Source organism: Gemmiger sp., assembly GCF_036306485.1.
Classification (GTDB): Bacteria; Bacillota; Clostridia; order Oscillospirales; family Ruminococcaceae; genus Gemmiger.
Genome location: NZ_JAXJZK010000016.1, coordinates 57,672 through 115,015, shown reverse-complemented (window position 1 = coordinate 115,015; position 57,344 = coordinate 57,672). Strand labels below are relative to the sequence as shown.

The window sequence follows — 57,344 nt, the reverse complement described above, 5'->3', positions numbered from 1 at the left end:
CGGCATACCGGCAGCGCCCCAGTCGAAGGTGCTGTCCTGGGTGATCTTGTTGGTCAGGAACACCATGCGGCGCAGCACGATGGTCATCAGTTCCATGTCGGGGTCGTTGATGTACATCATGGCGTTGAAGTAGGAGTTCCAGTGACCGACCGCGTAGAACAGCGCGACGGATGCCAGCACGGGGGTGGACAGCGGCAGGATGATGCGCACAAAGGTGATCAGGTCATTGGAACCGTCGATGATGGCGGCCTCCTCCAGTTCGTTGGGCAGTCCCTGGAAGTAGTTCTTGATGATGATCATGTTGAATGCGCTCATGGCGCCGGGCAGCCACAGGGCCCAGAAGGTGTTGCCGAGATCCAGGATGTTCATGACCAGGATGTAGCTGGGCACCATGCCGCCGGAGAACAGCATGGTCACAATGACCATGTTGATGAAGCCGTTGCGGCCCTTGAGATAGCTGCGCGAAAGCGGGTAGGCCAGCGTGCAGGAGACGAACATGTTGATCAGCGTACCCACGATGGTGACCAGGAAGGAGTTCTTGAGGCCGCGGAAAACCGAGCCGTCCTTGAGGATGTAGGAGTACGCGTTGAGGGAGAATTCGTGAGGAATCAGGAAGAAGGGGCGCTCGGTCAGTTCCTGCTCGGTGGCGAAGGAACCGGCGATGACGTAGATAAAGGGCAGCACACAGAGCAGAGCAATGAGTGCAATCAGAACATAGAGCAGCACCTGCACCGCCTGATCGCCCGGCGAGCGCTTTTCCAGGGTACCCGTCGCACGGATGGCGTTGGGGTCCTGTTTCTGATGGATGATGCCAGACATGACAGTACCTCCTTGCGCTTAGTACAGGCCGGATTCACCGAACAGCTTGGCGATCTTGTTCGCGCCGACGACCATGACCATACTGACGATGGACTTGAACAGGCCGGCAGCCGTGGCAAGGGAATACTGTCCGTTGACGATGCCTTTGGTGTAGATGTAGGTGTCGAACACGTCGGAGACCGAGCGGTTCATGGCGTTCTGCATCAGGAAGATCTGTTCGTAGCCGGTGTTCAGCAGCGAGCCGACCTTCATGATGAGCATCAGGATGATGGTGCCGCGGATGGCGGGCAGCGTGACGTGCCACATCAGCTGCCAGCGGCCGGCGCCGTCGATCTTGGCGGCTTCATACAGCTGGGTATCGACGCTGGAGAGGGCCGCGAGGTAGATGATCGTGCCGTAACCGGTCTCTTTCCAGAGGTTCTGACCGACGATCATCGTCGAGAAGAGCTTGGGATCGGACATGATGTCGGGGGCGTTCTGTTTGCCGAACACCTGGACCAGCATATGATAGGCGACACCGTCGGTGGTGGAGAAGAGCTGATAGGTCAGTGCCGCGACAATCACGATGGAGACGAAGTGCGGGATATACACCAGCGTCTGGGAAAAGCGCTTGAACCATTTGCAGCGCAGCTCGTTGAGCAGCAGTGCGAGGATGATCGGCGCCGGGAAGGCGAAGATCAGGTTGGCCAGCGAGATTGCCAGCGTGTTGCGCAGCAGACGCCAGAAATCCGGGCCGGTGAAGAGTTTTTCAAAGTACTTCAGTCCGGCGAAGGGGCTGCCGAACAGCGCCTGGATGGCGGTGTCGCCATTGTAGGGGCTGAAGTCCTCGAACGCCATGACCAGGCCTGCCATCGGCGTGTAGTTGAAAATGAGCATGTACAGGATGCCCGGGATCATCAGAATGTACAGCCAGTAATGCTGCATGAACGCTTTGCGCCAGGTGTTGTGCCCGAGCTGCGCATAAGCGCGTTTGTCCTGCTTGGTCCGAGCACCGGCCGCTTTACCTGCCGTCAGTGTTTTCGCCATTGAGGGTTCCTCCTTTTTGTTGTTCCCTGCTGTTTCCGCACCGCCGCAGCCGGCTTGGACGCCGCGGAAGAGGGACTCTGCGCAGGGCCGCCCGTCCGGACGGCTCCCTGCTGCCTTTAGTCAAATTTTACGGCACCCTTTTCGGTATTTCAACAATCAAATCCTCTCATCTTTTTGACTACATTTTTTGCGTATTTACGCAAAATTATCCTCATATTTCCGGCGAAATAATCCCAAACACTCCCGTGCATATTGTCAAGTGTTTCTGCGCGTAGTTGGATAGTTTTTATATAAACTGCCAACGGTATTTATGCAATGCGCTAAAGTGTCAAATTCTCTTCTCGGCCCGGAATTTCACACAATCTTCAAAAATGTGCAAAAGAAAACCGCCCCGCAGACAGCGGAGCGGAAGGGGCGTTTTCCGGCTGTCCGAGCAGCCGGGCACCAGGGGTTTTACCGGTTTGCGAGGTCCAGTTCCACCCCGCTGTGCAGCGGGCGGAGCTGCTCCCCCAGGATGGTCTGCATCCGCTCGAAGGCGGGCAGGCCGGTGCAGTGACCGGTGTAAAAGACCGTGTTGTGCCGCGCGAGTTCCCGGGCCGTCTCGTCGATGACATCCAGTTCCTCGCAGTCGTAGGGCTGTTTCTTCATCATATGGAATCCGCTGATCACGACGTCGGGGTCGCCGCCGAAGAGGTCGCGGTAGCGGTCCAGGATGTTCAGGATGCCGTTGTGGGCGCAGCCCGACACCAGCACCCGGTGTCCGTCCTGGCTGACCACCAGGCACTGCTCGTGGGAGAAATCGTCCTGCAGGGTCTGACCGTCCCGCCGGACCCGGAGCGAGAGATTGCTCTGGGGCCAGAACCGCCGGCCGGTGATGCCCGCGAACAGAAAGAGTTCCCCGTCGATGCGCAGATCGCCCCGGACCGGGCGGACCTGGGGCAGCGCCGTGATGGCCTTGTCGATGCCGATGTAGCGGTCGCCGTGGTAGAAATCGCCGTCGGCCCCCGCCTGGAGATAGATCGGCGCCCCGGGATTGAGGGCGGCAAAGCGGAGCAGACCGCCCGCGTGGTCGTAGTGGCCGTGGCTGAGCACGACGGTATCGACGCGGGTCAGATCAATGCCGAGCGCCTCCGCGTTGTCCGCGAAGGCGCCGGTGGAGCCGGTGTCCATCAGCAGCCTGTGGTCATGGGTCTCGAGATAGAGACTCAGGCCATGTTCGCAGGCGCAGCGGGGATCACCGGGGGTATTTTCGATCAAAGTCACAATACGCATGGATGGTACCTCCCTTCCCGGCCGGGACAGCTCGCCGCGGCCGGTCTGTTTGACTGTATTATAGCGGTTCCATCCAAAAAAGCAAAGAGGTTATTTCTGGCAGACCGTGAACGCCGCTACACTGCAGGGCGGCAGCACGGCCGTGAAGCCGGTTTCGGTCGGCGTGACGGCAAGCGGCGCCGGGCGGACGGCCTCGGGGCGGTCAAAGGTGTTGTGGTCGAACGGCGCACCGGCCAGGACCCGGGCCGTGACGCCGGCGGCATGGATGCCGCCCAGCAGGCAGTTGACCGGCACGGGTTCGGTGTCGTTGAGGTTGGCGGCGGTGATCAGCACGGTGCCGTCCGGCTGTTCGCTGGCCGAGACATGCAGTTCGGGGACCTGCTCCTCGTCGCGGCGCAGCATCCGGGTTTCGGCATAGCTTTCCAGCTGGCGGGCACCCTGATGCCCGCTGTACATCGCAAAGACATGGCTGGTGGGCGTCAGGACCACCTTGTCGCCCTCGGTCAGCAGCATTGCCTGCAGCACATTGACGAGCTGCGCGATGTTTGCCATGACGACGGTATCGCAATGGTTGTTGAAGATGTTCAGGTTGACCGCCGTCACCAGGGCGTCCCGCATCGTGTTCTGCTGGTAGAGGAACCCGGGGTTGGTTCCCGGCTCGACATCGTACCAGGTGCCCCACTCGTCGACGCACAGACCGATGGGCCGGCCCTTGGCAAAGCGGCGGATGATGCGGCTGTGGTTTTCCACCAGTTCCTCCATCCGCAGCGTCTTGTGCAGCGTGGTGTAGTAGGCGTCGCGGTCAAAGTCGGTCGCGCTGCCCTTGTGCTGCCAGTCCGGGCCGGGGACGGTGTAGTAGTGCAGGCTGACGGCGTCGATGCACTGGCCGGCGCGCTCCACCACGGTGCGGGTCCAGTGGTAGTCGTCCACATTGGCGCCCGAGGCGATCTTGTAGGGCACAAGGCCGGCGTCGTAGGAGCGCAGATAGGTCGCATACTGGCGGCAGAGATCGGCGTAGTATTCGGCGCGCATCGTGCCGCCGCAGCCCCAGGCCTCGTTGCCGATGCCCCAGTACCGCACGCCGAAGGGCGCTTCGCGGCCGTTGCGGCGGCGCAGGTCCGCCATCGGCGAGACGCCGGGCATATTGCAGTATTCCACCCAGTCGGAGAACTCCTGCACGGTGCCGCTGCCCACATTGCCGGACAGGTAGGCTTCGCAGCCGAGCTGTTCGCAGAGGCTGAGGAACTCGTGGGTGCCGAAGGCGTTGTTCTCAGTCACGCCGCCCCAGTTGGTGTTGATGATGGTCTTGCGCTCGCTGCGGGGGCCGATGCCGTCCCGCCAGTGGTAGGTATCGGCAAAGCAGCCGCCCGGCCAGCGCAGCACCGGGATGTGCAGTGTTTTCAGCGCCTGCAGGACGGCGGGGCGCAGCGCGCCGTCCTGGTCAGCGATACCGCCGTAGATGCAGCGGCCCAGATGTTCGGAAAACTGTCCGTAGATCGTTTTGCGGATCGTGCCCGCCGAGCGCGCGGCGTTGACAATCAGATAGGACATGACGGTGCCCCCTTCAGCGTTGGATCATCCGGGTGGCGAACGGGGCCAGTTCAGCCCGCACATCGCCCTCCGGTGTGTGGATGACGGTGGTCTGTGCTTTTTCGGTGTTGTTGATGACCACAAGGCGGCGGGCAGCCGGGAACCAGGCACATTCGCAAGCCGCATTGTCGGTCAGGTACGGGACACGGCTGCTGTCGGTCCCGGTGGCCCAGAGCATCAGGTTGAGCAGCATCCGGGCGTTTTCGGGGCTGTAGGCAAAGCCGGCCAGATATATGCCACGGCCGCGGCCGAAGGTGTGGGTGGCAATGGCCGGGCAGCCGTCCTGTTCGGCCAGGACGCGGGTCTCGCCGTCCGTCAGGTAAAGGTGGTCGCGGGTGCAGAGGGTGGCGCCCTCGGGGATCAGGCCCTCCACGGGGTCGGCCTGCACGGGCCAGCGGCCGTGGCAGACACGGGCGCCGGTGTCCTCGTCCACGCCGAGGGCACGGGCCATCCGGAAATAGTCCCCCCAGCCCGGCACGGCGGTGGGTTCATTGACGCCGATCAGCACGCCGCCCTGGGCGACCCAGGCGCTGAGCGCCGTGACCAGCGCGGCATCCTGCCAGGCATCGCCGCCGCTCCAGGCCGTGCCGGCGCGGCCGGCGTTGATGACCACATCGACGCCTTCCAGCTTGCCGGCCTTGACATCCTCAAAGCTCAGGAAGCGGGTCTCGACCGGCAGGCCGGAGAGCGCCTCGTTGATGTGGATGAGGTCGTGCATGTAGGTTTCATGGAAATGGCCGGAGAGCGTCCAGGGGCGCAGTCCGCCCCAGCTGTGCAGCACCGCCACGGTCAGCGGCATCGTGTAGACCTCGCCGGCGGCGTGCAGATCCCGCACCTCGCGGAACTCATCAGCCAGATCGGCGATATACTGGACAAAATCCGGGAAATCCTTCACCAGGTGCAGGTAACCGCCCAGCCCGATGCGGTCAATCGGGGCGCGCAGCAGGGCGCGGCGGACATGGTTCCAGTACGCGCGGGCATCGCGGGTGGGATCGCCGCCCTCGGTGAAGGTCGGCGCACCGCCCAGCCCCACCGGGAAGAGATAGGGGTGCAGCCGCAGTTCATGGACCTGGGCGGGCACACCGGAGCACATCCGCACTTCATAGCCCGAGAACACGCATTTGATGATGCCGTCAAACCCGATGGACGGGAAATAGGGGCCGTAAGGCTCGACGCCGATCCAGCTGTCGTCGTAAAAGACATAGGCCTTTTTGCCGTACTGATGGACCAGGTCCACCAGCGTGCGGCCGTAGGAGGCCACAAACCGCTGGGTGAACGCCATGTAATCCCGCTTGTGGGCCGTGGGCGGCTGGTGGGTGACCTGGAAGTTGCCCTTGTTGATGAAGTCCTCCGCCGTGAGCTCGTAGCCGTACTCGGCCGCGAAATCCGCCAGCGCCTGCTCCGACACCGTGAAGTCATAGCTGCCCCAGTCGGTGAAGAGGCTGCGGTTGCGCTCGTCGGAGCCCCAGATCCAGACAAAGTTGTAGAACAGGCTCGTGAACCGGACCACCGTCGTGTGGGGGTGGGTTTCGCACCAGTTGCGCAGCCAGTCGGTCAGGAAAGCGCGGGCTTCGGGGCGGCGGGGGTCAATGGGCATCAGGTGTTCCTTGTCCCAGTGGTTGGTCAGATGGTTGTACATCGAGATCTCTTCCCAGATCCGATAGGCCAGGAAGCTGACCGTATAGCTGTGGTAGGGCGTGGGATGATCCACGACGACGCAGCCGGTGCCGGGCTGCCAGTGCCAGGCGCCGGCGTCCAGCAGCGTGCCCTCGGTGCGGTCCCAGACCTGCCAGTACCGGCGGGCGGTCTCGCCGTCATTGACGCGGAACTGCTCGTCAAAGAAATCCGCGAGCAGCGCCACCGACAGCGGCCCCTCCCCTGCCAGGCAGGGCCGGGTGGTCAGGAAGGTCTGCTGCAGGCAGTCGGGATGTTCGCGGGCCCACTCATTGTGGTCCCGGATCAGGCAGATCGTCGAGTAAATCGAATAGCCGGCATCGAGAATCTCGTCGGACAGTTCGGTGCCGTCGCTGTCGCGGATGACATCGGCGCCCCAGCGGTCGGCCAGTTCCAGGGTCAGCGCCTCGCATCCGGCTTCGCCGGGCAGCGTGAACCCGCCTTTCTTGGTTTGTTTCATCGCAATTCCAACCTTTCTCCTTCAAATCTGCACACGGCGGCAGATGGCCGCCCCCTGCGCCCGGGTCAGGACCCCGTCCAGGTCCGCGCCGGCGTCAATCCAGCCGGCCTGTACGGCCTGGTCGGCGACGGACCCGGCGGGCAGCGGCCGCCGGGCCGCATAGCCGGGGCGCAGCACCTCCAGGAACTCCGCGAGCGTCACGGACTGCCCGGGATGCAGGCACCCGTCGGCGGTCCAGTGTTCGGGGATCAGCCCGCTCTGCACCGCGCTCTGGACCGCTCCGGCAAAGGGAGCCTGGCCCACCACATCGGCAAAGGGGCTTTTATAGCCGTTGACCGGGAACAGTTTGAGCGCGGCCGTGATCTGGCACAGCGCGTCCGCCCGGGTCAGCGGGGCATCGGGCTGCTGTGTCTCATACACGGCAAAGGGCGTTTCCCCGGTGGGCGCGGCGTCAGCGGGCGGCGTCAGCGGGAGCATCGGGCCGGACGGTTCGCAGACCGGAACGGCCGGAGCCGGACGCCCCGCCAGCGCGCAGAGCCGCCCGGCCACAAAGGCCGCAAAGCGGCAGGCGCCGAAATCGTTGGTGTGGGTGTAGTCGCCGGGATAGAACCACCGCTTGGAGCGCTCCCGGCCCTCGGCACAGATGCCTTCCATCGCATAGCCGTGCAGGTCGATCACCGGGACCTGTTCCTGCCGGCCCAGATCAAAGACCGCGGCCGCATATTCGGCCAGCAGGTCGTTGTACCGGCCGTCGGCGGTCCAGGTGTTGCGCGCCAGCGGCGTGACCAGGACGGGCTGTGCGCCCCTGGCCCGGATGGCCCGCAGATAGCCGCGCAGCCGTTCGGTGTAGCCGCCCCGGGCGGTGAGATGCGGGAGCTTCTGGTCATTGTGGCCGAACTGCAGCAGGCAGAAGTCCCCCGCCCGCAGCCGCGGTTCGACGATGGCCCAGTGGCCGCCCTCAGTAAAACTCTCGGTCGTCAGGCCGGAGTGGGCATGGTTGGAAACGCACCAGTCCCCCGGCAGGAACCGGCCGAGCATCTGGCCCCAGCCCGCATAGCTGGTGCCGGGGGCATAGGGCAGGCCCGCGCACTGGTCGGTGACGGTGGAGTCCCCCATCAGGAACACCCGCGGCATCGCGGCGGGCCGCAGGCACACCGCCTGCAGGTCTGCCCCCGTCACGGCCAGATCGGCCGCCGCATTGAGGGCGGGCTGTGTCTCGCCGTCCGGCACAAGCGGCGTCACATCGAGCGGGAAGCGCAGTTCCCGCACCTGGCCTTCCGTCAGGGTGCCCTGCCACATCAGGCGGCGGCGTCCCGCAAAGACCCGGACCGGTTTGCCCCGGCCGCACAGCCGCAGCGAAACCTGATAGGTCCCCTCCCCCGGCAGGTCGGCCCGGAACCAGACCGGCAGTTCCCGTCCCGCCAGGTCGGCGGCGGGCAGGCAGGGGGCGGGGCTGGCCGCAACGCCCTGGGGCCCGGCCGCAAAGCCCGCGCACCAGCCGCCGTACCACCACATCGGCTGCCAGTTGGCGGCCATCTGGGGGGTGTGCAGCCGCGGGGCATCCTGCAAGGCGGCGGCGTCCACAAATCCGGCTCCGGTACTGCGGCGGTAGGACACCGCCGAACCGGGCACGGTGAAATCAAAGACCGTCTGCATCTTACAGGGCCCCGTCACTGCGCATCTTGTCGTAGTTCAGCACGCCGGACAGGAAGGCCAGCGCCAGGCCCTGGCCCCAGCCCTGAATCCAGTCACGGCTGATGCCGCGGTAGCCCTCGCGGTCCTTCATGACGGCCGTGCCGCCCGAGACATGGAGCACCCGGCCATCCTCGCTGATGTTCTGCAGGATGCCGCCGATGGACTTATTGATATACTTGATGTGCAGCGGGTTGCCCTTGGCGATCATGGCCGCTGCAATGCCCGCCGAGGCGCTGATCTCCTCGTAGGATTCGGGGTCGTCCACGATGGTGCGCCACAGGCCGTTTTCGGTCTGGAGCAGCTTGAGGGCGGCCAGCTGGTCGTTGAGGCTGCCCACCACGTCGAGGAATTTGGGATAGAGGTAGCACTCCGGCAGGCGCAGCCCCACCTGGGACATCGTGTAGGCGGCCCAGGCGTTGGCGCGGCCCCAGAAGATGCCCGACATATGATCGCCGGTCAGGTTGTTGTAGCCGTGATAGTACAGCCCCGTGGCCGGGTCCTGCAGGTATTTGATATGCCAGTAATACTGGTTCAGCGCGTCGTCGATGAGGGCGGCGTCCTTGAGCAGCACGCCCATCCGCAGCAGGAAGAAGGCGGCCATGAACAGCGTGTCGGCCCAGGCCTGCTCGGGGAAATCGTTGTTGACCGAGACGGTGTGCTGCAATACCCGGTCACCGAACCGCAGGGCCTTGTTTTCCAGATAGTCCACCTTGCTCTTGGCGATGTTCAGGTACCGCTCGTCGCCGGTGTGCTCATACAGCGTGATGAGGCAATGTCCCATCGAGCAGGTGTTGACGGTCCACTCGGGCAGGCCCAGCTCGATGTATTCGTCCACACGGTCCTGCACGAGTTTGAGGTACTCCTGCTTGCCGGTGACCTCGTAGGCCTCGCAGATGCCGTAATAGGCCACACCGCAGGGCCAGTCCCAGGTCATGTCCATCCGCATCGTGCGCGCCACCACGGCGTCGATGGTCTGTTCGATCTGTGCTTTGTCAAAAATCAATCCTGCCATCTGATCATCTCTCCTTTTGCAATCCGGCCCCGCGGGCTCCTTCGACAGTTGCTTTTATTATGCACGCCGTCCCGGGCATCGTCTTGGCCTTTTCAGACGATTCCTGTGCAATTTCGATCATTTATAATTTGGGGCGTGGGGCGTTTTCTCCATGATTCAGGACGATTCTTCCATGTATGCCGGGCAGACTTGTCCGTTTCGCACAAATTATGCACTTTTGGTTTGTATGAACTGCACATAAATCGCCGTTTTTGGCAAAGAAGGGTGGTTTTTTCGGCGGACAGGGCGTATAATGGGGCCATTCTATCCGGAAGGAGAATCCGCCATGTCCCGGCCGCCGCGCACCGTCATTGAGTACCGCAACTATGAACTGCCCGCCGATTTTCCGATCCAGATGCTCAGCGGTGAGAACTGGCGCATCTCGGACGTGCCGTCCGGCGTGCTGCATTTTCACAACTGTCTGGAGATCGGCCTGTGTGAGAGCGACGGCGGATTCCTGGGGTTCCGCGGGGAGCAGCGGGCCTTCCGGGCGGGGGATGTGACGATCATTTCCGGCGATGTACCGCACACAACCTGGTCGGACCCCGGCACCGCGAGCAAGTGGAGTTATCTGCATCTGGACCCGTTCGAGCTGGTGCGGCCGCTCTTTCCGGCCGAGGCGCTGCCCAACGGCGAGCTGCTGCAGCAGGCCGTGCAGGGGCACTATTACATCCTTTCGCCGCAGGAATATCCGGCGGTGCAGTCGCTGGTCCGGTCCATGCTGGCCGAGATGCAGCAGCGCCAGATGGACTATGCGATCAGCGTGCGGGGGCTGTTTGTGGCGCTGGGCGTTGAGCTGATGCGGATCACCGCCCGGCGCGAGAGTGCCCGGCTGGCCGCGACGATCCCGGTGGCCCCGGCGCTGGAATACATCAACCGGCACTATATGGAGGATTTTCCCATCGAGACACTGGCCCGGCTGTGCGGCATGAGCCAGTCGCATTTCCGGCGGGTGTTCCGGGAACTGCTGTCGGTGGGGCCGCTGGAACACCTCAACCGCACCCGCATCCTCAAGGCCTGTTCGCTGATGCGGATGAGTGAGGATTCCATCCTGTCCATCTCGGGGCAGGTGGGGTTCCAGTCGCTGTCCAGCTTCAACCGGCATTTCCTGGCCGAGATGGGCACCACGCCCAGCCAGTGGCGCAGTGCGGCCGGCAACAATCCCAAGACTTCCATTCTCAAATACCGCGGCTGGATGACGCCGCCCAAGGACTGAGTCCGGGAGGGACCATGATGCAGGAGTATTGGATCACCGAATACGGCGCCGTCGCGGACGGCGTGACCAACTGTGCCGCCGCCATCCAGGCCGCGGTGGATGCCGCCGCACAGGCGGGCGGAGGCCGGGTCATGGTGCCGGCGGGGCGGTTTCTCAGCGGCAGCGTGATGCTGCGCTCCCATGTGGAGCTGCATCTGTGCAGCGGCGCGGTGCTGCAGTCCAGCCTGCGGCCCGAGGACATCCGCCCGTTCCGCCATGCCGACGCCGACGACGCGATGGACGGCTGGAACGGCGGCTTTTTTCTGGGGGCCTGCGGCGGGCAGGACATCACGATCTCGGGCAGCGGCGTCATTGACGGGCAGGGGCGCCGGGTATTTTTTGACCGCAACGAGGACAACGGGTTCGGGGAATGTCCCAAGGCCGCGGCGGCGTTCCGCCCGCGGATGATCCTGCTGGAGGACATCACCGACCTGACGATCCGGGACGTGACGCTGCGGGATGCGGCTTTCTGGACGCTGCACATGGCGGGATGCCGCCGCGTGCGCATCCGGGACATCCGCATCCTCAACGATGACCGGGGCGCCAACAACGACGGCATTGACCCGGACTGCTGCCAGGATGTGATCATCAGCGGCTGTCTGATCCACACCGGCGACGATGCGATCGTCGTCAAGGCGACCGGGCCGATGACCCGCCGGTACGGGCCCTGCTGCAACGTGACCATCACGAACTGTGTGCTGCACTCCCGGGATTCCGCCCTGAAGATCGGCACCGAGACCTGCGGCGACATCCGCAACATCACCTTCGGGGACTGTCTGGTGGAGGACTGTTCCCGGGCCGTCGGCATCTGGGTGCGGGACGGCGGCACCGTCGAGAACATCCAGGTCCACCATCTGGTCGGGGCCGTGCGGCGGTATGCCGACCGCTATGCGGTGCCGGGGGCCCCGGGCTGGTGGGGCAAGGGCGAGGCGCTCTTTGTCAACGCGACCCGGCGGGCCGGGCAGGACAACTTTCCCGGCGTGATCCGCAACGTCAGCTTTGACCACATCACGATGAAGGCGGAGAGCTGCCTGTTCTTTGCGGGGGAATCCTACGCCCCGCTGTACAACATCCGGGCCGAGGCGGTGGACCTGACGCTCTGCCGCCAGGGCACCCAGCCCGGCGGGCTGTTTGACGAACAGCCGTCGGCGCGGCATCTGTACCCCCATGAGATTCCGGCGCTGTATGCGCGCTGTGTGCAGGGGCTGCGGGTGCGGGACTGCCGGGTGCGGTCGGGCGGACCGGGCGACTGGAGCGGCCGTCCGGCGCTGCTGGAGGACTGCCCCGGCGCCGTCGTCGAACTGGATGCCGAGTGAAAGGAGTCTGCCATGGAGGAAGCCACCCAGCCCAAGGTCTGCCGCTGTCTGCTGCGGGACATGACCGGGGAGAATGACTATCTGCGGAGTGTGGAGCGGTACCGCGCCACGATGCCGCGCCGTCTGCGCACCCCCGACGCGCTGTACGAGACGCGGCTTGCCTGCTGCCGGGACTGCGAGGCGCTGCAAAACGGCACCTGCATGCAGTGCGGCTGCTATGTGGAGATGCGCGCCGCCCGCAGCGACATGCACTGTCCGCTGACGGCGCCGCGCTGGTAAACAAAACGGCACGCCGGAAAAGCCTTCTGCGCTTTCCGGCGTGCCGTATTTTTGATGGATGGGCGCACCTTCCCAGACCCTCGCCGGTCATGCCGAACGGCGGGGGTCCGGGGCAGGCGGATCAGTCCCTGCCGCAGGCGTGCAGGAACTCTTCGACGGTCAGGAAGACGCCCTCGTACCCCAGACGGGTACAGAGCTGCGTGACGTGGGGCGGGTCCAGACGGGCGGCCTGCAATGCCTCGGCGTCCGAAAAGACGCGGCGCGGCGTGCCTTCGGCCACGACACGGCCCTGGGCCATGACGATGACCCGCTCAAAACATTCGGCCACAAAATCCATATCGTGCAAAATAGCCAGCACCAGCTTTCCGCGCTGCGACAGGGTGCGGACAATCTCGGCGATGCGGCGGCGGCCGCGCACATCCTGGGCGATGGTCGGCTCGTCCAGGATCAGCACGTCGGGGTCCATGGCCAGCACCGAGGCGATGGCCACCATCTTGCGCTCATAGAGTTCGAGGTCGTAGGGGTTGCGGTCCTCCAGGCCGGCCAGGCCGGTCATGGCGAGCGCCTCGCGGGACTTTTCCCGGGCGGTCTTTTCGTCCATGCCGATGTTCAGCGGGCCGAACATGACCTCGTCGAGGACGTTGTAACGGAAGATCTGGTCGTCGGGGTTCTGGAACACATAGCCGACCTGGGCGGCCAGCGATGCGACGGTGCGCCCGGCGATGTCCTCGCCGCGGAACCGGATGACGCCGCCTTCGGGCCGGAGCAGGCCCTTGAGCAGCTTGACAAGCGTCGTCTTGCCGGCGCCGTTCTGGCCGATGATGGCGGTGGGACGGGCGTCCAGCGTCAGGCTGATTTCATGGAGCACCGGTGTGCCGGGCCGGTAGGAGAAGCGCAGCTTTTCGATCTCAAAGAGAACGGGGCGGGTCTCCACGGGGACGGCGGGCGGCGGCTGGATGGACTCGACGCGGTGCAGGCGGCCGGCGGCCTCCTCGGCCGTGACGGGATAGCTGCCGTCCGGCAGGGCGGCGCCCAGCGCACGGCAGATCCGCGTGAAGGCGGGGGGCTGCACCCCCAGCTCCTCGAGGTCGGTGCGGGAGAAGATCTTCTGCGGGGTATCAAAGGCGATCTGCCGGCCCTTGTGCAGCAGCAGGATGCGGTCGCAGTAGGCGGCGATCTTCTCGATCTTCTGCTCAATCATCAGGATGGTGATGCCGCTGCGGGCCAGCTTGTCCACAGTGCGGAACACTTCCTCGCTGCCCTGCGGGTCCAGCTGGGAGGTGGGTTCGTCCAGCACCAGGATGTCGGGGTTCATGACCAGCACGCTGGCGATGGCCACGCGCTGCATCTGGCCGCCCGACAGGTCAAAGGGGTTGCGGTCGCGGTACTGCCAGATGTCCAGCAGTTTGAGGGCTTCCTCGGCGCGGCGGTGCATCTCCTCCCGGGGGACGCCCAGGTTCTGCATTCCGAAGGCAACTTCCTCATAGACGTTGTCCTTGGCGCCGGAAAGCTGGTTGAAGGGGTTCTGAAAGACAAGGCCCACCTTGCAGCACAGTTCCGAGATGGGGGTGGTCTCGGCGGGCAGGTCCTCGATCAGGACACGGCCGCCGTAGGCGCCCTTGTAGAACTGGGGCACCAGACCGATCAGGGCCTGGCTCAGGGTGCTTTTGCCCGCGCCGTTCTCACCGACAATGCCGATGAACTCGCCCTTCTCGACCGTGAAGCTCAGCCCGTCCAGGGCCAGCGACTCGGTGTTGGGGTAGCGGTATTTGAGGTTTTCCACAGCAATCACAGGCATTGGACAATCCTCCACAGCAGTGCGGCCGCAATCATGGCAAGCAGCACGACGGTGATGGGGGTATCCCCGCGGTGCGGCGTGCGGTCGGCAAGGTAGGTCTTTTTCTGTTTGGCGGCAAATCCGCGCACTTCCAGCGCCACCGCGCGTTCCCGGGTGTTGATGAGCGAGCTCATGACCACCGGCGAGATCAGCGGCAGGAAAGCCTTGGCGCGGGTCAGCAGGCTGCCCTCGGTTTCCAGGCCGCGGCTGCGCTGGGCATCGGTGATGGTGTTCATCGTGCCGGTCATCTGGGGCACGATCTGGAACACCGAGGTGATGATGTAGCCCATCCGGCGGGAGAAACCGCGCTTTTCCAGTTCCTCGACCAGCTCGGAGGGCTTGGCCGAGAGCACCAGAATCGCAAAGGAGAGCAGCATGTTCAGAACGTTGCAGCCGATGTGCAGCGCATACAGCAGACCCTCGCGGTAAAAGTGCAGCGGTCCGATGCTGAACAGGATGTTGCGGTTGCTCTGGTTGAACAGGCCGTGGATCAGAAAGATGGTGATCAGGATCGTGAAGGAGAAGGCTACCAGCGGAACCACCCGCTTGAGCAGCCTGCCGCTGGCCAGCACCGCCAGACTGAGGGCGATGAAGATGGCAAAAAAGGACAGCTTGCCCACCAGCAGCGGCACACTGATGGCCGTGGCAATGTACGCCAGCTTGGTAAAGGGATGAACCTTGCACAGCCAGCTGCCGTTATCCACATAAAGACTGATACTTTTCATAGCTTACTCGAGGTGTTCGATCTTGGCGTTGGCGTCGTAGAGGGCCGTCAGTTTGCGGGGCAGGCCCTTGAGGACAAAGTAGACAACGATGAGGGTAATGATCTTGTCGGGGACATCGACGACGATCTCATCCAGGAAGGAGCCCAGCAGGGTGGAAAGGCCGGCGGCCTGGGTGGCGGCGAACACCATATCGCCCCAGACATTGCCGGTGGTGCCGCCCCAGAAGATGACGTTGAGCGGGGTGGAGATCAGCACGGCCACAAAGCCGGCCACGCAGGCGGTGATGAGCGCCTTGGGGAAGGACTTCATGAAGCCCAGGCGCGCCATGATGCCGGCGGCCAGGCCGATGCCCAGGCTGGTCAGCGCATAGATCAGCGTGATGTTGTCGCCGGCGGTCAACCCGTAAATCAGGTTGTTGGCCGCGCCGCAGATGCCGCCGATGATGGGGCCGCCCAGGCAGCCGCCGATGCAGGTGCCGATGGAATCCAGCCAGAGGGGCAGTTTGAGCAGGCTGGCGAACATCTTGCCCAGATAGTTGATGCCGATGCAGGCCGGGATCAGAACGATCGTTGCCGCATCAAATTTGGTCTTGAACAGATTCACGGGATATTCCTCCTTTATATTCTTCCGGTTCAGGCCCGGGAAGATCCTTGATGAAACACATCCAGCGCATCGAGCGCCGTGCAGATTTCCAGATGCTCACCGGCGGCAGCCGCCTGCTCGCCGTTCTGGTAGCGGCCCACGCTCTCGGCGACGTTCTTGTGGAAGCCCGCCACCACGTTGAGGATGGACGCACAGCGCACGCCCCGCAGCCGGCCCACGACCAGCATGGTCGCGGTCTCCATGTCGGAGGCGATGACGCCGCGGCGGGACCAGGTCTCGTACAGGGCGGGGTTGTCGTCGCGGTACATGCAGTCATGGCTGCGCGCAATGCCGATCTGATAGGGTGCCTGCTGCCGCTGGGCCGCCGTGCGGCAGGCGTTGAGCAGGTCCAGGTCGGGCACGGCGGGGTATTCGGCGGGCAGATACCCCGCCGAGGTGCCGTCGTCCCGCACCGCGCCGCAGACCAGCACCAGATCGCCCAGATCCAGCGTCGGGGTCAGAGCGCCGCAGCTGCCGATGCGGATCATCTGCCGCACACCGGTGCGGGCCAGCTCCTCGACGGCAATCGCCGTGGACGGACCGCCCATGCCGGTGGAGATGATGAGCACCGGGCGTCCCTTCCAGAGTCCGCGGACGCTCTTGTACTCCCGGTTGAACATCAGTTCCTCGGGCTGCTCCAGCAGCGCCGCCACCCGGTCCACCCGGGCCGGATCGCCGGGCAGGATCGCGTCCTCAATGCCGAGATCCTCCGGCAGCTGAATATGTGCCATACGAACGGCCATGACAATCGCTTCCTTTTTGAATATTTTGTGGTGTTTTGTTTAGTTTCTCCGGTATTGTTATTAAAGTAACACCTCCGCCGTCAAAAGTCAAACCTTGTCAATTCCCGGCGCGGTGCGGTATACTGGATCTGAAAATGCCGTCTGGTGCGGCGCGAAACAAAGGAGGAGTCCGCCATGTCCAACCATGATCTGCTGCTGGTGATTGATCTGCAGAACGTCTACACCGAGGGCCAGCCCTGGGCCTGCTGCCATATCCGGCAGGCCGTCCGCAACATCCGCAGGCTGCTGGATGCCGGCGTCTGCGGCGAGGTCCTGTTCACCCGCTTTGTGCCGCCCGCGCAGCCGGAAGGGATGTGGCGGGAATACAACCGTGTGAATGCGGCCGTCAACGCCGACGCCTTTGCCAACGCGATGCTGCCCGAGATGGCCCCTTATCTGGAGCGGTACCCGCTGCTCGACAAGTCGGTCTATTCGTCCTTTTCGATTCCAGAGGTGCGGGAGGCCGCGGCCCGGGCCGACCGGGTGGTGGTGACCGGCGTGGTGGCGGAATGCTGTGTGCTGTCCACCGTGCTGGCGGGCATTGATCTGGGGCACCGGATGGTCTATCTGACCGACGCGGTGGCCGGCGTGACGCCGGAATCCGAGGCGCAGGCCGAAGCCATTGTCTCCTACCTGACGGTGCCCCACACCGAGGTGCTGACCACCGGGGCGTATCTGGAGCAGAGCCGGTAATTTTTTCCCTCCCCTATATCATAGCGTACCGCAGGCATTGGCACAAGCGTTCCGGCAACTTTTTCCACAAAAAATACAGGCTTCCCGGGAAAGTTCCGGGAAGTCTGCCAGTTCAGCGGGATTTGGCGGCGCGCGGCGCGGTCAGCCGATAGCTCTCGGCGATCAGGTCAAAGATCTGGTCGGCGGTCATGCTGCCGTCCAGCACAATGCCGATCCAGTGGCGCTTGTTCATATGGTAGGCGGGCACGACGGCCGGGTAGGTCTGTTTCCAGAAATCGCCCCAGGCCGGTTCCGCCTTGACGTTGACCCACAGCCGGCCCTGCCGCTCAAAGATCAGCGCGTAGGACCGCCGGTTGGTGCGGTGCCGCATCACCGTCCAGTTGGGGTCGTCGAAGGGATAGTCCTCGTAACTGTCGGGCAGCCGGCCGCACAGGGCAATGAGGTCGGCGCGGTTGAGCGGCGGGTTCAATAGCGTTCGCGGCGCATCATCCAGTCCTCACAGACTGCCTGCGCGGCCTCCGCGGTCCTGGCAACGCAGGAAAAATACTCCCCGCGCTCCGAACAGTAATCATAACGGACACCGCCGCTGACCGGAACCCAGCGTTCCTGCCCCGGCAGAAGAAAAGCAATCTCCACGTCACAGCACTCCCCATCGGATTTTGCGGGCCTGCGGCCCGCTTTGTATCATACCACGGCCGGGACGTTTTGCCCATGGAGAAAACGCCCCGGCCCTGCCTGTCACTTTGTTGCATCGGCGTTCCCGCACTCGATGGCGACCTTGAGCACGCCGTCGCGGTGATGTTCAAACAGATCATACGCGCGGTCGATCTCCCGCAGCGGGAAGGTGTGGGTGATCAGCGGCGTGGTGTCCAGCCGGCCCGCCGCGATCAGGTCCAGGATCTCGCCGCAGTGACAGCCGTCCACGCCGCCCGTCTTGAAGGTCAGGTTCTTGCCGTACATCCGGGGCAGCGGCAGCGTCTGCGGTTCGTCATAGAGGGCCACCACCGTCACCACGGCGTTGGGCCGGGCACATTCCCAGGCCAGGCGGAAGGTGTCGGGGCTGCCCGCCACCTCCAGCACCGCATCGGCGCCGCCGTGGCGGCTGTTGGCACGGACAACCTCCGGCAGGCCCTCGGGCGGGACGGCCAGCACCTGCGGGGCATGGGCGCGCACAAACGCCAGCCGCCCGGGGTCCCGGTCGCAGACAATGATGCGCCCCGGCTGCAGCAGCTGCACACACTGCAGCGTGCACAGGCCGGTGGGGCCGGCCCCCAGGATCAGCACGGTGTCGCCGGGATGGATCTCGGCAATGCGGGCCGCCCAGTACCCGGTGGCCAGCACGTCCCCGACAAACAGCGCCTGCCGGTCGGTGACGCCGTCGGGGATGCGGTTGAGCCCCTGGTCGGCGTAGGGCACCCGGACATACTCGGCCTGGCCGCCGTCAATCCGGCAGCCCAGCGCCCAGCCGCCCTCGGGGTCGGTGCAGTTGTTGACCCAGCCGTTGCGGCAGAAAAAGCAGTCCCCGCAGAAGGTCTCGACATTGACGGTCACCCGGTCCCCGGGGCGGACGGCGGTCACCGCCTCGCCCACCTCGTCCACGATGCCGACCATCTCGTGTCCCACCGTGATGCCCGGCACCGCCCGGGGCACCGAACCGTGCTTGATGTGCAGGTCGCTGGTACAGATGCTGGCCAGCGTCACCCGGACGATGGCATCCCGCGCATCCCGCAGGACCGGCCGGGGTTTGTCCCGCAGCTCAAATTTTCCGTGTTCGACATAGGTATAGGCCAACATACTGCCACGCTCCTTCGGACCAGGCGGTCCCGTTTTCTTTGAGTGTACCATGCGGCGCGCCGATCTGCAACTGTCGGTGGACCCGGGGCCTGCTTTGTGCTATACTGTCGGCGGGGGTGACGAGGATGAACAATCGTCCGGTTTTTGTTTACGGCACACTGATGACCGGTCAGTGCGCCGACAACCGTCTGGAGGGCGCCGTGTTCGCGGGGCCTGCCCGTCTTGACGGCTACGCGCTGTACGATCTGGGGCGGTACCCTGGCATTGTCGCGCAGCCCGGCGGCACCGTATGGGGCGAACTGTGGTACACCGACGACCAGACGGTGGAGCAGATGGACCTCTACGAGGAGGAGGGCTCGCTGTACCGGCGCAGCCCGGTCCGGGTCCTGTGCGGCGGCACGCTCCGCGAGGCGGAGGCCTATGTGTACCTGCACGAAGTCCAGGGTGAGCCCTGGACCGAGCGGTGGCATGCCCGCTGACACGCACCGCAAAATGGCGCTCTCCGGTTACCGGAGGGCGCCGTTTTTGCTGCCGGGGCGGCCATATTTGGCTTGCGCCTTTCGTATGGCCGTGTATAATAAAAGGGAACTGAACTGTAGAAAGGGCGCATATCGTGAAAGAACAACATCCTGCCGAACCGCATTACCTGACCTGTGAGAGGAACTGGGTCTATTTCACACTGATCGCCGTCGCGGGGTTCTGGGGTGCCTACACCTATCTGCTGCGCGGCAACGTATTCTGCAACGCCCAGACCGGCAACGTCGTGCTGATGGGCCTGGCGCTGGGGTCCGCCGAATGGGCAAAGGCGGGGTATTATCTGGTCCCGATCTCGGCCTACATTCTCGGCGCGTTCGTGTCGGAGCTGCTGCCCAACCCGATCAAGCACCGGTTCAACGTCCGGTGGGACACCGTGCTGATGCTGATTGAGATGATCGCGGTGCTGGGGCTGGGGTTCCTGCCCGAGACCGCACCGGTTCAGATCTGCCAGGTCGTCATCAACTTTGTGGCCTCGATGCAGTACAACACCTTCCGGCAGGCCGAGGGCGTTCCGGTGGCCACCACCTTTGCCACCAACCACATCCGGCAGATCGGCGTCGGGCTGGCCAAGGAGCTGCGGCACCGCCACAGCGCCGACAAATCCCACCGCCGCAAGCTGGCCCGCCACTGCGGGATGCTGTTTTTCTTCATCCTGGGCGCCGTGACGGGCACGGTCTTCTGCCATCTGCTGGTGGGCCGGGCCATCTGGCTCACCATGATCCCGCTGGGGATCATCTTCCTCACGCTGCTCCACGCCGACCGCACCACCGAGAAGGAACTGGTGGAACAGAAACCCGCCGGCCACTGACCCGGGCCGCGCCGAACAGAAAGGAACCGTCTATGAAATTTGGAATTCTGGGTGCCGGATTCATCGCCGCCGTCATGGCGGACACGCTGTGCCGGATGGCGCAGCAGGGCGAAACCGGGGCCGAGCTGTATGCCGTTGCGGCGCGGGACATCGGCCGCGCCCGCGCCTTTGCCGCCGAGCACAACGTGCCGAAAGCCTACGGCAGCTATGAGGAGATGCTGCGGGACCCCGCGGTGGAGGTTGTCTACATTGCCACGCCCCACTCGCTGCATTACCGCCACATCAAGCTCTGCGCCGACCACGGCAAGCACATCCTGTGCGAGAAGCCCTTCACGGTCAGTGCCCGCCAGGCCGAGGACGCCCTGCGCTACGCCTGGGCCCGGGGCGTGCTGGTCACCGAGGCCATCTGGACCCGGTATCAGCCGATGCGGCGCATCATCCGGGAGGCGGTGGAATCCGGAAAGATCGGCGAGCCCCGGCTGCTGACCGCCAATCTGGGCTATGAGATGACCGGCAAACAGCGCATCATCCTGCCCGAGCTGGCCGGCGGCGCGCTGCTGGATGTGGGGCTGTACCCGCTGCATTTTGCCGAGATGGTGTTCGGCCGCCCCGAGGAGGTCCGGGGTCTGTGCACCAAGAACGCGAACGGCGTGGATATGACGGACTGCATCACGCTGACCTGGAAGGACGGCCGGGTGGCCAACCTGACGGCCGCGGCGAACGCGGTGTCCGACCGGTACGGCGTGATCTACGGCACAAAGGGGTATCTGATGGTGGACAACATCAACAACCCCCAGGGGCTGCGGATGGTGGATGACACCGGCCGTCTGATCGAGGAGATTGCCTGTCCGCCCCAGCTGACCGGCTACGAGTACGAGGTGCGCGAGACGGTGGACTGCATCCGCCGGGGGCTGTCGGAATGTCCTTCGATGCCCCACCGCGAGACGGTCCACATGATGGAGCAGATGGATCATCTGCGGGCCCAGATGGGCATCCGTTACCCGTGTGAGGAGACCGACGATCCCGCATGATTCCAAAACCCCCGGCGCCTTGCGGTGCCGGGGGCTTTCTTGTTTATTCGCCGATCAGAAGGCGCAGATCCTCCTCGACACTGCCGATCCCGGCAATGCCGAACTGTTCGACCAGCACCTTGGTCACGTTGGGGCTGAGGAAGGCCGGCAGCGTGGGGCCGAGATGGATGTTGTGGATTCCCAGAGAGAGCAGGGCCAGCAGCACGATGACGGCTTTCTGCTCATACCAGGCGATGTTGTAGACGATGGGCAGGTCGTTGATGTCGTCCAGCCCGAACACTTCCTGGAGCTTGAGGGCAATCAGGGCCAGCGAGTAGGAGTCATTGCACTGGCCGGCGTCCAGCACCCGGGGAATGCCGCCGATGTCGCCCAGCGCCAGCTTGTTGTACTTGTACTTGGCGCAGCCGGCCGTCAGGATGACGGTATCGCGGGGCAGGGCCCGGGCGAACTCGGTGTAATACTCGCGGCTTCTGGCGCGGCCGTCGCAGCCGCCCATGACGACGAACTTCCGGATGGCGCCGCTCTTCACGGCCTCCACGATGCGGTCCGCCAGCGCAAAGACCTGGGCATGGGCAAAGCCGCCGACGATCTCGCCGGTTTCCAGCTCGGCGGGCGGCGGGCAGGTCTTGGCCTGCTCGATGATGCGGGAGAAGTCCTTGGTCTCGCCGATGCCGCCCGGAATGTGGGGGCAGCCCGGATACCCCGCCGCCCCGGTCGTGTACAGCCGGTCCTTGTAGCTGTCCTTGGGCGGGACGATGCAGTTGGTCGTCATGAGGATCGGACCGTGGAAGGCCTCGAACTCCTCCTTCTGTTTCCACCAGGCGTTGCCGTAGTTGCCCACAAAGTTCGGGTATTTCTTGAAGGCCGGGTAATAGTGGGCGGGCAGCATCTCGGAATGGGTGTAGACATCCACGCCGGTGCCCTGGGTCTGTTCGAGCAGCATCTCGAGGTCGCGCAGGTCATGCCCCGACACGAGGATACCCGGATTTCCGCGCACGCCCAGCGACACACGGGTGATCTCGGGGTTGCCGTAAGCCTCGGTGTTGGCCTTGTCCAGCAGCGCCATGCCCGCCACGCCGTACTTGCCGGTTTCCAGCGTCAGGTTCACCAGGTCCTGCACGGTCAGGCTGTCGTCCAGCGTCGCGGCCAGCGCCCGCTGCAGGAAGGCATCCACCTCGGGGTCGTCCTGAAGCAGCACGTTGGCGTGCTTGGAATAGGCCGACAGGCCCTTGAGTCCGTAGGTGATGAGCTCCCGCAGCGAGCGGATGTCCTCGTCCCGGGTGGAGAGGACGCCCACCGTCCGGGCCTTCTCCTCCCAGTCGCCGCTGCCGTCCCACAGAGCCGCCTCGGGCAGGCCGTCCCGGCGGTTCAGCCGGGCCAGCTGCTCCTGCCGCGCCTCCAGCGTGGCACGGATGCGCGCCTCGATGCTCTCGCGGTCAAAGTTCGCATTCGTGATGGTGGTGAACAGGTTCAGCGTGATCAGGTGATTGATCCCGGCGGGGACGGTCTGCCCTTCCCGGCGCAGCGCTGTCGTCACGGCGGACAGCCCCTTGCTCACATACACCAGCAGGTCCTGCATGGCCGCCACATCGGGCTGCTTGCCGCAGACGCCCACCATCGTGCAGCCTTTGCAGCCGGCGGTCTCCTGGCACTGGTAACAAAACATCTTCTCGTTCATGGGTGTTCTCCTTTGGTTCAGAATACAACCACCAGCAGCATCTTGAACATCTCGGCGCCGCTGACGGCATGGGGATGGCCGGCAGGCATCACGATGGACTCGCCCTCGTGCAGAAGGTACTCGGTGCCGTCCAGCACAATCCTGCCCACACCGTCCAGACAGGTCACAAAGGCGTCGCCGCCCGCGGCATGGGTGCTGATCTCCTCGCCCTTGTCAAAGGAAAACAGCGTGATGCTCACCGCATCATTCTGGGCCAGCGTCTTGCTGACCACCTGGCCTTTCTGGTACGAGATTTCATCCTTCAGCGTCAGCACTTCGGACTGCGCAATATTCTTCATCTTGACGTTCATTCGATAACCTCCCGGTGTATTCAGTGTTTGTCTTCCGGCCCGGTTTTACTCATTCGCTGCAACCGTTTTCCGCCGGATAACGCCCTTATCATATCTGTCCCACGCCGGAAAGTATGTTGTCAGAACCACAAAGTCAAAACTTTCCTGGCGCCGATGCAAAAAACATAGTGTTTTATTTTATGCAAAGAATACAAAATGTATTTTGCGGGACCGCTTGCAGACAGGCGCCGCCGGGCTTATACTGAAACCGACAGGAGGGGTTATCCATGAAAGTATACGGAACACACATCTGCATTGACTGCCGCAATTACCAGGCCATCCAGGCCAGCCGCGGGTTTGAGGCGGAGTTCATCGACATCACGGCCGACACGGCCAATCTGAAGGAATTTCTGGCGCTGCGCGACCACGACCCGGTGTTTGCCCCGGTGCGGGAGCGCGGCGGCATCGGCATCCCGCTGTTTGTGCGGGAGGACGGCCGCAAGACCTTTGACATCGACGAGGCGCTGGCCTGGATCGATCAGCCGCCGGTGCGCGAGGAAGAGATCGTCGAGCACCGCCCCTGCTGCGACAGCTGCCAGTGAACGGCAAAGCCCCCCGGCCATCCGGCCGGGGGGCTTTTGCTGTGCCGACAACGATTTGCGAACAAAAATCCAGCAATCCGAACATCTGTCACTATACGGGCAGGGGGCGGCGGGGGTATGATAGGAGCAGAAGTGCCCCGTCAGTCGGTACCTGAGAACTGGCGGCGGTAGGCCTGGGGCGTGAAGCCGGTCTGGCGGCGGAAGACGCGGAAAAAGTAGTTGTAGTCCGCTATGCCGATCTGCTGGCAGATCTGGTTGTTGGTCAGCCGGGTGGTGGTCAGCAGGCGGATGGCGCGCTGGATGCGCAGCCGGCGGACCGACTCGTTGATGCCGCAGCCGTAGGTTTCCTTGGAGAGCTGGTACAGCGCGGTGCGGCCCATGCCGAGCGCCGCGCAGATGCGGTCGCTGGACAGGTCCTCGGCCAGGTGATCGGCCAGGAAGCGGTTGAGTGTTTCGGCCGGGCTGCCCGGCACAAGGCGGGCCATGTGGACCTGACACAGCGCCCGGGCCGAGAGGGCGAGCAGGTCGCACGCCGCCCGCAGCCGCTGGTACGGGGTGCGGGGAAGCTGCCGGTAGGCCCGGTAGAGTTCCTCCTGACGAATCGGATACCCGGCGCAGAGCTGCCAGGCGCGCTGCCATTCAGCCTGTTCGTCGGCGCCCTGCACGATATGGCTGAGCAGCAGATACCCCACGACCACGCCGTCGATCTGGATGGGCGTGATGGCCTCGATGAGGCCGGCGTGGCAGGGATAGATCCAGGTGGTCTTTTCCTGCCGGGCCTGGCGGCAGGCTTTCTGGTCGCACAGGCGGCAGCCCATCTCGCCCTGGGGGGTGGCGCGCACCAGACGGCAGTAGTCCGGCAGCTGCTGCGGGTAGGACAGAATGTCCATCCCCCACTCGTCAAAGACGACGGTGCGCAGGCCGGTCAGCTCATAAAAATCCCGCAGCAGCACCAGCAGCTCCCCTTTGTCAAAGACCGCACGCACGAACCATTCCCCCTTTTTCCTGTATTGTAAACGGCCCCCGCGGCCGTGTCAATTCCCATTTCCGACAGGCGGTGATCCTATGCAGAAACTTGAACAAAAATCCACTTCTCTGGGCCTGGAACTCGGTTCGACCCGCATCAAGGCGGTGCTGGCCGGGCCGGACGGTACCGTGCTGGCGTCCGGCGCCCACGACTGGCAGAACCGCTTTGAAGGCGGGTACTGGACCTACCACCTCGACGAGGTCTGGACCGGCGTACAGCACGCCTTCCGCGATCTGGCCCGCAACTATGAAGCGGCCTTCGGCGAACCGCTGCGGACGGTGGGCGCCCTGGGGGTCTCGGCGATGATGCACGGTTACCTGCCCTTTGACCGGCAGGGCCGTCCGCTGACCGCCTTCCGCACCTGGCGCAACACGACGACCCGGGCCGCGGCCGAGGCACTGACCGAGCGGTTCCGGTTCAACATTCCGCAGCGGTGGACGGTGGCGCACTTTTACCAGGCCATCCTCAACGGGGAGGACCATGTCCGGCAGGTGGACTTCCTGACGACGCTGGCGGGCTATCTGCACTGGCAGCTCACGGGGCAGAAGGTCCTGGGCATCGGGGATGCGTCGGGCGTTTTTCCGATTGACAGCCGCACCTGCGACTATGATGCCGGGATGCTGGCCTCCTTTGACGAGCTGCTGGCCGGGGCGGGGCTGCACTGCCATCTGCGGGATCTGCTGCCCCGGGTACTCTGCGCCGGTCAGGACGCCGGCACCCTGACCGAGGCGGGGGCGCGGCTGCTGGACCCGACGGGCACGCTGGGCGCCGGCATTCCGCTCTGCCCGCCGGAGGGAGATGCCGGCACCGGCATGGCCGCCACCGACAGTGTGGCCGTGCGGACCGGCAACGTCAGCGCCGGCACCAGCGTCTTTGCCATGGTGGTGCTGGAAAAGCCGCTGGCAAAGGTACATCCCGAGATTGATCTGGTCACGACGCCGGACGGGCGGCCGGTGGCCATGGTCCACTGCAACACCTGCACCTCCGATCTGGACGACTGGGTCAGGCTGCTGGGCGAGATGGCGGCGGCCGCCGGGGCGACGCTGAGCCGGAATGAGCTGTACACCCTGTTTTACCGCAAGGCCCTCGAAGGGGACCCCGACTGCGGCGGGCTGGTGAATTTCAACTGTTTTTCGGGCGAGCCGGTGACCGGATTGCCGGACGGACGGCCGCTCCTGGTGCGCCGCCCCGACGCCCGGTTCACGCTGGCCAACTTTGCCCGCGTCCAGCTGTACGCCTGTCTGGCCACGCTGAAATACGGGCTGGACATCCTGTTCGAGGAGGAACAGGTCACGGCGGATCATCTGCTGGGCCACGGCGGACTGTTCAAGGTCCCGGTGGTGGGCCAGAAACTGCTGGCCGGAGCGCTGGGCGTGCCGGTCTCGGTGATGCAGACCGCCGGGGAGGGCGGCCCCTGGGGCATGGCGCTGCTGGCGGGCTACCGGCTGCACCGGGCGGAAGGCGAAACGCTGGAACAGTATCTGCACCGCCGCATCTTTGCGGGGGCCGTCGGCAGCACCGTGCAGCCCGATGCCCGGGACACCCGCGGATTTGCCGCGTTTATGAAACAATACATCCGCTGTCTGGCGGTGGAACGCGCCGCCATCGACGCACTGCCGTAACAAGGAGGTTTTGATAATGCGTATGCAGGAATATGAATTCTGGTTTGTGGTGGGCAGTCAGTTTCTGTACGGTCCCGAGGTGCTGGAGACCGTGGCCCGCCGTGCCGCCGAGATGGCGGATCTGCTGAACGCCTCGGGCAATCTGCCCTGCAGGATGGTCTACAAGGTCACGGCCAAGACCAACCAGGAGATTGCCGACGTGGTGCGCGAGGCCAACTACGACCCCCGCTGTGCGGGCATCATCACCTGGTGCCACACTTTCAGTCCCAGCAAGATGTGGATCAACGGCTTTGTGAATCTGCAGAAGCCCTACTGCCATTTTGCCACCCAGTACAACCGCGAGATCCCCAACGAGGAGATCGACATGGATTTCATGAACCTGAACCAGGCCGCCCACGGCGACCGGGAGCACGGGTTCCTGGCGGCCCGGCTGCGGATGCCGCGCAAAATCATCGCCGGGTACTGGCAGGATGAGGAAGTCCAGAAGCGTCTGGGCCGCTGGATGCGCGCCGCCGTCGGCGTGGCGGTCTCCCGCCAGCTGAAGGTCATGCGGTTCGGCGACAACATGCGCGAGGTCGCCGTGACCGAGGGCGACAAGGTGGAGGTCCAGGCCAAGCTGGGCTGGCAGGTCAACACCTGGGCCGTGGGCGACCTGGTCCAGGTGATGAACGAAGTCACCGACGCCGAGATTGACGCCCTGATGGAAGTCTACCGCGCCAGCTACGACTTTGCGACGGATGACATCGGCGCCATCCGCTACCAGGCCCGTGAGGAGATCGCCATCAAGAAGATGCTGGATGCCGAAGGATGCCAGGCGTTCTCCAACACCTTCCAGGACCTGTACGGCATGGAGCAGCTGCCGGGTCTGGCCAGCCAGCACCTGATGGCGCAGGGCTACGGCTACGGCGGCGAGGGCGACTGGAAGGTGGCCGCGATGACCGCCATCCTCAAAGCGATGGGCGAGGGCGGCAACGGCTGTTCCCTCTTCATGGAAGATTACACCTACAACCTGGTGCCCGGCGCCGAGTACAGCCTGGGCGCGCATATGCTGGAGGTCTGTCCCTGCTGCGCGGCCCAGCGGCCCCGCATCGAGACCCATCCCCTCGGCATCGGCATGAACGAGAAGGACCCCGCCCGGCTGGTCTTTGAGGGCAAGGCAGGCAAGGCCATCGTCGTGAGCCTGATCGACATGGGCGGCCGGCTGCGGCTGATCTGCCAGGACATCGAGTGCGTCAAGCCGATTCTGCCGATGCCCAACCTGCCGGTGGCCCGCGTGATGTGGAAGGCCCTGCCCAGCCTGACGACCGGCGTAGAGTGCTGGATCACGGCGGGCGGTGCGCACCACACGGTGCTGAGCTACGACGTGACCGCCGAACAGATGCACGACTGGGCCAACATGATGGACATTGAGTTTGTGCACATCGGCAAGGACACCACCCCGGAAGCGCTGGAGCATGACCTGTTCCTGGCCGATCTGGCCTGGAAGCTCCGGTAACCGACCCGACATTTTCACTGTTTCTTCCCCTATTGCAAAAACCGCCCGGCTGCACGGAATGTGCGGTCAGGCGGTTTTTGCTGTCAGGGGTCCATGAACACGGCATCGGAGGGCGGCGTCATGACCAGATAACACTGCCGGCCGTACAGCAGCGAGGCGGGCACCCGCCACGGCTCGCCGTTGTAGAAATTGTCCGCCGCCAGCGCCCCGTCGGCATAGATCTGGGCGACATCGCAGCGCTGCGGGAAGCGCAGGAACCCTTCGCTGCCCGAGACCTCCAGCCGGTACCAATGGCGGGGCACCCGGCCGCCGAGGCAGAGTTCCTCCTCATACGGCGGCACAAACGGTTCCGGGCAGGGGGTCATGGTGAGCTGCGCCGGGGTGAAGGAGCGCGTTTCCTCCCGCGGGACAAAGTGGTCGTCCTGCCACAGCAGGTACCGGAAACTCCCTGGCTGCACGGCGCGGATGGTGCCGTCCTCCTCGTAGAGGTCGCATCCCTGCCCGAGGACGATGCGCTGCCCAAGCCGCCGCAGCCAGAGCGCCTGCCCGAGCGGGAGGGTGACCAGCCGGACCGGACCCGCCGTCTGCACCGCGATTCCCTGCCCGGCCGTGACCAGCGTGCCGTCCGCGAACCGGTACCGGGCCGGGATGCCGGGGATGGCCGCAAAGAACCAGGTATCGCCGGACCGGCAGATCGGCTGGGCGGTGGCCCAGCGCAGCGTCCGGCCGCCCAGCGAGAGCCCGAACGGGAAGAGGAAGGCCAGGTTCCCCGCCACCGTGATGGGCGGGAAACACACCGTGCCGGTATCCAGCACGACATCGGACACCGGGCAGAGCGCCGCGTGCCGCTGGTGATGGTTGACAAAGACGAAGCCGGCGGTCCCGTCCGTCCGCAGGCAGCAGCGCAGCGTCTGCCGGTCCTCCGGCGTCGGATGGGTGAGGGAACTGACATATTCCATGCGGGCCAGCTCGCTGCCGAAGTCGGCGGCCAGCAGATGGAGCAGGTTGAGCCACCGGTACTGGGGGCGGGTTTCGCCGTACTGGCTCAGCGCCGTGGCAAAGTCATAGTTGAGGATCGGGTAGTCGTTGGGGTAGCCGGTGGCGCGGGATTCCTGCAGGGTGGAGTCCCGGCCGATGGGGTTGGTGCCGCCGTGGTACATATAGTACCCGATCAGGTTGTTGCCGCACCCCAGCTTGACGAGCGAGAGGGCGTAGGCGTCCATGCCGGAGATCCGCACCCGGCGGTGGTAGGTGGACTGCTGGCCCGCGCCGATCTCACAGGTGGCGAAGGGGTAGCGGTCATAGGGCAGTTGCCAGCCGTCCGGCGCGGCGGTGTGCAGCAGGTCGGCGCCCACCGCCGTGTCGTTGCGGGTGGGGTTGAACAGATACTGCGGCGAGAGGGGCAGCGGATCGCGGTGCTGGGTCCAGGGGGCGTCGGGATAGGCCGCAAAGACCGGCAGCACCTCCGCCGTCGGGATACGCGCCCCGCTGACCGCGTTCCAGCCCGTGACGGTGTAGAGCGGCACCTCGAACCCTTCCTCCACCGCGATCCGTTTGAGCGCCGCGAGGTGGTCGCTGTTGTCCACCAGCTCGTTTTCCAGCTGGATGCCGACGATCGGCCCGCCGTCGCGGTAGAGCAGGCCGCGGATCTGCCGGTAGATGCTGCGGTACCAGGCCCGGACCAGCGCCAGGTAGGCCGGGTGGTTCTGCCGCAGCGGGATGCCCTTGTGCAGCAGCCAGTCGGGGAATCCGCCGTTGCGGCATTCGCCGTGGGCCCAGGGGCCGATGCGCAGCACCACATCCAGCCCGGCCCGGCGGCAGCACAGCACGAACCGGCGCACGTCCAGCCGGCCGGAGAACCGCAGCTCCCCTTCCCGCTCCTCGTGGTGAATCCAGAACAGATAGGTGGAGACCATCGTGACGCCGCCCGCCTTGATCTTGCAGAGCTCGGTCTGCCACTGTGCAGGGTCGCAGCGGGAAAAATGGAACTCGCCCATGACGGGCAGCCAGGGCTGTCCGCCCCGGGTCAGGCAGAGACTGTTGACTTCGATCCGCTCCCCGCCGGGGTTGCTTCCGCCCAGATGCAGGTGTCCGTGCAGGATTTCGGATCTGTGATAGGGTTCAAATCCAACGTGCATCATAATTCTCCTTGTCGGGATTTTACCGGGGCGATACCCGGATCAGCCGGCGCAGCTCCTCCGGCGTGACGGCGGCCATGGAAGCGGCCGGTCCGTCGAGGTAGGCGGCCAGACATTCCAGCAGGTAGCGGCATTCGGGAAACTCAAGGTGCCCCGCAAGGTCCATGCCGCTGACAAGCAGCCGGCCTTTCCCGAGCCGGGCCTCCCACAGCAGACCCAGGTTGTCCAGCCGGGTCACGCTGTCCAGCACCCGGACGACCGGCTCGATCGTGCGGGGCAGCCGGAAAGCCCGGCCGTGGGACTGGGTCCACCACTGCCAGTTTGAAGCGGTCCCGGTCGGATAGTCCTTGAGGGCCGGGTGTTCCGCCCGGATCAGCAGCCCCATCGTGCCTTCCTGGTCCGGGAAGGTGCCCACCGACCAGAAATCGGTGCTGAACTGGCAGCGCACCGACGCCGGGCATTCCGTGCCGTCGGCGGGCAGGTCGATCAGGGCATTGGCCCCCGCCTCGATCCGCCGCAGGTCTGCCTCGGTCAGGCGGCGCAGCACGGCGGGTGCTGCCTTAGCGCAGGGATAGCTCCACAGCGGATAGCGGCTGCTGAGGTCCCCGGCGGACAGTTCGAGCGTCAGGGCATGGGGACGCGCATCGCCAGGCATCTGCCACCGGATGCTGCCCGCCTCCCGCAGGCCGCCCGCCGGCCATCCGGCCGGGGCGTCCAGCGTTCCCTGTCCGAGGATGGTCCGGCCTTCGGCAATCCGCCAGCAGAGCGGCCCCGCCAGCGTCTGCCGGCCGTAATTGGCCACCCGCAGATCCGCCGTGAACCACTCGCCGGCCTCGTAGGTATAGCGGTCAAAGCAGGCCAGCAGCACCACCGGCGCAAAGAAGGCCGCAAACCGCTCCGGTCTGGCAAAGTCGGCGGGCTTGGGGGTGAGGTGCGCGTCCATCATGCCGACGAGCGCCGTCCCCTGCCCCGGAAAATCCTGCAAGCCGAGCAGCGAGAGCCCGCTCATTCCGGGCGTGCGCAGCACGGCCTCGACCTCCTCGCGGTAGCACCGCAGCGCCAGCTCCCCGCTGGCCTGCACGCCCGCCTGCCAGTATGCCGCCGCCCCGGTCTGTTCGGCACGGCGGCGGATGGCCCGGAGGTTTTCCGGGATGGTGATGCCCCGGAACCGGTCAATCTGGTCAAAATCCGGCCAGCTCTCGTACTGGCCCACCTCAAAGCCGAACACCGGCACCCCGCCGGTTTGGGCGGCGGCTTCCCGGTAATTCTGCCGGGTGCCGGGCCGGCACCGGTTCAGATGCCCGATCATCGGGGAGCTTGTGGCGCGGAGCATCCGGTCCTCATACGCCGCCGCAGTGTAGAAGTCGCTGACGCCGTCATACCCCTGTTCCCCGTACTGGCCGTTGGAGGACCCGGCATACCGTCTGGTGGGGTCCAGCTGCCGGGCCAGCCGGACCAGCTCCGCCATCCGGCGGTGTCCCTCCTCGCCGGTGCAGAGTTCGTTGCCCAGCGTGAGCATGACAAAGGAGGGGTGGTTGGCGTAGCAGAAGAGGATCTGCCGCAGTTCCGCCTCGTAATACGCGGCGCTGTGCGGGGTTTCCAGCGCGTTGGTGCAGTTCCAGTCGGACAGTTCGGGCTGGAGCAGCATTCCCAGTTCATCAGCCGCCGCAAAGGCCGCCTCGGGCGGGCACCAGGAATGGAACCGCAGGTAGTTGACCCCGTAGGCCCGGTAGCGGCCCAGAATCTCCCGCCAGGCCCCGGTCGTCATGGGCGGGTGGCCGGTCTCGGGAAAGACGCAGCAGTTGGCCTCCCCGCGCAGCAGAAACACCCGGCCGTTGAGGGTGAGCCGTCCCCCGTCCGCCCCGAAGGTCCGCAGGCCGAAGTCCGCCCGGGCGCGGGACACCGTCCTGCCGTCCAGCACGAGCGACGCCGTGATCTGCGTCAGGGCGCCGCAGGCTTCCTCCCACAGCGGGGCCTCGGGGGCAACCGGCAGATCCCGGCACCAGAGGGTGCAAAGCCCCTGCCGCAGCGATTCCGGCTGCCAGTCCCGCCGGGGCAGGCAGAACGGCCGGGCCAGGGCGGGGCCTTCCAGCACCAGTTCACCGTCGCCGACCGCGTCCAGCGCCTGCCGGGACACCGCCAGATCCACCGCCGCGTCCAGCGTCCGGCCGTGGGGATAGACCCGCACCGACCGCACCCAGAAGTCCGCAACGCTGTGCACGCACAGCCGACCCAGAATGCCGTTCCAGTTGGTCTGGGTCTCGTCGGTTGCCGCCGAGGCATGGACAATCTCCTCCCGCGGCCAGCCCGGATACCGGTTGTCCGAGAGCAGGCAGAGCCGCACCCGGCGCCCCGCCCAGCGGGTCAGCTCAAACAGGTAGGGGGTGCTCAGCGTCCCCTGCAGGGCGGGAACCGGCTGCCCGTCCACCGTAAGCCGGAGCTGCCGGGCGCGCTCGGCTTCCAGGATCAGCCGCCGGCCGGGATGGTCGGGCAGCGTCACCTCTCTTGAAAAGACCGCCTCGCCCTCCCACCGGAACCGGCGGGTCAGCCGGCTTTCCAGGGCCGGGGTTTCGGGTTCGCCGAGGCCGTTTTCCTCCAGCGTGCCGGGCAGATGCACCGTGGCCGGCGCCCCGTCGCCCAGCCGCACTTCCCAGAGGCCCGAAAGATCCATCGTTGTCTGCATCGTCATTCTCCCCCACTGTACGGTTTTGGTTTTATTGTACCGTGGCGGTGCGCCGCCGCCAATGGCAAATCCTGAAAAAAGATGGACAATCTTGCTTTGTCCGCGGCAAAAAAAGAACCAACGGAATGTTCCGTTGGTCAGGTTTCCTCGTCCCCGGGCGGGTCGGACCGGCCGAGGCCGTTCTGGTAGCTGCGCGGCGAGACCCCCATCACCTTCTTGAAGGCCCGCGAGAAATAGTAGGGGTCCCGGTAGCCGAGCTGCCGGGCGACCTCGTAGACATATTCCCCGCCGGAACGCAGCATCCGGCAGGCCTGCTTCATCTTGAGGCGGGTGAAGAAGTCCATCGGCGCATGGCCGGTACATTGCCGGAACACCGCGCTGAGGGTGCTCGGGGAGGTGCCCATCGCGGCGGAGAGTTCCGCCAGCGTAAGTTCCCGGTCCAGGTGGCGGTACATATACCGCACGGCCCGGGTGACCTGCCGGTTCTGCCGGGCCGTGGTGCCGTCCTCCTGCCGGCGGGCGTAGGTTTCGCCCAGGATGAGCGCCAGCAGCTGGGAGAGGTAGATGAAATTGCCCAGCGTATAGTCCTGTTCCAGTGTGCGGAACAGCTGGTTGAAGAGGAACTCCATCCGGCGGACCGTCCCGGCCGACGAAAACCGGCAGACCTGCGGCCGGTCCAGCGGGTAATAGCCGCAGTCCTCGCCCTGGAAATGCACCCAGAGCAGGCTCCAGGGGTCCTCCTCGTCGGCCCAGTAGCGGTGCGGGCAGAGGCGGGGGATGCACAGCGCCTCGTTGTCCCGCAGCGGGAAGGTCCGGCCCTGCACCTCCACGACGCCGCGGCCGCTGGTACAGCACAGGAAGATGTATTCCTCAATGCCCTCGCTGCGCTCGCGGTAATGGTGGGCGGCATGGGGAAAGAAGCCGGCGTCCGTCAGATACAGACGGCGCACCAGCGGATGCCCGATATAGTCCGAGAAGGCTTCGGTGGGCAGGACGATGTAGGTCTCCCCCGCAAAGCCGTCGGGTTTTCGTTCAATCTGCAGTTCCATACGCACAGTATAGCGCCGCTGTGCAAGATTGTCCATCATTTTTGAGAATAAGCCATTTTTCCCGCCGGCCGTCCGCGGTACAATGGGAGCATCGGGGCGCGGCGGAAAGCCCGCCCTGCCAGGAAAGAGGGTTGCTGATGATGAACCACGCCGCAAAAATCTGGGAGGAGACCGTTCTTCTTCCGACCTATCCGGCCGCCGAGCCGGAAAAATATCCGCTTTTCATTGAAAAACGCGCCTACCAGGGCAGCACCGGCAAGGTCTATCCGCTGCCGGTGACCGAGAAAGTGTCGGATGTCTGCCGGGAGGTCGCCTACCATGCCGTCTGGCTGGAAAACGAGTATCTGCGCGTCATGGTCCTGCCCGAACTGGGCGGACGGATTCACCGCGCCCTCGACAAGACCAACGGCTATGATTTTGTCTATTACAACCACGTCGTCAAACCGGCGCTGGTGGGGCTGACCGGACCGTGGATTTCGGGCGGGATTGAATTCAACTGGCCGCAGCATCACCGCCCGACCACCTTCTCGCCGGTGGACTACCGCGTGGCCGAGCACGACGACGGCTCGGTGACCGTCTATGTCGGCGAGACCGACAAGATGTACGGCACCAAGGGGATGGCCGCGATCAGCCTGTATCCCGGCAAGGCGTATCTGGAAATCCGGGGCCGGCTGTACAATCCCACCGACCTGCCGCAGACCTTCCTGTGGTGGGCCAACCCCGCGGTGCCGGTCAACGATCACACCTACTCGGTCTTTCCGCCCGACGTGAACGCCGTCATGGACCACGGCAGGCGCGCGGTCTCGACCTTTCCGATTGCGACCGGCGAATACTACAAGTGCGACTACTCGGCGGGGGTGGACATCTCGCGCTACAAGAACGTGCCGGTCCCGACCTCCTACATGGCGGCCCACTCGGACTTTGACTTTGTGGGCAACTACGACGAATCCCGCCAGGCCGGGCTGCTTCATGTGGCGGACCACCATGTGGCGCCGGGCAAAAAACAGTGGACCTGGGGCAACGGCGATTTCGGCCGCGCCTGGGACCGCAACCTGACCGACGAGGACGGGCCGTACATTGAACTGATGACCGGCGTGTTCACCGACAATCAGCCGGATTTTTCCTGGCTCAAGCCCCAGGAGGAAAAGACCTTTGTCCAGTATTTCCTGCCCTACAAGGGGGTGGGCCGGGTGGGCAACGCCACCCGGGATGCCGCCGTGGGTCTGCAGCTTCTTCCCGACGGCCGCGGCGAGGTGCGGGTCTATGTCACCGGGGAACAGCCCGGCGCCGTGATCCGGGTGCAGCGCGGCGGGGACTGCCTGTATGAGGCGCGCGCCGACCTCTCGCCGCAGGGCTGGTTCGGGGCGGACTTTGCCGCGGACGGCACGCTGCACGACTGCGAGGTCACGGTGGAGGCCGGGGGCTGCCCCCTGGTGCGCTACCGGATGTATGAGCCGGAACTGCGGCCCATCCCCGCCCCCGCCGAGCCGCTCGGCGCACCGGAGGAGCTGCGCACCACCGAGGAACTGTATCTGGCGGCGACCCATCTCGAACAGTACCGCCACGCCACCCGCGACCCGGCCGACTATTACCGGGAAGGGCTGCGCCGCGACCCCACCGACCTGCGGCTGAACGACGGCTACGGGCTGCTGCTCTTCCGCCAGGGGCAGATCCGGCAGAGCATCGCCTGTTTTGAAAAGGCCGTTCAGAAACAGACCTGGAAGAACCCCAACCCCTACCAGGGCGCGTGCTTCTTCCATCTGGGTCTGGCGCTGGAGGCGGACGGCCAGCACCGCAAAGCCTACGACGCCTTCTACAAATCCACCTGGAGCGCCGAGACCCAGAGTGCCGGGTTCTACTGGCTGGCCTGTCTGGAAGCGCGGCGCGGCAATTTTGAGCAGGCGCTGGAGTTCGTCGGGCTGTCGCTGGTCCGCAACTGGCACAACATGAACGGCCGCTGCCTGAAAGCCGCGCTGCTGCGGCATCTGGGGCGGGACAACACCGCCCTGCTTGCCGAGAGTCTGGCCATTGACCCGCTGCAGATGGGCTGCCTGTACGAGGAATCCCGCCGGACCGGAACGCCGGAGGTCTGGCGCACCGTCATGCGGCAGGAGGCGCACAACTACCTGGACCTGGCGCTGCACTATGCCAAGGCCGGGCTGCTGGAGGAGGCGGTGGAGATCCTGCAGGCCTGCCCCGAGCAGAGCCCGATGCCGTCCTACTACGAGGGGTATCTGCACGGCCTGGCCGGGGACGAGGCGGTGGCCCGCGCCTGCTGTCTGCGCGCCGAACAGCTGCCGGCGCCCCGGTACTATCCCAACCGGGTGGAGGAGATCGCAATTCTGGAATACGCAATCCGTCTGCTCGGCCGGGCGCCCCGGGCCCATGCCCTGCTGGGCTGCCTGCTGTACGACAAGAAGCAGGCGGACGCCGCGATAGCGCACTGGGAAGCATCGGTGCAGCAGGACCCCGGCCAGGCGCTGGTACACCGCAACCTGGCGATTGCGCGCTACAACAAACAGGGCGACGCCGACGCCGCCCTGCGGGAGATGGAGCAGGCCCGCCGGCTGGACCCCGGCTATCCGCGCCTGCTGCTGGAATACGACCAGCTGGCCGCCCGGCTGGGCCGTTCCAACGCCGCCCGGCTGCAGCTGCTGGAGGAGAACCGCGCACTCGTGGAGCAGCGGGATGACCTGATGCTGCGGTATGTCACGCTGCTGAACTGTGAGGGCCGCTGTGAGGAGGCGCTGCAGATTCTGCTCACCCGCCGGTTCCACCCCTGGGAGGGCGGCGAGGGAAAGGTCAGCGCCCAGTACCGGTATGCGCTGATCCGTCTGGCCAAGGACTGCCTGAACCGCGGCGAGAACGACCGGGCCGTGCAGCTGCTGGAGCAGAGCAAGACCTACCCCGACACCCTGGGCGAGGGCAAACTGCCCAACGTCCCGGACAACGAGGCGGATTACTGGCAGGGCGTCGCCCTGCGGGCGATGGGCCGCGAACCCGAGGCAGCCGCCGCCTTCCTGCGCGCCGCCTCCGGTCCGCAGGAGCCCGGCCGGGTGCTCTACTACAACGACCAGCCGTCGGATTTCATCTATTATCAGGGGCTTGCCCAGCGTGCGATGGGCAACGAAGCCGCTGCCCGCAAGGCCTTCCACAAGCTGCTGACCTACGGGGAAACCCACCTGTTCGATGCGGTGGCCTACGATTTCTTTGCGGTCTCGCTGCCCGAGATCGAGGTCTTTGCCGATGACATTGCGCTGCGCAACCGCCAGTACTGCAACTATCTGCGGGCGCTGGGCTGCGCCGGTCTGGGCCGGACCTCCGAGGCGGCGGAACTCTTTGCCGGGATTCTCGATTTGCAGCCCGACGACCAGGGCGCGCTGCGTCACGCCTGATCGTCCTGCGGGAAAAAGTGCAGCGCGTATCCGTCCAGGCTGAGAATCAGCGTGGGGCGGCTGCTCCCGTCGGCATAGCGGGTCAGGGCCGTGACGGCCATTCCCTCGGTCTGTCCGACCGTGACGGTGTAGACCGCGGACCCGGCGTCGCTCTGCTCAAGCCGGTAGCTTCCCGCATACTGCCGGTCGTTGGTCCCGTCGGTCAGCGTGAGCACCCCGTCCGACGCCGTGCAGACCAGCGTGAGCTGCTCGGCCGTGTCGGGGGCGCCGGGTTCGCCGGGTGCACAGGCGATGATCGCCCCGTTGTCCGCCGTGCTCTGGACGGTGGCCATCTGCCAGGCCTCCTCCTCGATGGCCGGCGCCGCGTCGCTGCCGCACCCCGTCAGGAGCAGCAGGCAGAGCAGGATTGCCGCTTGTTTCATCGCGTTCTCCTTTCTATTTTTTCCGGGTCTTCCACAGTCCCGCCACCGCCGCCAGGCCCGCGCCCGCCGTCAGCAGCAGGGGCAGCCACGGTCCCGACGGGCGGACGACCCAGATGCCGGTGGCCCTGTCGGCGCCGCCGATGACCGGCGCACCGGAAAGAAGCTGCGCCGCCGGCAGCTGCCGGATCAGGCCCGCGGCGAGCATCACGGCCCCGCACAGGGCCAGGATTCCCACCGCCGCAAAGAAGGCCCGCCAGCGCCTGCGGCTGCGTTCCGCCCGCTCGGCCAGCTGCCGGTTGAGCGCTTCCAGCTCCGCGGCCAGGTCCCGGCCCTGTTCCGGCTCCTCCTCGCCGAGAAGATCATTCACCGTCGTGTCCAGCGCCCCGGCGATGCGGACAAGCATCCCGGCATCGGGCACCGACAATCCGTTTTCCCACTTGGAAACCGTCTGACGGACAACGTGCAGGCGGTCGGCCAGCTCCTGCTGGGAGAGGCCCCTGGCTTTGCGCCGCGTCCGGATTTTTTGCTCCAGCATGGTTGTTCCTCCTGTTCCGGGTCCAGTATACCCGCCATCCGCCGTTGCAGGCAAGCAACGGATGGTAACATCCCGGTTTTCGGTCTGGTTGTATTGTACCGGAAACGCTCCGGCGGTTCAACCGCCCGGTTTGCCGGCCAAACACAGTCCCCTGCTTTCCTTGATTTTTACGCTGTAAAGTGCTACCATCATGGGTAGATCCCTTTGCTTTGCAACATCCAGATGATAGAAGGCGAAATTGTATGGAAAGCATGAAATACAGCGATACTGCGTTTGCCGTGTCCCTGGACCCCCGGCAGATTGTGGCAGAGGTGCACGCGAACCCGGTGGATTTTCCCAAACGGAGTGTGCGGGAACACATTGAGTACGCCCTGGATCACCCGATCGGCGCCGGTCCCCTGGAGGAGGCCGTCCGGCCCGGGGACAAGGTCTGCATCGTCATCTCCGATGTGACCCGCCGCTGGCAGCAGCCCAGCACCTACCTGCCCATTCTGGTGGAACGGCTCAACCGGGCCGGCATTCCCGACCAGGACATCCTGATCCTCTGCGCGACCGGCACCCATCGCCGGCAGACCGAGGAGGAGCACATTTCCCTGGTGGGGGAGGATCTTTACCGCCGCATCCGGTTCCTGGATCACCAGTGCGACGACAAGGAGCATCTGACCTATCTGGGAACCACCAGCCGCGGCACGCCGGTGTGGCTGAACAGCTACGCGATGGCCTGCGACAAGATCATCCTGACCGGCGGCGTGGTCTACCATTTCCTGGCGGGCTTCGGCGGCGGCCGCAAGTCCATCGTGCCCGGCATTGCGGGGCGCGAAACGATCAACACCAACCACAACAACGCCCTGAACAAGGGGCTGGGCAGCGGCTCCAATCCCCGGGCCTGCAACGGCAACATGACGGAGGACAACCCCTTCCACAGCGACCTGATGGAGTGCGCCGCTTTTGCCAAGCCCGCTTATCTGCTCAACGTCATCGTGGACGACAACTACCAGATCGTCGGCGCCTTTGCCGGGGACTGGCGGCTGGCCCACGCGGCGGCGGCCAAGGCCGTGGAGCAGCTGGACGGTGTTTCCATTCCCCACCGCGCCCCGCTGGTGATTGCCAGTGCGGGCGGCTACCCCAAAGACATCAACCTCTACCAGACCTCCAAGACCCTCTCCAATGCCCTGGCGGCCGTTGCGCCGGGCGGCACGATGATCCTGCTGTCCGAGTGCCGGGAGGGGTTCGGCGATCCGGACTGCGAAGCCCAGATCTGCGACTTTGACTCGATGGAAGCGCGCGAGAAAACGCTGCGGGCCCATTTCTCCATCGGCGGATTTGTGGGCTTCCTCTTTGCCGAGACGGCGGAGAAGTACCATCTGATTCTGGTCACGGATCTTCCCGCCGAGCGGTTCGGGCGTACCAGAATCCAGGCGGCCCGCACGCTGGATGAGGCGCTGGCGCTGGCCGCGCAGGACAACGGCGGCAGTCTGGACGGGGTAGAAACCATCCTGATGCCCCACGGCGGCAGCACCTTCCCGCTGCCCCGGGCATAACGCCGGCCCGCTGCGGCAGCCCTTCCTTTTCTGAATGGAACAGGCAGTCGGTCCGTTGACCGGCTGCCTGTTTTTCATCGGCCTGCAAACTTTCCCCGCTGCCGCGGGGAACCCAACGGCAAAGGGCGCGGATGCCCGGTTCTTTGCCGTTCTGCCTGAAGGAGGCGCTTGCCCATGTCCCGTACCGCAACCCGCGTCGATATGACGCAGGGACCCATTCTGACCACCGCCGTCCGGTTCGCCCTGCCGATCTGTGCCGGAAACGTGCTGCAGCAGCTTTACAGCACCGTCGACACGCTGGTGGTCGGCAACTTCTGTGATGCCTCGGCGCTGGCGGCTGTGGCGACAAGTTCCCAGCCGCTCGAGATTCTGCTCTGCATCTTTCTGGGCATCGGGTCGGGGGTCTCGATTCTGGTATCGCAGGCGGCCGGCCGCAGCGATGCCGACCGCCAGCGCAAACTGACCCGCACGGCGGTCTGGCTGCTCTACACGACCGCCCTGCCGCTGACCGCGGCGGGGCTGCTGCTCGGCCCGCTGCTGCTGCGCTTCATGCAGGTGCCGGCCGACGCCTGGGACAATGCCGTGCTCTATCTGCGGATCACGACGCTCGGGTGTCTGGGCAACATGGGCTACAACCTCAACGCCGGCATCCTGCGCGGGCTGGGCAACAGCCGCGCGTCGCTGTGGATGCTGGTCGTGAGCTGCGCCGTCAACATCGCGGGGGACCTCGCGTTTGTCGGCGGGTTCGGGATGGGCGTCGGCGGCGCGGCGCTCGCCACCACCGCCGCGATGATGCTCTCCTGGGGATTCAGCCTGTTCTATCTGCGCCGGCATCTGCCGGAACTCCGCTTTCCGATCCTGCCGGCCGGCCATGACCCCGACACATTGCGCGAGATCCTGCGCGTCGGGGTGCCGCTCGGGCTCAACAGCGCGCTGTACTCGGTCGGGCATCTTCTGCTGCAGACGCTGTACAACACCCAGGGCTCGGTCTTTGTGGCCGGGTGCTCGGTGGCCGGCAAGCTCAACTCGCTTGCCAACATCGCCATCACCTCCTTCGCGAATGCGGCGTCGGTCTTTTCGGGGCAGAACTTCGGCGCCGGCCTGACCGACCGGCTGCGCAAGGGGGCGCTGCGCATCCCGCTGGCCTGCGGCGGCTTCACGCTGACCTGCGGGCTGCTGCTCACGGCGTTCGGGCGGCCGGTGCTCGGCCTGTTCACCCGGGATGCCGCGGTGCTCGCGGTCGCCCAGCGGTACGTTCTGGTCGTGCTGCCCTTCACCTGGTGCTATGCGGTGTTCAACGGCATCATGAGCTACCTCAACGGCGTCGGCGAAATCCGCTACCCGACCATCGTCAATGTGCTGATCCTCTGGGCGGTCCGGATTCCCTCGGCCTGGCTGCTCGCGGCGGTCGGGCTGGGCCAGTATGCGATGGCCGGCGTCTCGCTGAGCTTTGTCACCGGCATGATCGCCATGCTGCCCTTCTACCACACCCACCGCTGGAAGGAGATCTGCCGCCAATGCGAAAAAAACGCCGCCGCGGCCCGTTCCTGAAGGGGTTGGGTGCTGCGGCTCTGCGGTGTTCCGTCAAATCTGACAGTTTTTTAAAAATATTTAGCTAAAATTCCACTTGACATTTCCTTCCTTTTTGTCTTATCCTGTATCATAGCGTCCATTGTGGGAAAGGATGAGAGAAATGAACGTTGTCAAGAAGATTTATTGCCGTATTTTTCAGCTGGGCATGCGCATCGCACTGCCCGTTCTGCCGTACCGTGAGCCCAAACTGATCGAGGGGGTCCGGGGTGTTCCCGCCGTGCTGCGCGATCACGGTGTGGGGTGCGTCATGCTGGTCACCGATGCCGGCGTGCACGGCCTGGGTCTGACCGCGCATCTCGAGCAGGAGCTCAAGGCGGCCGGCATCCGCTGTGTCGTCTATGACCGCACCGTGGCCAACCCCACCGTTGCCAACGTGGAGGAGGCCCGCGCGCTCTATCTCGAGAACGGCTGCCAGGGTCTGATTGCGTTCGGCGGCGGGTCCTCGATGGACTGCGCCAAGGCCGTGGGGGCCCGGATTGTCCGGCCCCGGAAATCGCTGGACAAGATGGAGGGTCTGCTGCATGTGATGCACCGTCTGCCGCTGCTCATTGCGGTGCCCACCACCGCCGGCACCGGCAGCGAGACGACGCTGGCCGCCGTCATCACCGACGAAAAGATTCATCACAAATATCCGATCAACGACTTTTCGCTGATTCCCCATTACGCCGTGCTGGACCCCGATGTGACCCTCAACCTGCCCCCGCAGCTGACCGCCACCACCGGCATGGATGCGCTGACCCACGCGGTGGAAGCCTATATCGGGCGCTCCACCACCAAAGGGACCCGCGCCGCCGCCATTGAGGCCGTGCAGCTGATCTTTGCCAACCTGCCGGAGGCCTACTTCAACGGCCACAACCGCGAAGCCCGCGCCAACATGCTGCGCGCCGCCTACCTGGCCGGCACCGCCTTCACCAAGAGTTATGTGGGCTATGTGCACGCCGTGGCCCACAGCCTGGGCGGGCGGTACGGCATCGCCCACGGTCTGGCCAACAGCGTGCTGCTGCCCATCGTGCTGAAAGCCTACGGCAGCGCCGCCTGGAAGAAGCTGGCCGAGCTGGCCCGCGCCTGCGGCGTCAGCAATGACGCCAGCGACGAGGTTGCCGCCAAGGAATTCATCGCCTGCATTGACGCGATGAACGCTGCGATGGATATTCCCGAAACGCTTCCCGGCATCCGGACCGAGGACATTCCGCAGCTGGCGCGCTACGCCGACCACGAGGCCAACCCGCTTTATCCGGTGCCGGTCTTGTGGGGTCCCGACCAGCTGGAAAACATGTACAAACAAGTTCAGGAGGTTTCCACCCATGACGGAAACGGAAATTCAATCCATTCTCAAACGGCAGCGTGAGTATTTCGCTGCCGGGCACACCCTGCCCGCCGAGGCGCGCATTGCGGCCCTGAAAAAGCTCAAGGCTTCGCTGCAGAGCCATGAGGCGGATCTCGCCCGCGCCCTCAAGACCGACCTGGGCAAGTCCGCCACCGAAAGCTATATGTGCGAGACCGGTCTGACGCTGTCCGAGGTGACCTGGATGATCCGCCATGTCCGCCGGCTGATGCGGGAGCGCACGGTGCCCACGCCGCTGTCCCAGTTTGCGGCGCGGAGTTTCCGGTCCCCGTCGCCCTACGGCACGGTGCTCATCATGAGCCCGTGGAACTATCCCGTGCTGCTGACCCTCGACCCGCTGATCGACGCCGTCGCCGCCGGCAACACCGCCATCGTCAAGCCCAGCGCCTACGCCCCGGCCACCGCCGCGGTGCTGCAGCAGATTCTGGCCGAATGTTTCCCGCCGGAGCATGTCTGCGTCGTCACCGGCGGCCGCGCCGAAAATCAGGCGCTGCTACACCAGAAGTTCGACATGATCTTCTTCACCGGAAGCAAGGCCGTCGGCAAAGAGGTGCTGCGCTGCGCCGCCGAGCATCTGACCCCCGCCGTGCTGGAACTGGGCGGCAAGAGCCCCTGTCTTGTCGACAAATCCGCCAAGATCGGCCTGGCCGCCAAGCGCATCGTCTTCGGCAAGTATCTGAACTGCGGGCAGACCTGCGTGGCCCCCGACTATATCCTCTGCGATGCGTCCATCCGCGATGCGCTGATCGACGCCATCCGCCGCGAGATCACCGCCCAGTTCGGCGCCGATCCGATGGCCAATGAAAACTACGGCAAAATCATCAACGAGAAGCACTACCGCCGTCTGATGGGGCTGATCGACCCCGCCAAGGTGGTCTGCGGCGGCACCGGCGACGAGGCCGCCCTGCGCATTGCGCCCACCGTCATGAAGGATGTGACGCGGGCGGACGCCGTCATGGGCGAGGAGATCTTCGGACCCATCCTGCCGGTGCTGACCTACACCGATCTGGACGCCGCGCTCACCGACATTGAATCCCAGCCCCACCCGCTCGCGCTCTACCTCTTCAGCGAGGACAAGGCCGTGCAGCGCAAGGTGCTGGACCGTTGCCATTTCGGCGGTGGCTGCCTCAACGACACGATCATCCACCTGGCCACCAGTGCAATGCCCTTCGGCGGCGTCGGGGAGAGCGGCATGGGCGGCTACCACGGCAAGACCGGGTTCGAGGCGTTCAGCCACCTGCGCAGCATCGTGGACAAAAAGACCTGGCTGGATATGCCGGTACGCTACCAGCCCTACACCTCACAGAAAGACAAAATGCTGCGGTTCTTCCTGAAATAATCCAGTTCGCAAAAATTCCCCCTTGGTCCGGCCGGACCAAGGGGGAATTTTGCTGTCATATCAGGCGAGTTCGAGGTAGAGCGCTGCCAGGTTCAGGGTGGCGTTCAGGGCGTCGAGATGGGTGCGCTCCATACCGTGGGAGGCGTGTACACCCGGGCCGATGAGGGCGGCCCGGCAGTCGATGCCGGCACCCCAGGCGGCTTCGGCATCGGAACCGTAGTGGGGGTAGATGTCCACCGCGTAGTCCACGCCCTGCGCCTTGGCCAGCTCCACCAGCCGGCTGACCATGCCATAGTCGTAGGGTCCGCCGCTGTCCTTGGCGCAGATGGAGACCTGGTACTCGGTGCAGCTCAGGTCCTCGCCGACGCAGCCCATATCCACCGCCAGCAGTTCGTCCACCGTGGGCAGCGTGGCGCCGCCGTGTCCCACCTCCTCGTGGACGGTCAGGGTGAAGCAGGTATCGAACCGGGGCCGGGTGCCGGTCTCGCGCATCTGCCACAGCAGCGTCAGCAGGCAGGCGGCGCTGGCCTTGTCGTCCAGGAAGCGGGACTTGACAAAGCCGCTGTCCGTGATGATGGTCTTGGGATCGTAGCAGACATAGTCGCCGGCCGCGATGCCCAGGGCCTGCACGTCCTCCTTGCTGTGCACCTTCTCGTCGATGCGGACGGTCATGTTTTTCTCGTCCCGGGGACGGGTGGCCGCGTCGTCCTGCACATGGACCGACGGCGACAGGCTGAGCACCGTGCCGGTGTACACCTTACCTTCGCGGGTGTAGATGCGGCAGTACTCGCCGTCCAGGGTGGGCAGCAGCGGGCCGCCCACCTTGGTGACCATCAGCATGCCGTCGGCGGTGATGGAGCGCACCATCAGGCCCAGCGTGTCCACATGGGCGCAGAGCCCCACCTTGCGGCCGGTCTCGCGGCCGGGCACCGTGATCACCAGGTTGCCCTTGTTGGTCCGCCGGGTGGCAAAGCCCTGCTTCTGGGCAATCTCCTGCGCCACCGTCACGACGTGTTCGGTAAAGCCGGTGGGGCTGTCCTGCCCGAGCAGTTTGCGGAGCGTATCCACCAGGAAGGCCTGACGGGCCTGTTCCTGCCTGTTTTCTTCTGTCATATTTCCCATCCTCCCTTTGATAATCCGTTTCTGGTTCCATCTTACAAAAAAATCGGGCGGTTGGCAAGAGGGAGGACTTCCTGCGGCAGGACGGCGCGGGGTCAGCCCCAGACTTCCCCGGCAATCTCCTTGACCAGTGCCAGCTTGGCCCACTGCTCTTCCTCGGTCAGTTTGTTGCCGATCTCACAGGAGGCAAACCCGCACTGGGGGCTGAGGCAGAGGCGGTCCAGCGGAAGATAGCGCGCCGCCTCGTGAATTCTGGCGATGACGGCGTCCTTGTCTTCCAGCCGGGGGCTCTTGGTGGTGACCAGGCCCAGCACGACCTTCTTGTCCTCCGAGACCTTTTCGAGGCACTGGAAGCCGCCGGAGCGGGCATCGTCAAATTCCAGATACAGGGCATCCACCTTCTCCCGGGCAAAGACCTGGTCGGCGATGCGGTCATACCCGCCTCTGCACGCCCAGGTAGAGTGGAAGTTGCCCCGGCAGATGTGGGTATTGATGATCAGGTCCTCCGGTTTGCCTTCCATGGCCAGATTGTTGACCAGCAGAAACTCTTCCTGCAGGGTTTGCAGCCCTGCCTCGTCGGTGCCGAAGAACATCGTGGCCTTGGGGTCCACAAAGCAGCCCCAGGTGCAGTCGTCAAACTGCAGATTCCGGCAGCCGGCGGCGTACAGATCGGCGATCACCTTGCGGTAGCAGGCCACCAGATCCGCGATGAGTGCCTCGTCGGTGGGATAGAATCTGCGGGTGTCCGGCAGGTTCATCGGCATGATCAGCTGCTCGAGGAACTGGGCGGGCGCGGGAATGGTCTGCTTGGCCACGGTGTTCTCATCCTCGAGCGCCTTGACAAACCGGAAATGCTCCACAAAGGGATGCACCCCCACCGACAATTTGTCGGTCAGATAGGTGTCGTCGATTTTGGCAGCCTCCCCATGGAAGGGAAGGCCTTTCTCGGTGGCGCTGTGGCCGATGCCCTGAAAGCCCCACATGAAATCCAGGTGCCAGGTGGCGCGGCGGAACTCACCGTCGGTGAGGACGTGGTAGCCCGCCGCTTTCTGCCGGGCCACCAGCTCGGTGATGCAGCGGTCCTCCACCTCCTTGAGCTGCCAGGTCGTGATGGTGCCCGACTCATAGGCGGCGCGGGCCTTTTTCAGGGCTTCGGGGCGCAGGAAGCTGCCCACATAGTCATAGCGGAACGGGGTATGTACCTTTTCCATCTTGCGGATCTCCTTTTGGAATCGCCGCACAAGGCGGCGGAAATTGTTGTCAGAACCGTTTTTCAGTATACCGGCGGGACGGAGATCTGTAAAATACCGAAAAACAGTGGTTTGCCATAGATGCAGTCTATGGCAAACCGCTGTGTTACTCGTGGCGGTCCTGCCCGACGGCATACCGCTTCAGCGCCTCGATATAGCGGATGCCGAAAGGACCCGGCCCCACCTGGCTGTGGGTGATGTACCCGATTTCCATCGCATCGTCCACCGCCAGCGGGACGGCCACAATGTTTTTGCCGTTCAGCTCCTCGTTGATGACGCCGCTGCAGATGGTATAGCCGTTGAGTCCGATCAGCAGGTTGAACAGGGTGGCCCGGTCGGAAACCAGAATATCCTTTTTGCTCTCCCGGGTGCTCAAAATTTCCTCCGAGAAATAGAAGGAATTGTGCTCTCCCTGCTCATAGGATAACCGTGGGTAGGGTTCCAGGTCCTGCAGCGTCACGACGCTTTTGCCGGCCAGCGGGCTGAAACTGCTCACAAACACATGGGGCCTGGCGATGAAGAGCCGGTGAAATTTCAGACGGTTTTCCCGCAGGGTCTTGCGCAGCACCGTTTCATTGAAGCGGTTCAGGTAGAGCACCCCGACCTCGCTGCGCAGCTTTGCGACATCCTCGATCAGCTCATAGGTCTGGGTTTCCCGGATGCGGAAGTCGTATTCCTCCCCGCCATACCGTTTCAGAAGATCCACGAAGGCTTCCACCGCGAAGGAATAGTGCTGGGTGGACACACAGAACTGGTGCTTGACCTGGGCGGCCCCGAGGTACCGTTCCTCGATCAGGCGGGTCTGCTCCATCACCTGGCGGGCGTACCCCAGAAACTCCTCCCCCTCCGCAGTGAGCAGGATGCCCTTGTTGGTGCGCCTGAAGATCGTGATGCCCAGTTCGCCTTCCAGCTCCTTGATGGCGGCGGTCAGGCTGGGCTGCGCCATATACAGCCGCTTGGCCGCCTCGCTGATCGTGCCGGCTTCGGCCACCGTCACCACATATTTTAATTGCAAAAGTGTCATCGGTTTTCCTCCTGAGCCGGGCAAGATGCCGTTATCGTATCACGTTGCGGGAGCAAATGCAACCGGAACCGCCCCCGCCGGCCGCAGGATGCCCGTTGCGGGGCGGAAGTTTTCCCGCTTTTGTCCGACAAAGTCTTGTATGCCAGGACAAAATACGGTAAAATGGTTGGTAAACCAAAAACCGATGATTTACCTTCTGCCCGTCGGGCAGATTGAATACAGGAGTATGGTCATGGTAACACTGAAAGAGATTGCCCGGATGGCCGGGGTTTCCCCGGCCACCGTATCCCGGGTACTCAACCAGGACCCCACCCTCAGTGTGATGGATGATACCCGGCAGCGGGTGCTGCGTACAGCCCAGGAACTGGGCTATCAGACCGTGCAGCAGCGATACCAGGCGGCCCACCAGCAAGAGGCGCCGGAGCCCCCCATCTGGGAAAAGCGGATCGGCATTGCCCAGATGTTTGAAACACAGCAGCTCTTGGAGGACATCTACTATCTGATGCTCAAAAACGTGCTGGATGAGGTGTGCTTTGCCCGCCACTGGAGCACCTGCACCCTGCTGCGCAACGAAGAGGGCCATTTTGTCAAGAATGACGATCTGCCCCTGGACGGCATCGTGGCCATCGGCCGGTTCACCCAGGGGGAGATTGACGATTTCCACCGCTACACCCAGAGCCTGGTTTTTCTGGACTCCACCCCCGACGAGGAAAAATATTACAGCATTGTGCCCAACTACCAGCTGGCGGTGCGGCAGGTGCTCCAGTGCCTGTGGAAGCACGGGTATGAGCGGATCGCCTATCTGGGCAGCGTCTACACCTTCGGGCCCAAGAAAGAGCTCACGATGGACCCCCGCTTTTACTATTACAAAAACACCCTGCGGGAACGGGGCTGCTTTGAGGAGGACCTCGTGCTGGACTGCGAGATGAACTCGGCCAGCAGCTATGCCCTCATGCGGGCCTACCTCAGCGAGGGCAAAAAGCTGCCCGGGGCGATCTTTGCGGCCAGCGACGTTGTGGCGCCCGGACTGCTGCGGGCGCTGCGGGAGTTCGGGTTCCAGGTGCCCCGGGATGTGGGGATCATCACCTTCAACAACACCAGCCTTTCCCGGCTGGCCCAGCCGCCTCTGGACTCGGTGGAGGTGTTTTTGCGGGAAAACGCCGATTCGGCGGCCATCTGCCTGGAACAGCTCTGGCAGAAAAAGACCCACCCCAAACAGATCATCATTTCCTGCCGGCTGGAAGAGCGGGGCAGCGTGCGGGACCAGTAACCCGACATCATCAGAAAATCCGACGCAGAAGAGAGTTTCTCTTCTGCGTTTTTTGCATAAATACCGAAGGTCATTTTAGTAAACATTTTACAAACTTACTCGATTATAGGTAAAAGTATTAGTAAATTCGTTGACACCGGGGATTTTGAGTGTTACCATTTTCATGAAAGAGAAAAAAGAACGTAAAGCCATTGTATAAAACCGGAAAAAATGTATAAACCCGGCAAAAAATATCGTAGAAAGACAGGGAGAAATAAGCGATGAGCATTGTGGTTGGAACGAAGAACGACGTATTCCTGCTCAGCACCGAGAACACCAGTTACGCTTTCGGCATTGACGACCGGGGTCTGGTACGGCATCTGTACTGGGGGAAAAAGCTGACCTCGGCGGAGGATCTCGAGATGCCCGTCCTGACCGAGGTGTCCACCAACGACCCGGTGTTTGAGATCACGCCGGAGGAGTTCCCGGTCCACGGAGGGCTGCGCTACAAAGAGCACTGCCTGAAGGCCACCTTCGCCGACGGCACGCGGGAGCTGGTGTACCAGTACTGCGGCTACGACCTGGAGGAAGGGGAGGACTGGGAAGAGCTGGTGATCCACCTGAAGGACGAGCACTACGCCTTCACCATGGATCTGCACTACAAGCTCTATCCCCGGTACGATTTGATGGAGCGCAGCGTCGTGGTGAAAAACGAGATGGAAGAGCCCATCCAGATCGAGCAGCTGCACAGCGCCCAGTTCCACATTCCCTATGAAAACCTGAATTTCTCCAATGTGCATGGCCACTGGGGGGCCGAGGAACAGCAGTTCACCCAGCGGGTGAGCTACGGCAAGATTCTGATCGAGAACCGCCGGGGCACCTCCAGCCACAACCACAACCCCTACTTCATCCTGGACCGGGACGCCACCGAGACCACCGGTGAAGTCTTTTTCGGGGCGCTGCGGATGACCGGCAATTTCAGCGGCGTGGTGGAGCAGACTCCCTACGGGGAGACCCTGGTCCAGATGGGCATCAATCCCCACGACTGTCTTTTGCAGCTGGCCCCGGGGCAGAGCCTGCGCGCCCCGGCCATCCTCTGCGGTTATTCGGCCACCGGCTTTGAGACGATGTCCCACAACCTGCACCGCTTTGCCCTGGACCATATCATGAGCAAGGGACTGCGCCCGGTGCTGTACAACTCCTGGGAGGCCACCGAGTTCCATGTGAACTGCCAGGACCAGATCAAGCTGGCCAACAAGGCCAAGGAGCTGGGGGCGGAACTGTTCGTGCTGGACGACGGCTGGTTCGGCGAGCGGCACAGCATCCAGAACGGTCTGGGCGACTGGTATGTGAACGAGGGCAAGTTCCCCAACGGGCTGGAGGAGCTCATCGACGCCGTGAAGGGGCTGGACATGAAGTTCGGCATCTGGGTGGAGCCGGAGATGGTCAACCCCAAGGCCCAGCTCTACCAGGAACACCCCGACTGGATCTATCACTATGACACCCGCGTGACCGATACCTCCCGGGTACAGTATGTCCTCAACGTCACCAAGCCGGAGGTGCAGGAGTTCATCTACAACATGCTGGACAACCTGCTCACCCGGTATGACATCGACTATATCAAGTGGGACGCCAACCGCCCCATCTCCCAGACCGGCCCCCAGCGGGACATCTGGTACAAGCACATCCAGGTCATCTACGGCATCGTCACCGCACTGAAGAAAAAGCATCCCGACGTCCTGTTTGAGGCCTGCGCCTCGGGCGGCGGACGGATCGACTACGGCATTCTGGGCATCTTTGACGACTTCTGGACCAGCGACAACACCGATGCCTACGACCGGCTGTATATCCAGAATTCCTACTCCCGCATCTACCCCATCAAGGCCATGCGGGCCTGGGTCACCGACTGCCCCAACTTCCTTTCGGGCCGGATGATCCCGCTGACCTTCCGCTACCACAGCGCCATGATGGGCAGCCTGGGGATCGGCTGCAACATCCTGAAGTTCACCCCGGAGGAAGTGGAACTGTCCCAGAAGATGATCCGCCAGTACAAGGAGATCCGGCCCATCATCCAGGAAGGGACCTTCTACCGGCTGGACAATCCCAGCGCCGATTCGTATTTCCTGTATGAGTATCTGAAGGAGGACAAGGGCGTGCTCTTTGCCTTCCTGCCCCAGAGCAAGGTGGGCCACCGCGGCACCACCATCCGGCTGCGGGGACTGGAGGAGAACGCACGGTACACCCTCCACACCTCCCAGGGCGACATCACCAAGAGCGGAAGCTATCTTATGGGTCACGGACTGCCCCTGCGCCTGAGCGGCGACTACGCCAGTGCGCTGGTGCAGTTTGAAAAAAATCAGTAAATCCCCTGCGAAAAACTGGCTTGAAAGAAATGGATGGAGGTATCACGTATCATGAAACAATCAATGGGAAGGAAACTGTGTTTTGGCGTGGGCGGCCTTGGCAAGGACCTGTGTTACGCCATGATCAGCACCTATCTGACCATCTATCTCACCGACACCATCGGCCTGGCGCCCCTGTTTGTGGGCAACCTGTTCCTGGTGGCCCGTGTCTGGGACGCGGTGAATGACCCCATGATGGGCTTCATTGTGGACAACACCCGCACCCGCTGGGGCAAATTCCGCCCCTGGATCTTCATCGGCACCATCATCAATGCGGTCATCCTGGTGCTGCTGTTCCGGGGCCCGGATCTGAGCGGCTTTGCCCAGTACGCCTACTATTCGGTCATGTACATCCTCTGGGGCATGACCTACACCATCATGGACATCCCCTACTGGTCCATGCTGCCCTCGATGTCCTCCACCAAGGAGGAGCGGGACTCCATGTCCGTCATTCCCCGCATCTTCGCCAGCTCTGCCTGGCTGCTGGTGGGTGCTTTCGGCCTGGCCCTGATCAAGTATCTGGGCAACGGCAATGAAGCCCAGGGCTATGCCCGCACCGCCGTCGTGGTGGCTGTGGTCTTTGTGGTCACCCTGATGGTCACGGTCATCTTCTCCCGGGACCGCAGCAGCATGGAAGCTGCCACCAGCAAAAAGACCCAGCGCACCTCTCTGAAATACGCCATCCACGTCATCACCGGCAACGATCAGCTGAAGGTGTATATCGGCGTGGTGCTGGCCTACAACCTCGTTGTGCAGCTGGCCGGCGGTATGGCGCTGTATTACTTCAAGTACGTCACGATGGATGACGGTCTGTTCCCCTATTTCACCACGGCGGCCTCCCTGGCGGAGATGGGCGCCCTGTTCCTGTTCCCCCTGTTCTCCCGGTTCATGTCCAAGAAGTCGGTGTTCGCGCTGGCCAGCTTCACCCCGGCCATCGGCCTGCTGGGCCTGCTTGCGGTGGGCGTTGTGGCGCCGGAGAACATTCCTCTCACCATCGTCTGCGGCCTGTTCTATAAGTTCGGTTCCGGCCTGACCCTGGGCGCCACCACCGTCATGCTGGCCGATGTCATCGACTACGGCGAAGTCAAGCTGGGCACCCGCAACGAGAGCATTGTGGCCTCCTTCCAGACCCTGCTGGTCAAGACCGCTTCCGCCGTGGCCGGCTGGCTCATCGGCGTGGGCCTGACCATCTTCGGCTATGTGGAGAACGTGCCCCAGACCGCCGAGACCATCATGGGCATGCGCGTCCTGATGGGCGTGGTGCCCTCGGTCATCACCGTGCTGGCCTTTGTGATCTATGTGGGCGGCTACAAGCTGGACGGCAGCGTGCTGGAGAGTGTGGCCAGCCAGCTGCAGGCCAAGAGAGCCGCTGAGACCGTCGAGGCGGAATAACCCCCCCAAAAAAAACCATGCAAGAGGAACCGGTATGTATCTTGGTGTAGATTATTATCCCGAACAGTGGGACCCCGCCATGCTGGAACAGGACCTGGACAACATCCGGGAACTGGGCTGCAATGCGATCCGCATCGGCGAGTTCGGCTGGCACATCATGGAAAAGACCGAAGGACAGTTTGACTTTTCCTTCTTCGATCATGTGATTGATCGGGCCAGAGCCCGGGGATTGCAGGTCGTGATGGGGACCCCCACCGCCGCCATTCCCGCCTGGCTGGCCAAAAAGCATCCGGGCATCCTCTCCCGCTTTGAGGACGGGTCGCCCCGCGCCTTCGGCGGGCGGCATGTGTACTGCTTCAACAGCAGGGAACTGTATGCCTATTCCGAGCGGATCATCCGGGCGCTGGCCCGGCACTACCGGGACGAGCCTGCCATCGTGGCCTGGCAGATCGACAACGAACTCGGCCATGAGGGCAGTGACGTCTGTTACTGCCCCCAGTGCCGGGATGCCTTCCGGGCGTATCTGCGCCGGAAATTTAACGGGGACATCGACGCATTGAACGAGACCTACGGCACCACCTTCTGGAGCCAGGAATACAACGACTTTGACGAGATTCCCCTGCCCGCCCGCACCATCACCACCCACAACCCGGCCCTGCGGCTGGACTGGGAGCGGTTCCGCAGCGAGAGCATCCGCAGGTTTGCGCAGTTCCAGTGCGACCTGCTGCGGGAGATCCTGCCCGGGGCGGTCATCATCCACGACTTCCCCGGCGGCGGGCTGGCCAAACATGTGGATTACTCCCAGGTGGCCCAGCCGCTGACGGTGGCCGCCTACAACAACTACCCGGTGTGGGGCGGCCAGCGGGAACCGCTGCCCTCCAACGAGATTGCCTTCGGGCTGGACTACATCCGGGGCTTGCGGCAGCAGAACTTCTGGATTACCGAGGCCATCATGGGGGCCCAGGGCCATGACGTCACCGGCTTTTCCCCCCGGCCCAACCAGGCCCGGCTGTGGGCCTGCCAGGGCATGGCCCGCGGGTGCGAGTCTCTCTTCTTCTTTCGTTACCGGGGCGCCACCAAGGGCGCCGAGCAGTTCTGCTACGGCATCCTGGACGCCGACAACCGGAAGCGGAGAAAATATTACGAGGTGCAGAGCTTCTTTCAGGAGATCTGCCGGTATGCGCCCCAGCTGGAAACGCCCCTCTGTGCCGAGGCAGCCATCCTCTACGACTACGACTCCCTGGCAGCGTTCCGCATCCAGCGCCAGAGCCTGACGCTGGACTGTGAGCGGGAGATGAAAAAGTACCACAAATTCTTCTATGACCGGAATATTCCGGTGGACGTGATCCCCGCACGGGCCGACTTTGCCGGCTACAAGGTGGTCATTCTGCCCCAGATGATCGTCACCGATCCCCGGCTCCAGGCGCGGCTCAAGGCGTTCGTGGAGCAGGGCGGCATCGCGCTGCTCACCTACCGGGACTTTGTCAAGGACCTGGACAACAACCTGGTGTTCGGCAAACCGCTGCCCCTGGACTTTGACGATTTCGCAGGGGTCTGTGTGGCAGAGACCGAGAGCCTGCAGGAAGGCCAGTCCTTCCCCCTGGAAGGCGAAGGCGATTGGGCGGGTGCCCGGGGTCAGGGAGGCATCTTCCGCGATCTGCTGGTGTGCCGCGATGCCCAGGTGCTGCTGCGCTACCGGGACGACTTCTATGGGGAATATGCGGCACTCACCCGCAAGGCGCAGCAGAAAGGCTGGGTCTATTACCTCGGCTGCGGGGCGGACGAGCCCCTGCTGACCCGGCTGCTGGAGGAACTCTGTGCCAGGCAGGGCCTGGCCGGGGAGTCCTCGGCCCCCGGGGTGGAAGTGGTGTACCGCGGCAGCGGCCGGGACCGCATCCGCCTGGTGATGAACCACAACCCCCGGCCGGCGGCGTACGAGGACCAGACGCTGGCTCCCTTCCAGTGCTGCATCAGCCCGGCCGAAGAGTAAACGAAAGCCCCCGGAAAGCTCCGCTTTCCGGGGGTATTTTTCCTGTTCGGGGACCGGCCAAACGACCGAACTGGCCAGTGCGGTTCCTTCCTCAGAGTTTGCCGCAGGCACCGGTCCAGGCCGCCGCACGTTCCAGAAAATCGTCGTAGCCGTGGGCACGGATAAAGGCGATGGACTGTTGGTATTTTCTGTATTTGTACCCGGCATGGTTGTGAAATGCCTGGATGATGGGGCAACCGTCATAGGCGGCGCAGTCGGCGCAGGAGATCTGGTTTTTGCCGATACAGCACACCTTGATCCTGCATTTTGCCTTTGCCAGATCACGCGAACCGTCGGCGTACCCCATTTTGCACCCCTTGCAGGTTCTGCCGTTTTCCCGGCAGGTTTTGCAGTATGCTCCGCAGCAGCCGATTTCGAGCGTTCCCATCCTGACAGCCCCGCTTCCTTTTTTGATCCTGTTTTCCTGGTATTTGCCGGTCGGACCCGCCGGAACCGCTCCCGCCGTTCCTGTCAAAGGAAGTATATCATCTTTGGAAGCGCCTGTGGGGAACTTTCCCAAAAATGATTGCCGTACTAAGAACGCCTGCCCGGGTGGCGCCGGATTTCGGGGGAAGTCCGGGACGGTCGTTGCAGGCGTTCTGGAGGCAAGTCCAAATCAGCGCTATTTGACGATCTTCCTCTCCCCTGCTATGATAGAATTGCCCGGCACAGAGGGGGTGTCCCATCCGCGATGCAGATGGTGACTCAACAAGCGAACCCGGTTTCTTAGGATTTACAGGAGAAAACAATCATGACAATCCAACAGATCATCGACGACAAATCCATCAAGCGCCTGGAAAAGCGGACGGCCATCGTGCAAGGTATCCTTGACGGGCGCTTTGATTTTTCCGCAGTTTCTGAGGCCTGTTCATTTTTGCCCGAAAAAAAGATTTCCCTTTTGCTCGAAGCCATTGAAGAGGTGAGCCGTTCCAAAGAGGTTGTCCTCGAAGAAAGGTATCGGAAACTGTCAGAAAGCTATCTCCTGTCTTCCGATCCTTCTTGCAAACGGGAAGCTTCCAGAATCGTCGGAAATCTTGCGGCCGCTTATCCGGAGGATCTTGACGATGCCATAACCGCCTTGTTGCAGAATGCGGACTCGGATGGAACGGTGATCCGGTGGGCAAGCGCTTACGCCCTGTCCCGCATTGTTCTCCTCCCGCACTATGCAAAGGGGCCTTTGTTTGAGCAAATCTCCAACTTGTACGAAAAAGAAAAGGAAAACGGCGTCAGGAACCAGTATGGGAAAGCGTTGAAAAAAGCGGAAAAGCTCCGATAAGCGCACGGACGGTCCCGGCCATGGACCGCAGAGATTCCTGCCGCTTTTCGCCACTTGAAATCAGCAAGCCGGTCAGCCATTCGGTTGACCGGCTTTTTTTGGCGTTCCTGAAAAGGAATTGGTTCCAACAGCTGCTGCAACGTGATCGGGCGTCCCCGTTCTCAGACCGCAAGGCTGACTGAGATCAGAAACATCGCATAGTAGTAGGTCAAAAGATTGGCGACGTGCACGGCAGGGTGCTTGGAAGAGTAAAAATACAAAAACAGGATCAGCAGATCCGAAATCCAAAACAGCACCGCCCCTGCCAGCACCAGAAAGCACCAGAGCTGGCCGATGCCAAAGGCCAGCTGCAGTCCCTTGCCCAGCAGTGCCGAGACAAAAGCTGCATAAAGCACCACCCAAGGGCGCATCCGCCCGGTCTGCATTCCCGGCATGCCGGACAGCGCCGCCGCGCCGCCGGCCCCCAGCACCGCGGCCAGCGGCACCGGCCAGCCCATGGGCTGCATCCGGCACAGGCCCCATACAAACAGGGTATGTCCGGCCAGAAAGGCCGCCAGTCCGACCAAAAACAGGCCCGGACGGCGCAGGTTGTTGTAGAGCGCCAGCACCACATCCCCCACCACACAGCACAGCAGCGCCGGCAGTAATTGCCAGAAGGCTTCGGGACGGTTGCCCAGGGCAGCGCACACCGCCGCCACAGCCACAAAGCAGAGGCTGCACAGCGTTTTTTCGGGCAGATAGCCCCGACCCGGCAGGCGCAGCCGCCGCACCAACAGCCACAGGGCGGCGGTGTAGACCACTCCCATTCCGACGATATACGGTATGTTCATAGGCCGCGCCTCCTTTGCATTGTTTCACTTTCAGTATAAGCAAAAAACGCCTGACCGTCAATTTGTGCCCTGCCCAAAAATCCGGCACAGCCTTTGGCTACCCTGTGAATCTCCGGTTTCAGGCCCTACCGATCGGGACTGCCGCACCAGAAAATCCTCCCTGTTTCCGCCGCAGGCGATGGTCGCATTTTCTTCCCAACGAGCACACTCGCCGGTCTCATAACCCGAAAAGCACAACAAAAAGCCGGTCAACCATTCGGTTGACCGGCTTAGTGGTTGCGGGGACAGGACTTGAACCTGCGACCTCCGGGTTATGAGCCCGACGAGCTACCATCTGCTCTACCCCGCGATATAGGCGCCTCTCTTTTGAGTGCCTAATCAGTATAGCATGCAGAGATGTGGATGTCAAGAGTTTTTTGAAAAAATTTCCGGTGCGCGGAGCCGGGCGGGGCGAAAGAAAAGGTTGAATCGCAGCGAAAAAACAGGTACTATATTGTAAGTAAGGACGACATACAGGGGTTAGGAACGATGAAACGATTGGTCATAGGGGTTTTGGCCCATGTTGACAGCGGCAAGACAACGCTGTCCGAAGCGATGCTCTACCAGGCCGGGGCCATCCGGCGGCTGGGCCGGGTGGATCACCGGGATGCCTATCTGGACACAAACGCGCTGGAACGGGCGCGGGGCATCACGA

General features: G+C 63.8%; 48 protein-coding genes and 1 tRNA gene (2 of these 49 cut by a window edge). 21 read left to right on the top strand and 28 right to left on the bottom strand.

The annotated features are described in order from the left end of the window. The 7 genes from U0L91_RS03875 to U0L91_RS03845 form a co-directional block, all read right to left on the bottom strand. On the bottom strand, positions 1-819 hold the 5' portion of the coding sequence (locus U0L91_RS03875) for a carbohydrate ABC transporter permease (RefSeq protein WP_270752523.1). Its footprint begins 120 nt before the window's first position; 819 of the gene's 939 nt are visible here — the first part of the coding sequence; the start codon lies at positions 817-819; its stop codon lies beyond the left edge, outside the window. Positions 820-837: 18 nt separating this feature from the next. After that, positions 838-1,845, bottom strand: coding sequence for an ABC transporter permease (locus tag U0L91_RS03870; protein WP_242979463.1), 1,008 nt, complete (start codon positions 1,843-1,845; stop codon positions 838-840). 453 nt (positions 1,846-2,298) lie between these two features. Further along, complete coding sequence (locus tag U0L91_RS03865) at positions 2,299-3,117, bottom strand: MBL fold metallo-hydrolase (RefSeq protein ID WP_330044907.1); 819 nt, start codon at positions 3,115-3,117, stop codon at positions 2,299-2,301. Between the two features lie 90 nt (positions 3,118-3,207). Next, entirely contained in the window at positions 3,208-4,668 is a 1,461-nt protein-coding gene (locus tag U0L91_RS03860; protein ID WP_330044906.1) for an alpha-N-arabinofuranosidase, read from the bottom strand. A gap of 13 nt (positions 4,669-4,681) precedes the next feature. Next, on the bottom strand, positions 4,682-6,841 hold the full coding sequence (gene gnpA, locus U0L91_RS03855) for a 1,3-beta-galactosyl-N-acetylhexosamine phosphorylase (RefSeq protein WP_330044905.1): 2,160 nt from the start codon (positions 6,839-6,841) through the stop codon (positions 4,682-4,684). 21 nt (positions 6,842-6,862) lie between these two features. Continuing rightward, entirely contained in the window at positions 6,863-8,497 is a 1,635-nt protein-coding gene (locus U0L91_RS03850) for a GDSL-type esterase/lipase family protein (protein WP_330044904.1), read from the bottom strand. 1 nt (position 8,498) lies between these two features. After that, positions 8,499-9,548: a glycoside hydrolase family 88 protein gene (locus U0L91_RS03845; protein ID WP_113998964.1), complete on the bottom strand. Its 1,050-nt coding sequence runs from the start codon at positions 9,546-9,548 to the stop codon at positions 8,499-8,501. A 325-nt stretch (positions 9,549-9,873) separates the two neighbouring features. Here U0L91_RS03845 and U0L91_RS03840 point away from each other — a divergent pair, with 325 nt between their 5' ends. From U0L91_RS03840 to U0L91_RS03830, 3 genes are read left to right on the top strand one after another with little or no spacing between them, the layout of a single operon-like run. Beyond that, on the top strand, positions 9,874-10,803 hold the full coding sequence (locus U0L91_RS03840; RefSeq protein WP_158538791.1) for an AraC family transcriptional regulator: 930 nt from the start codon (positions 9,874-9,876) through the stop codon (positions 10,801-10,803). A gap of 17 nt (positions 10,804-10,820) precedes the next feature. Beyond that, the gene (locus tag U0L91_RS03835) at positions 10,821-12,158 is read left to right on the top strand and encodes a glycoside hydrolase family 28 protein (protein WP_330044903.1); all 1,338 of its coding nucleotides are present in this window, start codon (positions 10,821-10,823) and stop codon (positions 12,156-12,158) included. Between the two features lie 12 nt (positions 12,159-12,170). After that, the gene (locus U0L91_RS03830; protein WP_330044902.1) at positions 12,171-12,437 is read left to right on the top strand and encodes a DUF6171 family protein; all 267 of its coding nucleotides are present in this window, start codon (positions 12,171-12,173) and stop codon (positions 12,435-12,437) included. Positions 12,438-12,558: 121 nt separating this feature from the next. Here the strand turns inward: U0L91_RS03830 and U0L91_RS03825 are convergent, their stop codons facing one another. Genes U0L91_RS03825 through U0L91_RS03810 form a run of 4 tightly spaced genes read right to left on the bottom strand, consistent with a single transcriptional unit; the run spans position 12,559 to position 16,384 of the window. Continuing rightward, complete coding sequence (locus U0L91_RS03825; RefSeq protein WP_113998960.1) at positions 12,559-14,235, bottom strand: ABC transporter ATP-binding protein; 1,677 nt, start codon at positions 14,233-14,235, stop codon at positions 12,559-12,561. Beyond that, on the bottom strand, positions 14,226-14,999 hold the full coding sequence (locus tag U0L91_RS03820) for an energy-coupling factor transporter transmembrane component T family protein (protein ID WP_330044901.1): 774 nt from the start codon (positions 14,997-14,999) through the stop codon (positions 14,226-14,228). The genes U0L91_RS03825 and U0L91_RS03820 overlap by 10 nt, the downstream gene beginning before the upstream one ends. Before the next feature lie 3 nt (positions 15,000-15,002). Beyond that, positions 15,003-15,602, bottom strand: coding sequence for an ECF transporter S component (locus tag U0L91_RS03815; protein ID WP_113998958.1), 600 nt, complete (start codon positions 15,600-15,602; stop codon positions 15,003-15,005). Between the two features lie 29 nt (positions 15,603-15,631). Next, positions 15,632-16,384, bottom strand: a complete 753-nt coding sequence (locus tag U0L91_RS03810) for a nucleoside phosphorylase (RefSeq protein ID WP_330044900.1) — start codon at positions 16,382-16,384, stop codon at positions 15,632-15,634. 174 nt (positions 16,385-16,558) lie between these two features. Between U0L91_RS03810 and U0L91_RS03805 the strand changes: the two genes are divergently transcribed. Continuing rightward, positions 16,559-17,116, top strand: a complete 558-nt coding sequence (locus tag U0L91_RS03805; protein ID WP_330044899.1) for a cysteine hydrolase family protein — start codon at positions 16,559-16,561, stop codon at positions 17,114-17,116. A 112-nt stretch (positions 17,117-17,228) separates the two neighbouring features. Here U0L91_RS03805 and U0L91_RS03800 read toward each other — a convergent pair whose 3' ends face one another. The 3 genes from U0L91_RS03800 to U0L91_RS03790 form a co-directional block, all read right to left on the bottom strand. After that, positions 17,229-17,585, bottom strand: coding sequence for an MmcQ/YjbR family DNA-binding protein (locus U0L91_RS03800; protein WP_199488070.1), 357 nt, complete (start codon positions 17,583-17,585; stop codon positions 17,229-17,231). Then, entirely contained in the window at positions 17,582-17,752 is a 171-nt protein-coding gene (locus tag U0L91_RS03795; protein WP_113998955.1) for a DUF3873 family protein, read from the bottom strand. Before U0L91_RS03795 ends, U0L91_RS03800 begins: the two co-directional genes overlap by 4 nt. A 102-nt stretch (positions 17,753-17,854) precedes the next feature. Beyond that, complete coding sequence (locus tag U0L91_RS03790) at positions 17,855-18,910, bottom strand: alcohol dehydrogenase (RefSeq protein WP_330044898.1); 1,056 nt, start codon at positions 18,908-18,910, stop codon at positions 17,855-17,857. Positions 18,911-19,035: 125 nt separating this feature from the next. Between U0L91_RS03790 and U0L91_RS03785 the strand changes: the two genes are divergently transcribed. From U0L91_RS03785 to U0L91_RS03775, 3 genes are all read left to right on the top strand, one after another. After that, positions 19,036-19,389 carry a gamma-glutamylcyclotransferase family protein gene (locus U0L91_RS03785; protein WP_113998953.1) on the top strand — a complete coding sequence of 118 codons (354 nt, stop codon included), beginning with the start codon at positions 19,036-19,038 and terminating at the stop codon, positions 19,387-19,389. A gap of 134 nt (positions 19,390-19,523) precedes the next feature. Next, the gene (locus tag U0L91_RS03780; RefSeq protein WP_242979462.1) at positions 19,524-20,255 is read left to right on the top strand and encodes a YoaK family protein; all 732 of its coding nucleotides are present in this window, start codon (positions 19,524-19,526) and stop codon (positions 20,253-20,255) included. Between the two features lie 32 nt (positions 20,256-20,287). Then, positions 20,288-21,286, top strand: coding sequence for a Gfo/Idh/MocA family protein (locus tag U0L91_RS03775; protein ID WP_330044897.1), 999 nt, complete (start codon positions 20,288-20,290; stop codon positions 21,284-21,286). 43 nt (positions 21,287-21,329) lie between these two features. Here U0L91_RS03775 and hcp read toward each other — a convergent pair whose 3' ends face one another. Together hcp and U0L91_RS03765 are read right to left on the bottom strand one after the other, a co-directional pair. Next, positions 21,330-22,964, bottom strand: a complete 1,635-nt coding sequence (hcp, locus tag U0L91_RS03770) for a hydroxylamine reductase (protein ID WP_330044896.1) — start codon at positions 22,962-22,964, stop codon at positions 21,330-21,332. Positions 22,965-22,981: 17 nt separating this feature from the next. Beyond that, positions 22,982-23,314 carry a cupin domain-containing protein gene (locus U0L91_RS03765; RefSeq protein WP_113998949.1) on the bottom strand — a complete coding sequence of 111 codons (333 nt, stop codon included), beginning with the start codon at positions 23,312-23,314 and terminating at the stop codon, positions 22,982-22,984. Positions 23,315-23,580: 266 nt separating this feature from the next. Between U0L91_RS03765 and U0L91_RS03760 the strand changes: the two genes are divergently transcribed. Further along, positions 23,581-23,895: a hypothetical protein gene (locus U0L91_RS03760; protein WP_330044895.1), complete on the top strand. Its 315-nt coding sequence runs from the start codon at positions 23,581-23,583 to the stop codon at positions 23,893-23,895. Between the two features lie 140 nt (positions 23,896-24,035). On the opposite strand, the gene U0L91_RS03755 is transcribed toward U0L91_RS03760, so the two are convergent. Then, positions 24,036-24,881, bottom strand: coding sequence for a PocR ligand-binding domain-containing protein (locus U0L91_RS03755; RefSeq protein ID WP_113998947.1), 846 nt, complete (start codon positions 24,879-24,881; stop codon positions 24,036-24,038). A gap of 79 nt (positions 24,882-24,960) precedes the next feature. Here U0L91_RS03755 and U0L91_RS03750 point away from each other — a divergent pair, with 79 nt between their 5' ends. Next, on the top strand, positions 24,961-26,544 hold the full coding sequence (locus tag U0L91_RS03750; protein WP_330044894.1) for a xylulokinase: 1,584 nt from the start codon (positions 24,961-24,963) through the stop codon (positions 26,542-26,544). Between the two features lie 16 nt (positions 26,545-26,560). Next, positions 26,561-28,039 carry an L-arabinose isomerase gene (gene araA, locus U0L91_RS03745; protein ID WP_330044893.1) on the top strand — a complete coding sequence of 493 codons (1,479 nt, stop codon included), beginning with the start codon at positions 26,561-26,563 and terminating at the stop codon, positions 28,037-28,039. 83 nt (positions 28,040-28,122) lie between these two features. On the opposite strand, the gene U0L91_RS03740 is transcribed toward araA, so the two are convergent. The 3 genes from U0L91_RS03740 to U0L91_RS03730 all read right to left on the bottom strand — a co-directional run bounded on the left by U0L91_RS03740 (position 28,123) and on the right by U0L91_RS03730 (position 33,909). Next, on the bottom strand, positions 28,123-30,180 hold the full coding sequence (locus tag U0L91_RS03740; protein ID WP_330044892.1) for a beta-galactosidase: 2,058 nt from the start codon (positions 30,178-30,180) through the stop codon (positions 28,123-28,125). A 19-nt stretch (positions 30,181-30,199) separates the two neighbouring features. Further along, a complete protein-coding gene (locus U0L91_RS03735; RefSeq protein WP_330044891.1) occupies positions 30,200-32,866 on the bottom strand; it encodes a glycoside hydrolase family 2 TIM barrel-domain containing protein in 2,667 nt (888 codons plus the stop codon). A gap of 131 nt (positions 32,867-32,997) precedes the next feature. Then, positions 32,998-33,909, bottom strand: a complete 912-nt coding sequence (locus U0L91_RS03730) for an AraC family transcriptional regulator (protein ID WP_113998994.1) — start codon at positions 33,907-33,909, stop codon at positions 32,998-33,000. Between the two features lie 137 nt (positions 33,910-34,046). On the opposite strand from U0L91_RS03730, the gene U0L91_RS03725 reads away from it, so the two are divergent. Next, entirely contained in the window at positions 34,047-37,304 is a 3,258-nt protein-coding gene (locus tag U0L91_RS03725; RefSeq protein WP_330044890.1) for a DUF5107 domain-containing protein, read from the top strand. Here U0L91_RS03725 and U0L91_RS03720 read toward each other — a convergent pair. Together U0L91_RS03720 and U0L91_RS03715 are read right to left on the bottom strand one after the other, a co-directional pair. Beyond that, positions 37,295-37,726 carry a hypothetical protein gene (locus tag U0L91_RS03720; RefSeq protein WP_330044889.1) on the bottom strand — a complete coding sequence of 144 codons (432 nt, stop codon included), beginning with the start codon at positions 37,724-37,726 and terminating at the stop codon, positions 37,295-37,297. The two genes, U0L91_RS03725 and U0L91_RS03720, sit on opposite strands and share 10 nt — an antisense overlap. 13 nt (positions 37,727-37,739) lie before the next feature. After that, a complete protein-coding gene (locus U0L91_RS03715; RefSeq protein ID WP_330044888.1) occupies positions 37,740-38,261 on the bottom strand; it encodes a helix-turn-helix domain-containing protein in 522 nt (173 codons plus the stop codon). Between the two features lie 242 nt (positions 38,262-38,503). Between U0L91_RS03715 and U0L91_RS03710 the strand changes: the two genes are divergently transcribed. The 4 genes from U0L91_RS03710 to U0L91_RS03695 all read left to right on the top strand — a co-directional run bounded on the left by U0L91_RS03710 (position 38,504) and on the right by U0L91_RS03695 (position 44,079). Then, a complete protein-coding gene (locus U0L91_RS03710) occupies positions 38,504-39,802 on the top strand; it encodes a lactate racemase domain-containing protein (protein WP_330044887.1) in 1,299 nt (432 codons plus the stop codon). 174 nt (positions 39,803-39,976) lie between these two features. Further along, a complete protein-coding gene (locus U0L91_RS03705; protein ID WP_330044886.1) occupies positions 39,977-41,353 on the top strand; it encodes an MATE family efflux transporter in 1,377 nt (458 codons plus the stop codon). 133 nt (positions 41,354-41,486) lie between these two features. Next, positions 41,487-42,743 carry an iron-containing alcohol dehydrogenase gene (locus tag U0L91_RS03700; RefSeq protein WP_481804514.1) on the top strand — a complete coding sequence of 419 codons (1,257 nt, stop codon included), beginning with the start codon at positions 41,487-41,489 and terminating at the stop codon, positions 42,741-42,743. Then, complete coding sequence (locus U0L91_RS03695; RefSeq protein ID WP_330044884.1) at positions 42,700-44,079, top strand: aldehyde dehydrogenase; 1,380 nt, start codon at positions 42,700-42,702, stop codon at positions 44,077-44,079. The genes U0L91_RS03700 and U0L91_RS03695 overlap by 44 nt, the downstream gene beginning before the upstream one ends. 60 nt (positions 44,080-44,139) lie before the next feature. Here the strand turns inward: U0L91_RS03695 and U0L91_RS03690 are convergent, their stop codons facing one another. From U0L91_RS03690 to U0L91_RS03680, 3 genes are all read right to left on the bottom strand, one after another. Further along, complete coding sequence (locus tag U0L91_RS03690; RefSeq protein WP_330044883.1) at positions 44,140-45,192, bottom strand: M42 family metallopeptidase; 1,053 nt, start codon at positions 45,190-45,192, stop codon at positions 44,140-44,142. A 101-nt stretch (positions 45,193-45,293) separates the two neighbouring features. After that, positions 45,294-46,409: a 5-methyltetrahydropteroyltriglutamate--homocysteine S-methyltransferase gene (locus tag U0L91_RS03685; RefSeq protein WP_330044882.1), complete on the bottom strand. Its 1,116-nt coding sequence runs from the start codon at positions 46,407-46,409 to the stop codon at positions 45,294-45,296. 145 nt (positions 46,410-46,554) lie between these two features. Next, the gene (locus U0L91_RS03680) at positions 46,555-47,472 is read right to left on the bottom strand and encodes a LysR family transcriptional regulator (RefSeq protein ID WP_330044881.1); all 918 of its coding nucleotides are present in this window, start codon (positions 47,470-47,472) and stop codon (positions 46,555-46,557) included. 232 nt (positions 47,473-47,704) lie between these two features. Between U0L91_RS03680 and U0L91_RS03675 the strand changes: the two genes are divergently transcribed. The 4 genes from U0L91_RS03675 to U0L91_RS03660 all read left to right on the top strand — a co-directional run bounded on the left by U0L91_RS03675 (position 47,705) and on the right by U0L91_RS03660 (position 54,505). After that, positions 47,705-48,742 carry a LacI family DNA-binding transcriptional regulator gene (locus U0L91_RS03675; protein WP_330044880.1) on the top strand — a complete coding sequence of 346 codons (1,038 nt, stop codon included), beginning with the start codon at positions 47,705-47,707 and terminating at the stop codon, positions 48,740-48,742. A 260-nt stretch (positions 48,743-49,002) separates the two neighbouring features. Then, positions 49,003-51,084 (top strand): alpha-galactosidase, encoded by a 2,082-nt coding sequence (locus tag U0L91_RS03670; RefSeq protein WP_330044879.1) that lies wholly within the window; start codon positions 49,003-49,005, stop codon positions 51,082-51,084. Between the two features lie 51 nt (positions 51,085-51,135). Continuing rightward, entirely contained in the window at positions 51,136-52,515 is a 1,380-nt protein-coding gene (gene melB / locus U0L91_RS03665; protein WP_330044878.1) for a melibiose:sodium transporter MelB, read from the top strand. Positions 52,516-52,549: 34 nt separating this feature from the next. Beyond that, entirely contained in the window at positions 52,550-54,505 is a 1,956-nt protein-coding gene (locus U0L91_RS03660) for a beta-galactosidase (protein ID WP_330044877.1), read from the top strand. Positions 54,506-54,596: 91 nt separating this feature from the next. Here U0L91_RS03660 and U0L91_RS03655 read toward each other — a convergent pair whose 3' ends face one another. Further along, complete coding sequence (locus U0L91_RS03655; RefSeq protein ID WP_330044876.1) at positions 54,597-54,932, bottom strand: DUF3795 domain-containing protein; 336 nt, start codon at positions 54,930-54,932, stop codon at positions 54,597-54,599. A 363-nt stretch (positions 54,933-55,295) separates the two neighbouring features. Between U0L91_RS03655 and U0L91_RS03650 the strand changes: the two genes are divergently transcribed. Beyond that, on the top strand, positions 55,296-55,820 hold the full coding sequence (locus U0L91_RS03650; RefSeq protein WP_330044875.1) for a HEAT repeat domain-containing protein: 525 nt from the start codon (positions 55,296-55,298) through the stop codon (positions 55,818-55,820). Between the two features lie 161 nt (positions 55,821-55,981). On the opposite strand, the gene U0L91_RS03645 is transcribed toward U0L91_RS03650, so the two are convergent. Continuing rightward, on the bottom strand, positions 55,982-56,650 hold the full coding sequence (locus tag U0L91_RS03645; protein ID WP_330044874.1) for a lysoplasmalogenase family protein: 669 nt from the start codon (positions 56,648-56,650) through the stop codon (positions 55,982-55,984). 273 nt (positions 56,651-56,923) lie between these two features. Beyond that, positions 56,924-56,999: transfer RNA gene (locus U0L91_RS03640), tRNA-Met, on the bottom strand. Positions 57,000-57,178: 179 nt separating this feature from the next. Between U0L91_RS03640 and U0L91_RS03635 the strand changes: the two genes are divergently transcribed. Continuing rightward, positions 57,179-57,344, top strand: the start of a protein-coding gene (locus U0L91_RS03635; RefSeq protein ID WP_330044873.1) for a translation factor GTPase family protein. The gene runs 2,507 nt beyond the window's last position; 166 of the gene's 2,673 nt are visible here — the first part of the coding sequence; the start codon lies at positions 57,179-57,181; the stop codon falls past the right edge of the window.

Coding starts and splice junctions, on each gene's coding strand:
- U0L91_RS03835 (WP_330044903.1), top strand. CDS start 10,821: ATGCAGGAGTATTGGATCACCGAATACGGCGCCGTCGCGGACGGCGTG.
- U0L91_RS03775 (WP_330044897.1), top strand. CDS start 20,288: ATGAAATTTGGAATTCTGGGTGCCGGATTCATCGCCGCCGTCATGGCG.
- U0L91_RS03820 (WP_330044901.1), bottom strand. CDS start 14,999: ATGAAAAGTATCAGTCTTTATGTGGATAACGGCAGCTGGCTGTGCAAG.
- U0L91_RS03865 (WP_330044907.1), bottom strand. CDS start 3,117: ATGCGTATTGTGACTTTGATCGAAAATACCCCCGGTGATCCCCGCTGC.
- U0L91_RS03730 (WP_113998994.1), bottom strand. CDS start 33,909: ATGGAACTGCAGATTGAACGAAAACCCGACGGCTTTGCGGGGGAGACC.
- U0L91_RS03670 (WP_330044879.1), top strand. CDS start 49,003: ATGAGCATTGTGGTTGGAACGAAGAACGACGTATTCCTGCTCAGCACC.
- U0L91_RS03660 (WP_330044877.1), top strand. CDS start 52,550: ATGTATCTTGGTGTAGATTATTATCCCGAACAGTGGGACCCCGCCATG.
- U0L91_RS03845 (WP_113998964.1), bottom strand. CDS start 9,548: ATGGCAGGATTGATTTTTGACAAAGCACAGATCGAACAGACCATCGAC.
- melB (WP_330044878.1), top strand. CDS start 51,136: ATGAAACAATCAATGGGAAGGAAACTGTGTTTTGGCGTGGGCGGCCTT.
- U0L91_RS03700 (WP_481804514.1), top strand. CDS start 41,487: ATGAGAGAAATGAACGTTGTCAAGAAGATTTATTGCCGTATTTTTCAG.
- U0L91_RS03685 (WP_330044882.1), bottom strand. CDS start 46,409: ATGGAAAAGGTACATACCCCGTTCCGCTATGACTATGTGGGCAGCTTC.
- U0L91_RS03790 (WP_330044898.1), bottom strand. CDS start 18,910: ATGTTGGCCTATACCTATGTCGAACACGGAAAATTTGAGCTGCGGGAC.
- hcp (WP_330044896.1), bottom strand. CDS start 22,964: ATGAACGAGAAGATGTTTTGTTACCAGTGCCAGGAGACCGCCGGCTGC.
- U0L91_RS03740 (WP_330044892.1), bottom strand. CDS start 30,180: ATGATGCACGTTGGATTTGAACCCTATCACAGATCCGAAATCCTGCAC.
- U0L91_RS03840 (WP_158538791.1), top strand. CDS start 9,874: ATGTCCCGGCCGCCGCGCACCGTCATTGAGTACCGCAACTATGAACTG.
- U0L91_RS03750 (WP_330044894.1), top strand. CDS start 24,961: ATGCAGAAACTTGAACAAAAATCCACTTCTCTGGGCCTGGAACTCGGT.
- U0L91_RS03655 (WP_330044876.1), bottom strand. CDS start 54,932: ATGGGAACGCTCGAAATCGGCTGCTGCGGAGCATACTGCAAAACCTGC.
- U0L91_RS03725 (WP_330044890.1), top strand. CDS start 34,047: ATGATGAACCACGCCGCAAAAATCTGGGAGGAGACCGTTCTTCTTCCG.
- U0L91_RS03675 (WP_330044880.1), top strand. CDS start 47,705: ATGGTAACACTGAAAGAGATTGCCCGGATGGCCGGGGTTTCCCCGGCC.
- U0L91_RS03830 (WP_330044902.1), top strand. CDS start 12,171: ATGGAGGAAGCCACCCAGCCCAAGGTCTGCCGCTGTCTGCTGCGGGAC.
- U0L91_RS03850 (WP_330044904.1), bottom strand. CDS start 8,497: ATGCAGACGGTCTTTGATTTCACCGTGCCCGGTTCGGCGGTGTCCTAC.
- U0L91_RS03825 (WP_113998960.1), bottom strand. CDS start 14,235: ATGCCTGTGATTGCTGTGGAAAACCTCAAATACCGCTACCCCAACACC.
- U0L91_RS03705 (WP_330044886.1), top strand. CDS start 39,977: ATGTCCCGTACCGCAACCCGCGTCGATATGACGCAGGGACCCATTCTG.
- U0L91_RS03765 (WP_113998949.1), bottom strand. CDS start 23,314: ATGAACGTCAAGATGAAGAATATTGCGCAGTCCGAAGTGCTGACGCTG.
- U0L91_RS03715 (WP_330044888.1), bottom strand. CDS start 38,261: ATGCTGGAGCAAAAAATCCGGACGCGGCGCAAAGCCAGGGGCCTCTCC.
- U0L91_RS03805 (WP_330044899.1), top strand. CDS start 16,559: ATGTCCAACCATGATCTGCTGCTGGTGATTGATCTGCAGAACGTCTAC.
- U0L91_RS03720 (WP_330044889.1), bottom strand. CDS start 37,726: ATGAAACAAGCGGCAATCCTGCTCTGCCTGCTGCTCCTGACGGGGTGC.
- U0L91_RS03735 (WP_330044891.1), bottom strand. CDS start 32,866: ATGACGATGCAGACAACGATGGATCTTTCGGGCCTCTGGGAAGTGCGG.
- U0L91_RS03860 (WP_330044906.1), bottom strand. CDS start 4,668: ATGTCCTATCTGATTGTCAACGCCGCGCGCTCGGCGGGCACGATCCGC.
- gnpA (WP_330044905.1), bottom strand. CDS start 6,841: ATGAAACAAACCAAGAAAGGCGGGTTCACGCTGCCCGGCGAAGCCGGA.
- U0L91_RS03785 (WP_113998953.1), top strand. CDS start 19,036: ATGAACAATCGTCCGGTTTTTGTTTACGGCACACTGATGACCGGTCAG.
- U0L91_RS03645 (WP_330044874.1), bottom strand. CDS start 56,650: ATGAACATACCGTATATCGTCGGAATGGGAGTGGTCTACACCGCCGCC.
- araA (WP_330044893.1), top strand. CDS start 26,561: ATGCGTATGCAGGAATATGAATTCTGGTTTGTGGTGGGCAGTCAGTTT.
- U0L91_RS03710 (WP_330044887.1), top strand. CDS start 38,504: ATGGAAAGCATGAAATACAGCGATACTGCGTTTGCCGTGTCCCTGGAC.
- U0L91_RS03650 (WP_330044875.1), top strand. CDS start 55,296: ATGACAATCCAACAGATCATCGACGACAAATCCATCAAGCGCCTGGAA.
- U0L91_RS03810 (WP_330044900.1), bottom strand. CDS start 16,384: ATGGCCGTTCGTATGGCACATATTCAGCTGCCGGAGGATCTCGGCATT.
- U0L91_RS03690 (WP_330044883.1), bottom strand. CDS start 45,192: ATGACAGAAGAAAACAGGCAGGAACAGGCCCGTCAGGCCTTCCTGGTG.
- U0L91_RS03695 (WP_330044884.1), top strand. CDS start 42,700: ATGACGGAAACGGAAATTCAATCCATTCTCAAACGGCAGCGTGAGTAT.
- U0L91_RS03870 (WP_242979463.1), bottom strand. CDS start 1,845: ATGGCGAAAACACTGACGGCAGGTAAAGCGGCCGGTGCTCGGACCAAG.
- U0L91_RS03760 (WP_330044895.1), top strand. CDS start 23,581: ATGAAAGTATACGGAACACACATCTGCATTGACTGCCGCAATTACCAG.
- U0L91_RS03680 (WP_330044881.1), bottom strand. CDS start 47,472: ATGACACTTTTGCAATTAAAATATGTGGTGACGGTGGCCGAAGCCGGC.